This is a genomic window from Myroides albus, assembly GCF_009711045.1.
Classification (GTDB): Bacteria; Bacteroidota; Bacteroidia; order Flavobacteriales; family Flavobacteriaceae; genus Flavobacterium; species Flavobacterium album_A.
Genome location: NZ_WMJX01000003.1, coordinates 115344 through 173014, shown reverse-complemented (window position 1 = coordinate 173014; position 57671 = coordinate 115344). Strand labels below are relative to the sequence as shown.

Sequence of the window (57671 nt, the reverse complement as noted above, 5' to 3'; positions counted from 1 at the left end):
AAGAGCAACTAAAGCAACTCTTGCCATATTTAGAATATTGAAAAAGTAGCAGGTCAAGATGGTGATGAAAACTCCGAGTAAACACACATAGAAGTTTACGTTGGGCTGTATTTCTAAACAGATAAGTCCTGCAATAGAACCGACTAAATTGGATTTGAATCGCTCGACAGATAATTTCTTTGAGTTTTTACCCTCAGGAGAAATGACAAGCATAATTGAAATAATCGTCCATATTAATTGATAGTCCGGGAATTGCAATAACAAAGCGTAGCCAATAGCAAGACCTATTGTACAACGTATGGTGTAAATTGTTACAGGTGAAGTTATTATCCGGGTTATTAAATTCGCAAACATAAAAATTAAATTAAGCTTGCAAAAGTACTTATGTTATCTTAGAGAATCAATGAAATATGTCCTTTTCTGTCAAAAATCAATTAGTCAATTGTAGTAAAACTAAAAATGCAAACGGTTAGCAGTGAAATTAAAATCGAAAAGTAGTACAAGAAGCGTGGGTTGTTTTTTTCTGCAGTTAAATTGAATAAGATGATGCTTGGTAGGATTATTAATGCTGTGATACAAGGTAACCAAGCAATATTGAAAAGTGTCGAAAAGTATTCATTCAGATACAAAGAAGTATGTATACTACTATACAGTAATACGCAAAAGAAAATGTTGTTTACTATATTGATGTAAGCTAAGCGTTTAAGAGTTAATTTTTTCATCTAATTAGCAGTGTTTTATAGTGTGTTTCCTTGAGTTTGATTACAATTTAATTAAAATAGTATTGACTGATTAACCTCCTTTTTTTCAGTGTTTGTATAGTGATAGACTTTAAAACAAATTATTTGTTTATTACTCAATATAATTTGCTGTTAAGCGATGTTTACTTGTCAATTCTTTTTTCTTAGAATTTATTAAGTAATTTTGCCCAAAATTTTAAGTTATGCGCAAATTAGCTAATAGCGAATTAGATCGTAAGAATGTAGAAGAATTCAAGGCTTCCGAAAAAACTCCAATTATAGTTGTATTAGATGATGTAAGAAGTTTGCACAATATTGGTTCTGTGTTTAGAACATGCGATGCTTTCTTGATAGAGAAAGTGTACCTATGTGGTATTACAGCTACACCTCCGAACAAAGAAATTCACAAAACAGCATTGGGGGCTACTGATACCGTGGAGTGGGAGTATGCAAAAGAGGTGGTTGAAGTTGTTAAGGGCTTAAAAGAGCAAGGAGTTTCTGTACAATCAGTTGAGCAGGTTGAAAAAAGTGTGATGCTTCATGACTTTAAAGTTGAAACAGATGTAAAGTACGCATTAGTTTTTGGTAACGAGGTCAAAGGGGTTAATCAAGAAGTTGTTGATTTAAGTAATGGCGTTATTGAGATTCCACAATTGGGAACCAAACATTCGCTTAATATTTCAGTTAGTGCAGGGATCGTGATTTGGGATTTGTTTCAACAAATGCAATAGCAATTTATACAGTTTTATTTATACACATATCCTGTCCATTGCTTGGAGGAGAAAGCGGATTTCTATCATTTAACATAGGCTCTGATTGTGATTAGTCTGCCTGGATAAAGGTTGTCATCACAGTTGTAGTGGATAAATAAGGAATACAGCTCCTTATTGATACTGAGCATACTAACGGCAATTGCTCTTTTGATGATTTTAAAAACTAAAAGAAATCAAAGGAGGAATGTGATAGCAGGTAAGACGGCAATTCAATGCGAATGTCAACTTCGTGTTTTTTTGTTTTTTAAGAGAATTGATTTACAGGTGATTAATATATGAAAGCTACTTTATAACAAAGTAGCTTTTTGTTTTCAAAAACACTGATTCTCGGGCTATAGAAGCTAACTGTGTAAAATTAGTATCCAAGGTTATAAAGGAAACCGCCACGCAATCTTTTTGTTCTACGATAGATTTAGGCCTTAAGATACAGCTTATCTAATCTGCTCGTTTAGTTTAGCACTTCAATACGACCTGGATAGAAAAACCAATAGCTAAGCGGTCTATTTACTTTAAGAATATAGTAATTGTAGCAATCAACGAGTAACGATAAAACTCATATATAGAGTATTCTTCAGTATGATAATGATCAAATACAGCTTTTTACGAGAAGGATTTGTGCGTTTTTGGTCGTACTTTCTTAGGGGTTTCTAGGAGGTTTCTAAGGGTTTTCTTGGGAAAATACCCCTTTTTGCCAGTAAAACTGCAAGAATACTCGAAGAATTGTGCAAGAAAGCCCAAGGAAAATACAATTATCTCTTGTACTTAGTTAATACATAATCGGTTTGAATGCTTTACAATTACTAAGAAAAAAGGAAAACTATATCTAAGTGATTTTCTGAAATCACATAGAGTAATGCAACAAGAGATAGTTTAAAACAATTCTATGAGTAATAGATGAATAGGAGGAGGAGGATACTTGAAGTCGTTCATTGGTTTCAAGGTACCAGAGAAATCAAATCAAAAATGCTTTACTTTCACTTTTGCAACTTGTATTGCTACCAATAGTGACAATATTCTTTGTGTTAAGAACGGCAATATTGATGCTGTTGGTTGATCTTTTTGGATTGGAGTTTATGTGTATAAAGCAATGAGAGAATGGGAATTTTGTGGTTTTTAGAAGGAATGAATTTTTTGCATACGCAACAACTTGAGATACTGCTTCAATATTGCTTTTAAAAGTATATATTTGATTCAGAAAAAATATATAAACGATGAAAATATTTGAAATAGGGAATGGGCAAACCATTATGAAAGGATCAAGCGATTATTATTGCTCATTGGAAAATGAAAAAACCTTGCAGATTTACAAGGGGTTAAGTGAGAATGAGCCAGTGATTCGCGTAAGTATGTTGTACTTTCAACGCAATGAAGGAGTAACTCAAGAAGAAGCTATTCGCACCTTTCAAGAACAAGCAAAAGAGCACAATGCTGAATGTACTGTTCTTCCCAATAAAGTTTACTACGCATACGATAGTCATGCAATAGAAGATGTGTACATGCATGTCTATGAAGTAATGTATGGTGAAAATATTATTATCGTTTCTTTATCTGCTGCTAAGGGGACTGAAGGAAGCGAAGATGTAAAAGCTCATTTGGAGGATATGAGACAAATGGTAGAGAGTATTGATAGTCTGGCATCTTTAGAACTTCCATTACTTGAACCTACTTATAACGATATGTACTACCTCTCTCAGGCTGTTGTAAAACTCTATGGAATGGATGCAGAGGAAATCGATGAATATTACACAAGTGGTAAAGCAATAGATCGCTTACAAACAATTCTCGACAACAAAGAGTATGACCAAGCAGATGGAGCTGCTCACTTTGCTTTAGGGATGGCATTTGGTGTGGCGATGGTTTACGAGTACCCTGATCTACATTGGGTTTTGGTAAGTGATCAATATGGTAGAGAGCTTGCGCTGCAATATCAGAATTTGGCAGTTCAGTGTTTTCCTATCAGTATGATATTAAAACGCTTAGAGGACAATGAAGTTATTGATGTTAAGCATTTGTTGCAAGAAACGTTTAATCAAATTCAAGCTACCTTGCAGAAAGACGAGGATTTTAGATATTTAGAATACAATTACTAATAGTCCACTAGACTCAATTTTTTGTCTTGTTGTGGAGAGTTTTTAGAATTCGGATTTGGCAATTGATTTAGTCAACACTTGTTTTCTTAAAGAAGAACCTTAATTTAATCAATACTTTGAGATTAGATATGATCATAAGAATAAGAGAACATGAATTGTTTTAATCACTTAGATCAAATTGCTATATCTCAGTGTACTGGTTGCTCAAAAGGACTTTGTCCTTTGTGTTCACAGACATAAACGATACCTATTTGTCAAATTTGTAATTCAAAGCGGTTTACTTCAGAAAGGTGGACTATATTGAAAGATATTTTGACAATCTATATTGGAGGAGGAATACTCCTGTTTGTTTTTATTCAATTTACTATTAATACTGGCAAATCTCCAAGTAGTGATACTCCAATAAAATTGGCTATGTACTTTATGATGTTTTATCAATTTGCTGCTGTTATTGCAGGTTGGAAAATGTTCAGTAAGATTACATCATCTATGTTTATGTGATTGTCTATTATTGGTTAGTTAATCTACGTTATGATTAAGTTTCTCTTATCTTCAATGGTAGGATTAGTCATATTGCCTATTCGTACAATTCGAAGTATTCTTAGATTAATAGAGTTAAAGAAAATAGACCGTATTGGTAAAGTGGTTTAAAAGGGTTAACCCCTTTGAGTATACGGTATAAATATAGAGGGCAGTCAATTGCATCCAATTGACTGCCCTTTTATTTTGTGTATTATTAAAATATTCTATTTTAGTTTATCTTGAATTAGATTGAGGATGTGGATATAATCTTCTTGATTAGCAACAAAGTCTAAGTCAGAGATATCAATGGTCAGCACCTTTTCTGGGTGTAGTGTCTTAACATAGTTTAGATAACCTTGGTTCACATTATCTAAATAGGTAGATGTGATATCACTTTCGTATGATCGTCCTCTTTTCTTTATATTGTCAAGTAGTCTGTCCGTATTTTGATATAAGAATACATAGAGATCAGGTTGAGGTGTCTCTTTGTACATGATTTCAAATATTTGATGATATAATCTGAACTCATCTTCTTCTAAAGTAATTTGAGCAAAGATGAGTGATTTGTAGATATAGTAATCTGCTATAACAAACTCCTTGAATAAGTCATATTGAGCTAAATCATCAGATAACTGATTATATCGATCGGCTAAAAACGACATCTCTAAGGGAAAAGCATATCGTGTTGCATCTTTATAAAACTTAGGAAGGAAAGGGTTATCTGCAAATCCTTCTAATATTAATTTAGCATTGAAATCATCAGATATTCGAGTAGTCAAGGTTGTTTTACCAGCTCCGATATTTCCTTCAATTGCTATAAAGTTGACATCCGTAAATCCATATTTACTGATAGGTTCTTCAATAGTTCCCACCAATTTGTATTCGGTTTGATCAGGACATACTTTCAGTAATTCTCGATACGATTTTTTTAGGATGGGATGTGACCATTCTAAATTCAAGTCAGCTGCCGGTAAAAGAACAAATCTCCTGTCCTGCATCAGAGGATGAGGTATGGTCAATGTCGAGCTATTGTGTACTTCTTGATTAAATGAAATGATGTCTATATCTATGATACGCGCTATATAACCTGGTTCGTTACTGCGTATTCTACCCAATGTTTTTTCAATTTCTAATATTTTAGAAATGGCTACTTCTCCTTCCAGTGTACTATGTATAAGTAATGCACAATTAAAAAAAGCCTCGCTTTGAAATCCCCAAGCAGGAAATTCGTAAATTGGCGAAACCTTAATAACAGTACCTATATGTTTGTGAATAAGATCAATGGCCTTTTGGATATTAGCCATTTTATCACCTTGATTGGTACCTATAGATAATACTATGTTATTTTGTGTATACATAAGGGCAAAGTAACTAAAAGAAATTTGAATAAATGCTACTTTTGTAGTAGTTCTTATCCACAAAATTAATTGGGAATGTAACAAAATTAGTATCAATACGACTAATAGAATAAATTGTTTTATATATGAGATTTTTAAGAAATGTGTTAGCGACAATCGTAGGGTTATTTGTCTTTACTATTTTAGCTTTCTTTATGTTATTGTCAATTGGAGCGGCAATCGGAAGTAGTGGCTCTGAAAAAGTAGTAGTTAAAAGCAATTCTGTTTTAGAATTAGATTTATCTAAAGTGACTTATGATTATGGAGGTAAATTTAACTTTAAAGATATCAGTATTTCAGATGAAGATACAGATGGTTTGTCAAATGTTTTGAAAGCCATTGAAGTAGCTAAATCAGATGATAAAATTAAGGGGATATCTATTTTGAAGAACAATTCTTCTTTGGGGATTTCACAGCGAAGCGAATTGCGTGAGGCATTAGAGCGTTTTAAAGAAAGTGGCAAGTTCGTCCTGTCTTATGCGGATATGTACTCGCAGACAGAATACTATTTAAGTTCTGTGGCTGATTCTATTTACTTGAATCCTGTGGGAGATTTAGATTTTAGAGGGTTAGCAACAGAAATTCTTTATTTGAAAGACCTTCAAGAAAAGACTGGTGTGAAGATGGAGGTGATTCGTCATGGTAAGTATAAGAGTGCTGTAGAACCATACTTAGAGAATAAAATGAGTGCAGCGAATTATGAGCAAATTTCTGTGTTTTTAAATTCTATTTGGGGTAATGTGGTTACTGATATATCAAACAGTAGAAATATCTCTGTAGAGAAACTGAATGAGATCGCTGGCAGTCTGGGTGCAAGAACACCTGAATTAGCTTTGAAAACAGGCTTGGTAGATAAAGTAGTTTACGAAGATGAGTATCATGCTGATATTAAAAAAGCACTTAACATAGACGACGATGCTGAGTATAATAAAATTAAAATTTTAGAATACACTAAGTCAATACATGCTGCTGAAGCTTTGAAAACAAAAGACGATCAAATTGCAGTTATTTATGCACAAGGTCAAATCTTAAGTGGTGAAGGAAATGTAAACTATATTGGAGAAGGGTCAATCAATAGAGCCTTGAGAAAAGCGAGAAAAAACGATAAAGTAAAAGCGATTGTTTTGCGCGTGGATAGTCCAGGTGGAAGTGCATTGACATCAGATTTAATTTGGCGAGAAATAGAGTTAACTAAAAAAGAGAAACCTGTAATTGTATCTATGGGAAGCATGGCTGCTTCTGGAGGTTATTACATCTCGTGTAACGCAGATAGAATTTTTGCAGATGCTACCACAATTACTGGGTCTATCGGCGTTTTCGGTATGTTGCCAAACTTCAGTAATGTCGCTTCGAAGTATGGCGTTAATGCACAACAAGTAAAAACGCATGAGAATGCAGTTATGTATAGCCCATTTAAACCTTTAGATGAAAATTCAAGAAAGCATATCACAGAAAGTGTAGAGAATGTATATACTACGTTTGTTAACCGTGTAGCAGCTGGTAGAAACATGACTTTCGAGCAAGTTGACGCTTTAGCACAAGGTAGAGTTTGGACGGGTACAGATGCGATTGCTAATGGATTAGTTGATGAGATCGGAGGCTTGAGTAAAGCTATTCAATATGCAGTTGATAAAGTTGAACTTGAAACTTATCAAGTTGTCAATTATCCTGAGTATGAATTAAATTTTGAGGACTTGCTTAGAAAATATTTAGGAGCTTCTGTTCTAAAAACCCAAGATGAGTTGATCAAAGAAAAGATTGGAGAAGCTAATTATGAACTAATTGAGCGTTTAAACTATTTTAATTCTTTAAAAGGAGTGCAAACAATATTACCTTATGAGATAACTGTCTATTAAGAGTAACAATAATGGAAATATGTAAGAGAGCCAACCGTATTTATACGTGTTGGCTCTTTTTTTCGTTATTTTGTATAAAATATATTTGTTATGGGTAAAAAGATTTTGAAATGGGGTGGAGGTATTCTTGTCCTATTAATTATTTTATTGTTATTAACTCCAGTCTTGTTTAAGGGGAAAATACAAGACTTAGTTAAGAAGACTATTAATGATAATATTAATGCCACAGTCAACTTTGAAAGTGTAAACTTAAGTTTAATACGCAATTTCCCTAAGGCAACAGTGTCGATTAATGAGTTAGTCGTTATTAATAAAGCTCCTTTTGAGGGAGATACACTTGTGTATTCTGAAAAGATTGGTCTGAAAATGTCAGTGATGCAATTGTTTAACAGTGCAAATGAACCAATGCAAATCGAGTCTATCTCCGCTCTGAATACAAAAGTGAATGTACTTGTAGATGAGAAGGGGGTAGCTAACTATGATGTGGCAATTATAGATGAAGAGGATCAAGAGGATTCAGAGGATTCAGAAACGACTCCTTTTTCATTGGCATTAGATTATTACTTAATCGAGAATTTGAATGTCAGCTATACTGATTTAAGTTCTAAGATGACTTTTATTGCAAAAGAGTTATACCATCAAGGTAAAGGAAACTTAGCTAATAATGTATTGGACTTAAATACGGAGACGAGAACGAAAGTTTCATTCGACATGGAGGGGACCAAAATGTTGAATGATGTAAGTCTATCTCTAAAAGCCATTATCGGAATAGATATGGATAGTATGAAGTTTACATTTAAGGACAATAAGGCTTTGATTAATCAATTGCCTTTGCAGTTTGATGGGTCATTGCAGATGGTTGAGGATGGTCAATTGTACGATTTGACTTTCGGTACTCCTGATTCAGATTTCAAAAACTTCTTGGGATTGATACCTGAGGCTTATGCAGGAAACTTGGATGGGGTAACTACCTCAGGGGATTTTAAGGTGGATGGAAAAGTAAAAGGGAAATTATCTGAGCAAACGATACTGACATTGGCAATTCACATGGGAGCTAAGAATGCGTCATTCCAATATCCGGATTTGCCACAAGGTGTTTCAAACATTGTTTTAGATGTCAATATAATGAATCAGACAGGAATAGTGAAAGATACTTATGTTGACCTTAACAAACTGTCATTTAAAATTGATAAGGATGTTTTTAATGCAAGTGCAAACATTAGAAATATAACAGAGAATATGCTTGTAAACGCTAAGTTTGACGGAATAATTAACCTGGCAAATGTGACAAAAGCATATCCAATAAAAATGGATATACCCCTTTCGGGAATATTGAAAGCAAATGTGAATACTGCTTTTGATATGAATTCGGTGGAAAAAGGACTCTATCAAAATATAAAAAACTCAGGTAGTCTATCGTTGACAGGGTTTAACTATTCAAATGATGCCATGGCGAAGCCACTGCAGATACAAGAAGCAGCTTTGACCTTTAATACAAGTAATGTAAGCTTGAATAAGTTTAACCTGAAAACAGGAACAACAGATATCGCAGCTGATGGTCGATTAGATAATTTATATGGGTTCTTATTCAAAAAGCAAACACTAAAAGGAAACTTCAATGTTAATTCAAGCAACTTTGTCTTGGCGGATTTAATGAAAGAAGATGTTGTTTCAACAACGGAAACTCCGAAGAAGGAAGAAAAAGCGACAAATGATGCAGCAGAGCCTTTAAAAATACCAGGATTCTTAGATTGTACTATTAACGCAAATGCTAAAAAGGTAGTCTATGACAATTTAGTGCTTAACAATGTGAAAGGTAGTTTGGTTATTCGCGATGAAGCTGCTCGTTTACAGAATATGTCAACAAATATCTTTAATGGTATATTAGCGTTTGATGGGAATGTATCAACAAAAGAAACTACTCCAGTTTTTGATATGAATTTAGGATTAAAATCCCTTGATGTAAAAAGTACATTTACAGAATTAGAGTTTCTTAAAACGATTGCACCAATTGCGGGGATTGTTAGTGGAAAAATAAATGGGGATGTGAAGATGAGTGGGAAGTTAAATGCTTTAGACTTAACACCAGATATGAATAGTTTAAGTGGGGATATTCAAGGAACTTTGGTTGACTCTGAAATTGATCCTCAAAAATCTCAATTGCTTGCGGCTTTAGATAAGGGGGTTTCTTTTATAGATTTAAAGAAAATAGATTTAAACAACAAGCGTATGCATATTGTGTTTAAAAATGGAAAAGTACAGTTTAAACCCTTTGACATAAAGTTAAAAGACATGGCAGTACAGGTATCAGGAGAACATGGTTTTGATCAAACGTTAGACTATGATTTAGATTTTAAAGTACCTGCTAAGTTATTGGGTAGTGATATTGCAAATACATTAGCTAAGTTAGGACCAAAGGAAAGCGATAAATTCAATGCGATCCCTGTAAAGGTAGAGTTAACTGGTAACTTTGCTTCTCCTAAAGTTGGAACAAATATGGGAGAAGTGGTAACTAATTTGACAAATCAGATTATTGAAGAACAAAAAAATAGATTAGTTGACAAGGGAACAGAAGCTTTGTTTGATATGCTTGGTGGAGGAAAGAAAAAGAATGAAGGGGAAGGAGCTAATGCGGAAGGAGAAGCAAAAAAAGATGAAACAGAAGAAGTTGTTAATAAACTCGGTGAAGGATTAAAAGGGTTATTCGGCAAAAAGAAAAAAGAAGAACCTGCAAAAGAATAGTTTAAAAATGAAGAGAGCTCTTTAGAAAGAGCTCTCTTTTTTGTTTTTCGTATTATTGAATATTTATATTGACTACAAAGCCTTCATAGGTACGAATATTAAATACGGTTCCATCTTCAAATATTAAATATTGACCTTTTACTCCTTTTAGTTTCCCTTCAAAAGAAGGCGTTTTTTCTAAATTGAGACTTTTAATTTTTGTTGGATATTGCAAGACAGGATAGTTGAGGTCTAATAATCTGTTCGATGTTGTGTCAAAATAAGATTTAACTTCTTCTGGTAGCTTGTCTAAGAGAGATTCTCTTATTGCAAATAAATCTTCTGTAGCTATTTCGTTTTGAAGCATTTTTCTCCAATTAGTTTTGTCTGTAAAGGTATCTTTTAGAGCTACTTCAGTGATTCCTGCTAAATATCGGTTTGGCACCTCTACAATCTCTATTGCTTTGGATGCTCCCTGGTCTATCCATCTGGTAGGAACTTGAGTTTTACGAGTAACGCCTACTTTTACATCACTGGATAGTGCAAGGTATACTATATGAGGTTGTAATTGAACTTTTGATTCATAAGCTAAGTCGCGGTCTTCAATCCCTAAATGTGCTGTACTTAGTTCTGGTCTCATAATCCAATCACCAACTTCAGCACTTTTATAAAAGCAATCATAGCAAAATCCTTGTCGAAATATCTTTTTGTGCTCTCCACAGTTCAAACATTCATATCCGACAAATTCGATTTGAATTGTTCTGTCTAATATTTGATTGATATTTAAAAAGTTATTTTTAAAGACTAAATAGTATTCAATAGGATTGTTAAATTCCGTCTGCATTTTGTTTAAAACTCCTTCGTATTGCATAAATAAAATTGTTATTTTTGGTAAGGCAGTAAAAATACAAAAAACATTTACTACTAAAATTATTTGCTTTTTTATTTAAAAGTAAATTAGACTGATTATTTGACACTATATGGCTTTTACAATTATTAATTCTATAGCATCATGGATTCTCAAGAAGCGAATTCATCAAATAGATTTGTTTAGAAAATACCCTAATGAAGTTCAAAATGATTTGTTTTTAAGTTTGATTAAAACAAATGAAAAAACTTTATTGGGTAAAGAGTTTGGATATGAAAGTATATCTAACTATAAGACTTTTTCTGAAAGAGTACCTTTATTCAAGTATGAGGAATTTGAACCTTATATAGAGCGTGCGCGAAAAGGTGAAAGCAATATATTTTGGCCAGAGCAGATTCGTTGGTTTGCAAAGTCAAGCGGAACCACTAATGCCAAGAGCAAGTTTATTCCTGTTAGCAATGAAGCTTTAGAGAATTGTCATTACAAAGCAGCAAAAGATCTATTGTGCTTGTACTTAAATAACAATGAAAATTCCCAACTCTTTACCGGAAAAAGTTTGAGATTAGGTGGAAGTAAGCAGTTGTATGAAGATAATAATACTTTTTTTGGTGATCTTTCGGCTATTCTGATTGACAATATGCCTTTTTGGGCAGAGTTTAGCAGTACGCCAAGTAATAAGACTTCCTTGATGTCTGAGTGGGAAAGTAAGATGAATGCGATTATCAAAGAGGTTAGAAATGAGAATGTAACAAGTTTTGCAGGTGTTCCATCTTGGATGCTGGTATTGTTTAATCGCATTATTGAGGAAACAGGTAAGCACGATTTACACGAGCTATGGCCTAATGCAGAAGTTTACTTTCATGGGGGAGTTAGTTTTGAACCGTATAAGGATCAATATAAGAAGTTATTGCCAAGAAAAGACTTTAGGTATTACGAGATCTATAATGCGTCAGAAGGGTTCTTTGCTATTCAAGATCAGAACGATTGTAATGAGTTGCTTTTGATGCTTGATTATGGCATTTTCTATGAATTTATACCTATGGATACCTATGGGACGTCAAATCAAAAGATTATTCCGTTATCCGAAGTTGAAAAGGACAAGAATTATGCTATAGTTATTACAACCAATGCTGGTTTAGTACGTTATTTGATTGGAGATACTGTTCGATTTACAAGTTTACTACCTTATCGCATTAAGATCACTGGAAGAACTAAGCACTATATCAACGTTTTTGGAGAGGAGTTAATGATTGAAAATACGGATAGAGCACTGGCTAAGACATGTAATGAGTTTAACGCTGAGGTAGCTGAATATACAGTTGCACCAATTTTTATGAATGGAACAGATAAAGGAGCTCACGAGTGGTTAGTCGAGTTTACTAAAGAACCTTCGGATATGAGACTTTTTAGTGAAGTATTAGATAAAAACTTACAAGCATTAAATTCTGATTATGAAGCTAAAAGAGCTAATAATATGACATTGAATCCATTGGTGTTTCACAATGCAAGAAAGAATTTGTTCTACGACTGGTTAAAAAACAACGATAAGCTGGGAGGTCAACATAAAGTTCCAAGATTGTCTAATGAGAGAAAATTGTTAGAAGAACTTTTAAATATGTAGAATAGAAAGTAATATAAATAAGAAAACCTCGCCTTGCGAGGTTTTCTTTTTATGAATAGTTTTGCTAAAATTATTTAGCAGCTTCTTCTGTAGCTGGAGCTTCTTCTGTAGTAGCTGGAGCTTCTTCTGTAGTAGCTTCAGTTTCAACAACAGTTTCTTCAGTTGTAGCTGGAGCCTCTTCAGTTGTAGCTGGAGCTTCTTCAGTTGTAGTTTCAACAGTTGTTTCTTCTTGAGTTGCTTCTTTTGCAGTTTCTTTACAAGATACAAAAGATACTCCCATCATAGCTACTAAAGCAATGCTTAATGCGATTTTTTTCATCTTAAATTAAATATAAAAGTTAATTATTAATTCGAGACAAATATATAACTTTTTTGATTCCATTATTTTTTTTGCAAACTTTTTTTTTATGTTTTTTTTTGCAATTAAAATATTGTAAATCAAGTATTTGGTTAGTTGTTCTTCTTAGGGTGAACCAGTTTCATCTCGTCTATTAAATGTTTTGCATCTGCAAACTTATCGATGATGAATAAAATGTATCTGGCATCCACCATAATGTTACGACAGATAGAAGGGTCATAGTAAATATCACTCATCGTTCCTTCCCATACACGGTCGAAATTTAAACCGATTAAATTACCGTATGCATCCACTGCCGGACTACCTGAATTACCTCCAGTTGTGTGGTTAGTCGCGATGAAATTAACAGGTAATTTTCCGTTGTCTGCATATTGACCATAATCTTTCGAATTATATAACTCTACTAATTTTTGAGGAACATCAAATTCGTAGTCACCAGGAACATATTTTTCCATAATTCCTTCTAAATGTGTTACTGGTTCGTAGTATGTAGCGTCTTTCGGGAAGTAACCATCCACTTTACCATAAGTAACTCTTAAAGTACTGTTTGCATCTGGGAAAATGCGTGCATCTGGATATAACTCTAATTGAGCTTTCATGAAGGTACGTTGCAAAGCGTTTATTTCTCTGTCTAATTCTTCATATTTAGGAAGAATGTTTTGTTGGTAGTTTTGGAAGATCTCTTTCGCAAAAACATAGCCAGCATCGTTATTCAGATTTTCTAAAACTTGCTTGCTGTCACCTTGAAGTAATTGTTGTAATCCTTCATATGATGTCAATTTACTCGTACTGTATATTTTTTTAGTAGTTGATGCAATGTCAATGTTCTTAAGAATTTCTGGCAAGAACTCTTGAGGTGCTTCTTTCGCGTATTTTCCTACAATAGCTTCAAATACTTTTTCATCTACAACTTTGCTGTAATTTTTATAAAAACGCTCTTGTCCTTTAACGATAGCATTCTTTTTATTTTCGAAAGCTTGTGTGTTATTCAAAGAGCTTTCAATAGCGTAAACTTTCCATGCAGCCGATAGTAATTCTGCATTTCGCAGCGCTACTTCAGTGTAGTAATCTTTACTTACCGCATAAGGAGTTATTTCTTTGTAAAGCTTTTCGAATTGAGGTAAAATATTTGCGTACTCTTTCGTCTTTTTATTTTTATTAGCTCTTTCTATAAAATCCTTTTCGAATGCTTGTTTAGCAGCAACAGCATTTGTTTTGTTTAAACCTAAGCTTTCTCCAATCCACTTTTTCCAGTAGTTAGCTGTACTTGCATACTTAGAGGCATATTGAATCTTTATCGCTTGATTAGCACGCATAAATTCATCAGTAATTTTAAGTGCCGTATCTCTAATTCCAATTCTCACAGGATTTAGATCATTTACAATTTGTTCAACAGCATACGAAGGCAAATACTCTTGAGTTCTTCCAGGATAACCAAAAACCATAGTAAAATCGCCATTTGATATACCATCTAATGAGATAGGGAAGTAGTACTTAGGTGTATATGGTACGTTGTCTTTAGAGTATTCTGCAGGTCTGTTATTTTTGTCTGCATAAATACGGAAAAGAGAGAAATCTCCTGTGTGTCTAGGCCAAACCCAGTTGTCAGTATCTGAACCAAATTTACCAATTGATGATGGTGGAGCTCCAACTAAACGCACGTCTTTGAATGTCTCAGTTACAAATAGAATATATTGATTCCCTTCGAAGAATGATTTGATTTTATTCTCTTGCCATTCTTCTTTTGGAAAGTTTGCAATTGTCTTAGCAATGTTTTTATTGATTTTCTCTTTTTTGACTACTTCAGAGTCTTTGTCTTTTACTCCTGCTAATACTTGTTTTGTCACATCTTCGATGCGTACCATGAAAGTAACAACTAAGTTATCATTAGGAAGTTCATCTGCTTTTGTTTTAGCCCAGAATCCATTTGCTAAGTAGTCATTTTCTACTGATGAATGCGCTTGAATTTGACTGTAACCACAGTGGTGATTTGTAAGTAGCAACCCTTGTGGAGATATTACTTCAGAAGAACATCCTCCATTAAAATGCGGAACCGCATCTTTCATACTTGAGTTGTTTACATCGTAAATGTCTTGAACTGACATTTTCATACCTAGGCTTTGCATTTCTGTTTCGTTCATTCCTTTTAGAAGGGAAGGAACCCACATTCCGCCTTGTTGCGCATAGATAGGCATAGCAACAAGAACAACAAGTGCCTTGAATAAATGTTTAATTTTTTGATTCATAAAAGTATTCGTTAGAATTGAATTTGCTGGCAAGATACAATTTTACAAGAGAAAGCTAAAATTGAAAATCGCATAAAGCATGTTTATAACAGGTGTTCTGTCATATAACCTAAGTGCGATTATACTATATAACAGTGATTGGTAATGACGTAATTTGTCATTACTGATCATCGAGTAGAGGGAGAGTTACTCTATAATGACGTTTGAATTTAACTGTTTACGATGTGAAATTATTAATAGTAGAGATAGAAATGCATAGTCAATGTATCTTCTGTTTTTGAAATGTTCAGGTAATTATTACCTGCAAGTGTTTGGATTTTGAGCTGTATAGGTTATTTTTGAATGAAAGGTTAGCGCACGTTGCTATCACTAATATAAATCGCAAACTAAAATGGATACATATACATTAAGTAATGGAGTCAAAATTCCTTCTGTAGGATTTGGAACTTGGAAAGCGGCTGAAGGAGAACAAGCAGTAAATGCTGTTCTACAAGCCTTAGAAGTAGGATATAGACATATTGATACAGCATATTTCTATAAGAACGAAGTTAGTATCGGTAAGGCCATTCAATTATCGAATGTCAAGCGCGAAGAAATTTTTGTAACGACAAAGTTATGGAATGAGCATAGGGGATACGATCGTACATTAAAAGCTTTTCAGCATTCATTGGATAATTTACAATTAGCGTATATCGATTTATATTTAATTCATTGGCCAGCATCGAGTAATCAGTTTGCAGATTGGAAAGAAGTTAATGCTGATACTTGGAGAGCACTTGAGAAGCTTTACAAAGAGGGTAAAGTTCGCGCTATCGGTGTATGTAATTTTCATGAACATCACTTGCAAGCTCTGCTTGATGTAGCAGAGATAAAGCCGATGGTCAATCAAATAGAGTTTCATCCCGGTTTTATGCAAGAAGAGGTTGTTTCTTTTTGTGCAAAAAGCGGTATACTCATTGAAGCATGGAGCCCAATCGGTAGAGGGAATGTTTTGGATAGTGAATTATTGCAGTCACTTGCTTTAAAGTACCATGTAACTGTTCCGCAATTATGTTTGCGATGGATATTACAAAAAGGGCATTTACCTTTGCCAAAATCAGTTACTTCTCATCGAATAAAAGAGAATTTAGATTTGTATCATTTTGAAATTGACAGCAAAGATGTTGTGTTAATTGATAAAATGTCCTATATTGGTGGTTCGGGATTGCATCCCGATCGTGTTGACTTCTAAATAAAGGAGGTCTTCAGTTACAGTATAATTATTAATTCATATAAAAAAGGTAAACAGATTCAATCTGTTTACCTTTTTAATTATAGGATATGTTGTAGTATTTTATCCGTGGCATTTTTATTTTTTAGAATAAATTGACTGGATATTTGACCAATTTTAGCTCTTTGATCTTCATCTTGTAGCAGATCGTTAAATGTATTATTTAGTTCGTTCTGATTGTGAATGACCTTGCATCCCCCTAAAGCTATCAAATCTTTTGCTTCTTGAAACTTATTGTATTTTGGACCTATAACAACTGGCACTCCAAAGGTAGCAGCTTCTAATATATTGTGTATCCCCGCTCCAAAACCTCCACCAACATAGGCAATATCTGCATAGCTGTATGCTTTAGTAAGCAGACTATAGGCATCAATTATATAGACGGTGTACTGACTGAGTATTTTACCTTTGTGCTCAGAGTGTAAAACAAGTGGTTTGTTAATGGATTTTATGAGATTATTGATTTGCTCTTGTTTGATATTATGAGGTGCAAATATGAATTTTGTATTTGGATCTTCGTTATTATTAATATAATCGCAAATGAGTTTTTCGTCTTCTGGCCAAGAACTTCCCACTACCACAGTTTTACTGTTCTTGTCATTGGTAAACTGATCTAAGAAATCGAGAGTATTGCAATTGTCTAAGATTTGTGAAACTCTGTCAAATCTCGTATCCCCAACGATTTCGATGTTTTGGAAATGCAATTGATTAAGTAGACGTTGCGAAGTGCTATTTTGAACAAAGAAATAAGTGAATGCTTTAAGAGCTTTGCGATAGAACCCTCCATACCACTTAAAAAACACTTGATCTTGTCTAAATATTCCCGAGATGAGGTAAGTATTAATATTTCTTTTGTGTAGTTGATGTAAGTAGTTTGGCCAATACTCGTACTTTACAAAAAAGGCCTTTTCTGGATGTGTAATATCTAAGAACTTTGTTGTGTTGTGGATAGTATCCATAGGCAAATAGACTGTAACATCTGCAATAGTATTGTTTTTCTTTACTTCAAAACCGGATGGAGAAAAGAAAGTTAATACAATCTTGTAATCAGGATACGCTATCTTTAATTTCTCCATGACAGGTAATCCCTGTTCATATTCTCCTAATGAGGCAACGTGTATCCAAAATACTTTATCATTTTTTCCAATTTTGTCCTTCAATGTGATAAAAGATGTTTTTCTACCCTGTACAAAGAGTTTTATCTTTTTGTTGAATAGAGCTACAATATGCAAGATAAAAATAGCGCAATAGGTCAGTAAATTGTATAAATAAAACATAGAAATATCTTTATGTAGCGAAATTACGTTTCTTTTGAGAAAGATTGGACTTCGAACATAAGAATTTATTACTTTTGTAAGTGCAAATATATCTGGAATAAGTCTTCTAAATCATTGCTGTATAATTGTTGCGCATTGATAAAGAATATAAGATACTAAAGAATATTAGGATGAAAAAAATTCAAATGGTTGACTTGAAAAGTCAATATGAAGGAATTAAAGAGGAAGTAAATAAATCTTTACAAGAGATTTTAGAATCTTCAGCATTTATAAACGGACCTCAAGTACACTCTTTTCAAGCAAGTTTAGAGAAATACTTAGGTGTAAAACACGTGATTCCTTGTGCAAATGGTACAGATGCTTTACAAATCGCTATGATGGGCTTAGGTTTAAAACCTGGAGATGAGGTGATAACAGCAGATTTTACATTTGCAGCTACAGTAGAAGTGATTGGTTTACTACAATTGACACCTGTGCTTGTGGATGTTTGTCCAGAGACATTTAATATATCAATTGATGCTTTAAAGAAAGCAATTACTCCAAAAACAAAAGCAATTGTTCCCGTTCATTTATTTGGACAGGTAGCTAATATGGAGGAAATCATGAAGGTAGCTAAAGAGCATAATTTGTATGTAATTGAGGACAATGCTCAAGGAATTGGAGCTACTTATACTTATAGCGATGGTACACAAGCTAAAACTGGTACAATTGGACATGTAGGTGCTACGTCATTTTTCCCATCTAAGAACTTAGGATGTTATGGGGATGGTGGTGCTATTTTCACAAATGATGATGAATTAGCTCACGTATTGAGAGGAATAGTTAATCACGGAATGTACGAACGCTATCACCATGATGTAATTGGAGTAAACTCTCGATTAGATAGTATGCAAGCAGCAGTATTAAATGCTAAATTGCCAAAATTAGATACATATAATGCAGCAAGACGTAAAGCTGCTCAACAATATTCTGCCGCTTTAGCTAATCATCCAAATGTGATTACTCCTAAAGTTGATGGAGGAGAAGATGCTCATGTGTTTCATCAATATACACTACGCATTGTAAATGCTGATAGAAATGCCTTGATGGCTCATTTGCAGTCTAAAGATATTCCTTGTGCTATTTACTATCCAATACCATTACACAGTCAGAAAGCTTATTTAGACCCACGTTATAATGAAGCTGACTTCCCTGTTACTAATCAATTGGTGAAAGAAGTACTTTCTTTACCTATGCACTCTGAACTTGAGGAAGATCAAATAAAATTCATAACAGACGAAATAAAAGCTTTCTTAGGATAAGGTTTTAAATGATTTTAAATTGAAAAGACTACCATTTTACTGGTAGTCTTTTTTTATTTATTGTTATTTGCGAGCTTTCTTTCATTTTTTGGGTAAGTAATTTGATTGACTGTAAATGAAACTAATCCGCATAACATTAGCGATATTGCAACTATGTTCATCGCTCCGTCATTTAAACTGTTTAAAAGCAATGATGTTAGAAATGTAAAAGCTAATTGAGATGCTCCAAAGAGCGCAGATGCTGTCCCAGATTCTAATTTGAATGGTGCCAATGCTAAAGTAGTTGTCGTTGGGAAAATCATTCCTAATGGCAGAACAAAAGTGAATAGAGGAATTAGTTGAATATAGATGCTAACATTTATTTCTATAAATAACCACAACAGCCCTGCAGAGATAATCTGTATACTGGTACCAAGTCTTATAATGTCCTTGGGGTCTAATCTCTTTCTCAAAATAGAGGAGGTTAAGAATGATCCAAGCATCAAACCGCAAGAATTAATCATAAAAATAAAGCTAAAAGTGGTACTGCTCAGCCCACCAGATTCCATTACCAAAACAGGTGAATTGGAAATGTATAGCATTAAGCAACTATAGGCTATACTGCCAATAATGGTGTAGGTTATGAAAGTTTTGTTTTCAAACAACCTTCCATAGTTTTTCAAGATTGATTTAACCTTTAAAGAAGGTACTCGCTGTGTACTATCTTCCCTTAGAAAGGAAGAAGTCATAAAGATACTTAATGTAGCAAAAAGTGCCATTGCTGTAAAGACATGTTGCCAATCAAAGTACTTTAGTATTACATTACCTAATACAGGTGCAATAATGGGAGCTATTCCTCCAATTAAAGCAAGAATACTGAATATTTTTAGAGTTTGATCTTTATCAAATCGCTTATTCACTATTGCTCTTGCAATTACAACACCTCCACTACTGCCAAATGCTTGCAAGAATCGATAAATCCACATCATCTCTATTTCTTGAACATAGATACAAGCTAAAGAGGAGATGATAAAAATTGATAAGGAGATTTGAATAGGTCTTTTACTACCGTACTTATCAGAAATTGGTCCCCAAAAGAGTTGACCAATAGCTAACCCTCCTAAAAAGGTGGATAGTGATATCTGTACTCTATTTATTTCGGTACTTAAATCATTTGCAATCTTTGGGAATGCAGGTAAATACATATCGATAGCTAATGGACCTAATGCAGTTAAGCTAACAAGTGTTAGGATTAGTATCCATTCTTGTAAAGAGAGTTTTTCCAAAATTTAATGAAATAGAAAATCCTTGGCCTAAAGCCAAGGATTGATTTATATTATTGTTTTTAGTAAGTTATGCAGAGTGTGTGTCTGCATCTTTGTCGATTTTTTTGATTAATCCCACTAATACTTTTCCTGGGCCTACTTCAGTAAAAGATGTAGCTCCATCAGCAATCATTTGTTGTACAGATTGTGTCCATCTTACAGGTGCTGTTAATTGAACGATTAAGTTCTTTTTAATCTCTTCAGGGTTGCTTACAGCACTTGCAGTAACATTTTGGTATACTGGGCAAATTGGCTGATTGAAAGTAGTAGCTTCGATAGCTGCTGCTAATTCTTCTCTTGCAGGCTCCATCATAGGTGAGTGGAATGCTCCTCCAACAGGTAATAGTAATGCTCTTTTTGCCCCAGCTTCTTTTAGTGCTTCACAAGCTTTCTCTACAGCTGATGTTTCACCAGAAATCACTAATTGGCCTGGACAATTGTAGTTTGCTGCTACAACAACTCCGTCAATTTGGTTGCATACTTGTTCAACGATTGCATCTTCAAGACCTAAAACAGCAGCCATAGTTGACGGTTTTATCTCACATGCTTTTTGCATTGCCATAGCACGCTGTGAAACTAATTTTAAAGCATCTTCAAAAGCTAATGTACCATTTGCAACTAATGCTGAAAATTCTCCTAAAGAGTGACCAGCTACCATCTCTGGTTTAAAATCCCCTATTGTTTTAGCTAAAATAACAGAATGTAAGAATACTGCTGGTTGAGTTACTTTTGTTTCTTTTAATTGGTCTGCAGTTCCTTCAAACATGATATCTGTAATTCTGAAACCAAGGATTTCATTCGCTTTCTCAAACATTTCTTTTGCAAGGTCTGAGTTTTCGTATAAATCTTTACCCATTCCTGTAAATTGAGCTCCTTGTCCAGGAAATACATATGCCTTCATAAGTTTAGTTTTTAATTTGAAGAACAAAAATAAGCTATTTTTATTACTTTGATGTAATGCTATAAAAAAAGGTCATCTGAAAATCAGATGACCTTTTTATGGATATATGTTTTTAAGATTATTGGTAAACAGCGATTCTGTTATCTTCAATCTTAGCTCTGTCTTTAAGTACATTCATTGTTCTACCTTGAACTTGACTACGATCAGTATATTCTATTCTTGACTTATACGAATTAACATTGATGTCTGGTGCATTAGTAACACTTGTCGTTTTAATCATGTATACTCCACGTGCTCCATCGATAAGTTTAGAGTTTGTATTTACTTCAGTAGCAAAAGCAGTTCCAACAACTTGTGGTTCATAACCTGACATAGGAATTAAAGGTGCTTTAATCGTTACATCAGTTGTAGAAGCTATAGATGCATTTGAACTTTTAGATACTTCTTCTAAAGTAGCTCCTGTCATTTTAGCTCTAATGATTTTAGCTTTTTTCTCGTTCATTAAGATAGGTTCTACAGCCAATCTCGCTTCAGAAACAGAAGCTAAACCTGTGTTGTTAGTTGTAGTAACTTTGGCAATGATATGACCATCAGCATTATCAAAACGCTTGATATCTCCTTCTTTTGTGTTTTTGTTGAAAGCCCAAGTTCCAATAGCACGTTGTTGACCTATACCAGGTAATTGATCTTGGAAAGGATGTAAAGTTACTTTTGTTTGTGTATCTAAGTTCATTTCTTTTGCTTTAGCGATAAAATCACCCGTAGCAGCAGCTTGTTCTAATGATGTGGCTTTGCTGAATACTTCATCAGCAGTAGCATCAGATACTTCAATTTTTCTAGCAATATTTGCTAATTTCACTCCTTCTTTTTTGTCCAACACCTGAATTACGTGGAAACCATATTCAGTTTCAGCAATTCCCATTTTACCTGTAGGGTTATTAAAGATGAAATCTTCAAAACCTTTAACCATTGTACCTTTTGAAATACCTTCGTATTTACCACCTTTTGCTTTTGATCCAGTATCCTCTGACTCTAATGCTGCAAGAGTTGCAAATGAAGATGAATCTGCTTGTACTTTAGCTAAGATTTCTTCAGCTTTTGCTTTAGCTGCTTCTTTTGTTCTTGTAGTGTTTGCCATTTGAGCTCCTTCATATGTGATTAAGATATGAGCAGCATCAACTGAAGCTCCAGGTTTTTTATCTACTAATCTTGTTAAATAGTAGTAATCACCTAAGATATAAGGACCAAATACTTTATTAGGTTCAAGGTTGAATAATTCTTCTTGGAACTCTAAAGGCAAATCCTTTTTAGCATAATAAAGTGAATCATATGGTAAATCTGAATTAGCGATAACAAATGCTTCAACATTTTTTACCGTTCTAAATCCAGCAATTGTATCATTTTTGTTTGTTTCAGCGTTGTATTGAATACTTGGTTTTAAGAAACCTTCAATAACCTCTTTAACTTCTTCTTTATCTTTGTTTGATGGTAAGCTCGGAACGAAAGCATATTCAATTACACGAGTAGGTTCAGATTTGAATCTGTTTTCGTGTTTTTTCATATAGTCCAATATCTCAGCATCACTTACAGAAGCTTCTTCGTTGTTAATTGTAGAGTATGCAATAGTAACATAATCGAAAGATACTTTGCTATTATCTGTTTTATAAGCAAACTTAGCATCAAGGTCTGTTGTATATAGACCACCTTGAATAAGTGCAAAGTACATTTGTTGTAAACCAAATCTTTCTAAATCTTTTTCAAAGGCAAGCCATTGATTCCACATTTCTGGACCACCGCTTTTGAAAGACAGGATAAACTCGTTAAATTTTTGAGTGTTGAATTGTCCAGCTTCGTCGAGAAACTCTGGGTTGTTTGCAAATACTGGGTGACTTTTGGCAACGTTTACCAATTGCTCTTTCCCAATGCGCAAACCAAGTTTCTCTATCTCCTCATTTAGAAGGATAGTACTCACTTGCTCGTTCCAAATAGTTTCGATAGCTTGGCTATTTGAAATCTGTTGTTGTTGCTCTAACTGTGCGACACGTTGAGAAAACTCTCTTGTATTAATTTCGTGACCATTAATTTTTCCTACGTTACGAGGTGGCGCTCCTGCACCAGTTCCTCTAACCACATCACCAACGATAAATGCTAATAATGCAATTCCAATTCCTGCAATTAACAGCGCAGATCTTTGTCTAATTTTTGATAAAACTGCCATGCTTTTCTATTATGTGTAATTTTTTCAGTGAGCGAAAATACAATTATCTTATTAATAATAAAAGAGGTACTCTTATTATTTTAGTATTATTGATTGTTTTTTTTTAATTAATTAGTTTGAATTTTATAAAACTTTTCGCCTTTTTGTTTTTTTTGATTTTATTTTCGTCTTTTTACTTATAATTTATAAGTAAAAAGTACTACTTCTTAGTAGTACTTTTTGTATTGTTATTTTTAGTTTGTTCGTAACCTTCCATTCTCGTAACTGATTTTTTTCGAAAAAAGAACATAAAAACAGCTACAGCTGCTATAGCAATACCTAACCAAAAGATACCTTCGCCTTTAATGAACTTATCTACTACGTCGTAGACAAACAATATAGCGATAAAAAGGTAGAAATAGGGGATAATTCTTAATACTTTCATTTATTTTTCTTGTTTGATGCTTTCAGCATAACTGTTTTGTGCTTTTATTACGCTTAGTTTACTGTCGAAATCTATTCCTACTCCTGTGGTAAAGTTGTCTTTATCTGTTGATGCCTTATACTTGCCTTCCGTATATAACCAATCATTCTTTTGATCATAGTATAATTGATCAGATTCAAGTTTTTTACCATCTTGAGTAGTAATGACTACATTTCCTTGTAGGTCTATTAGCTCAGTCTTTGAATAGCTAATTGCATAGTCAGCTACTACTGTTGTTTTTTGATCGTTTTTGTCAATAAACGTAACATGAACGCCTTCTGGAAATTCAGTAAACTGATTTGCTACATTAGAGTAATCTAACATTTTGTCACTTACCAATATAGCTTTTACCCTTCCAGAATCTACATATTGAAGATAGATATTCTCTCCTTCTCCTCCAGGGAAAAAAGAAGTTCTGTTTAGGGATTGTATATTCTTGAAATTATCTTCACACGATGTCAATGCAAAAACTATCGCAAGTAGGGATACGGTAGTGACTATATTTTTTATTATTTGAGCCATCCAATATTACTATTCGAATCTTCTTCGTTTAAACCAAATGTCATTTAATGAGAACCCTACATTTATGCTAAAGTAGTTTTCTTTGATTAAACCATGACTGTCTTTTCCTCTCGATCCATATTCAAATCCGATATTTAGATTTGTAAGTGATCTACCTGGTAATGGTAGTCCAACACCAGCTGATACGGCATAATCATTGATTGATTGATTATTTAGCACTAAACCAGTATTTTCATATCTAAAACCTGCTCTATATACAACTTTGTTAAAGTAACTTGTAAAAGAGTTGTGTTTTGGAATGTAAAAACCTCCGATAGAATATCTTTTTGTATTTTCAAAGGCTGAGATTGGGGATACATTAGTACTTGTAGCAAGTTTGCTGTTTTCAATATAAGTAAACTGACCTCCAATAAACCATTTGAACTGTTTACCTATACCTGCTCCTAAGCTTAATTGTTGAGGATTAGTAATTTTTTCATCAGAGTCTACTGTGATAATCTGATCAATCATTCTATTTGGGTTATACACATCCCAAGTCTGTAACTTTGTTAGGTTATCAGTATTCCATTTTGTTTCTGGACTGTAGGTAATATTTGTTTGCCAATCATACCCATTTAACTTTCCTTCATATTGAGCTGATAGTTTCATTGCAAAACCTTTGTAATCAACTCTTCTCTTTTCGATTGTCTGAGTAGCTAATGCTATACCATCTCCACGGTCCTTGATCCAAGTAGCAATATCATTACTTGTATTTCCGAAGTGGTAACCAGCATCAATACCTAAGTGTAAGTGAGGAATTACTTCATAACCAGCACCAACAAATACTCTGTTCACACCGCCGTCACCATTATATGAATTTGTAGTTACTCTGTTGTTTTCGTCTGTGTGAATACCAGTAATTTTATAACCAACATTTGACTGAGGTTGTAAACCGAAAACCACACCTAATTTTTGAGTAATAATTGGTAATCCTATAGCAATATAATCGACAGATTGTCTTTTAACTGCATCAGTTTGTCCATTTGCTTTAAAATCATAGAACTTCGCTGTTGCTCCAATTGAAAATGCAGTGTGTTTTAATTTGCCATAAGAAGCAGGATTCTGTAAGTTAATGTGGATACTGTCAGCATAAACACTAGTACCTCCCATAGCTCTATACTCATTTGTACCACTATAGTTTACATTTCCTATTCCGTAGAATGAATACGGAGTAGCTGTTCCTTGCTGAGCTATAGCTGCAGTTCCAAGAAGTAGGCTAAAGCCTAATAGAATTTTTTTTATCATTTTCAATTATGTATTGATATAAGGCGTTCAAACTTTCTAATAAAAAGTTTGAATTAGCAAATATTATATTTTTTAATCTTTTTGCCAAAAAAAGTGTGTCACCACCTGTTAAAATAATTGTTAAAGAAGGGTATAATTCTTTGTATTGGTTGATGATACCATCTATTTCGGAAACTATACCATTAATAACGCCTGAATGGATTGCTTTATTAGTGCTGTCGCCAATTAAATAATCTATATCTTCAAGCTTTAATAGTGGAAGTTTGGCTGTGTAATCGTTTAGAGATTTATATCGAAGTGAAAAACCTGGAGATATTGCACCCCCAGTGTATTCATTTTTGTGATTAATAAAATCGTATGTAATGCAAGTGCCTATGTCAATGACTAACTTGTCTTGATTTGGATAAAGTAAAGAAGCTCCTGCAGAAAGTACAATCCTGTCAATTCCTAATGTGTTTGGAGTAGTGTAATTATTTATAAATGGCAAAGGAGATTGATGATTAATCACCATTAAATTGGTATTTTGTCTAAGCCAATCTAATTCACCTGTTGCTAATTTTCCTACTGATGATAGTATTGTCGGAGTATTTTTTGGTAGGTGAGTAAATTTTTTTTGAAAAAAAACAAGAAAATTTTCACCTTCAAAAGTGAATAGGTTTTCAAGTCTATTGTTTTCAAAGTGAGCTATTTTGGTTCTTGTATTGCCAATGTCGATGGTTAAAATCATTTCAGTTTTCTTAGAAAAGCCAAAGGTAGTGAATGATTTTTTTTATAAAAAGTTTTGGAAGTAATAAAATCTGTTCTATATTTGCAACCGCTTAAGAGAACAAGATTCTCGATTACTAAAAGGCAAAAAGGTGCCTTAGCTCAGTTGGTAGAGCAAAGGACTGAAAATCCTTGTGTCCCTGGTTCGATTCCTGGAGGCACCACTAAATTACCTTTTAGTAAACATAAGAAATTGGGTGCCTTAGCTCAGTTGGTAGAGCAAAGGACTGAAAATCCTTGTGTCCCTGGTTCGATTCCTGGAGGCACCACTAAATTACCTTTTAGTAAACATAAGAAATTGGGTGCCTTAGCTCAGTTGGTAGAGCAAAGGACTGAAAATCCTTGTGTCCCTGGTTCGATTCCTGGAGGCACCACTAAAATTTCTTATTTAAAAGCAACTGGTGCCTTAGCTCAGTTGGTAGAGCAAAGGACTGAAAATCCTTGTGTCCCTGGTTCGATTCCTGGAGGCACCACCAGAAAGCCAATACAGTAATGTATCGGCTTTTTTATTTTAGTATTTCTTGATAGTGAAGATGGGAATCAGTAACAAAAGAGAAGTGTCAAAAGTTGGGGGCTACGCAAAAAGTTGGATCAAGTACAAAAGTTGGGGATCAGTGGCAAAAGCTTTGGTCATCCAATGTATGCGTAACCATCGAAATGAATCCGTCTAAGCGTTTTTTATTACGCAAAGGTATTGTTTATGCTTAGGCTGTTTTAACTCCTTTAGGTTGCTTAAAATAGGGTAAAATCTCCATTTACCTATAATCTACTTAATAAGGAATGGAGTGGAGTATAAACTCTTAGTTTTTTGAGTGTAAATTATTAAATATGTCAAACAGGGTGCTACCTCAATAATTGTTTGTGTTATGAGGTTGTTTGTTTACAAATATAGAATAGCAATTGTCAAATTACCATTCGTTTATTTTATTGGCATCTAATTTTAGAAAAATAAATAGTAATAGGGTAAAGGCTATTAAACTAGAACCTCCATATGAAAAAAATGGAAGTGGTACTCCAATGGTAGGAAATAGTCCAATTAGCATCGTAATATTAAATGCAAAGTGAATGAAAAGGAAACTAACAACGCAGTATCCGTAAACTCGATTGAATCTCTTTTTTTGATTTTCAGCTAAGTAAATTAGTCGAAAGAATAGAAAAACAAATAACACTATCACTACCGATGCACCTGCAAAACCCCATTCTTCACCTACAGTTGTAAAGATATAATCTGTATGCTGTTCTGGTACAAATCCACCTTTGGTCTGTGTACCTTCTAAGAAACCTGTTCCTGTCCAGTTTCCAGATCCGATTGCTATTTTAGATTGATTAAGGTTGTAACCCTCGGCTTGTAGGTTTACGTTTTCGCCTAATAATACGTTGATACGATCCTTTTGATGGGGTTCAAGTACATTGTCATATACGTAGTCTACAGAAAATACAAACCCTGAAGTGAAAATAGCTAATATGATATATATAAAAGGGTTTCGGTTGATACTCTTGTTGAAATAGAAGTGCAAACTTGCTATAATAATTATTGTAGCAATGATAATAGCAGGTTTAACTACGAGGGCTGCAATGAATAGGACGACAGTTATAAATCCTGTCCATAGATACCAACTTGGTAGTCCCTCTCGATATAACACAAAAATTAGTGAGGCAAATAACATTGCACTACCTGTATCGTGTTTTAGGATTAACAAGGTTGGAATAGCAATAATTGTAAGTGCGACTAATTGTTCTTTGAAAGTGTTTAAATGGCCTTGGTTATCGGATAAGTATTTAGCTAATAGCAAAGCAGTCGTGGTCTTTACAAATTCAGAAGGCTGAATACCAAATCCTGCAATCGAATACCAGTTGGTTTGCCCTTTTACTGATTTACCAAAGAAGAATAACCCAATGATTGACAGAAGTCCAATGATGTAAAATATTAATGCATATTTTTCATAGAATTTGGCATCTATGGAAAGTATCAAAATGATAATAGGAAATGTGAGTATAATAAATATTAGTTGACGACCATATATTTGATTAAGGTCAAACATAGAGGTTGGTTCGGCAGGTAGTGATGCTGAATAAATAGTAAACCACCCTGCTATTACTAATAAGAAATATAGGAGTACTGTTAACCAGTCTATATTTTTTTGTACACTAACACTTCTCATTATTTTTTACTTTTTTCTGCAAGTTTATATAGTTGTAATACTTTGTCGTATTCAGATTGAAGACTACCTTCAAGCATTCTTGTTTCTAAATCTTTTCTTACAATCTCATTTAATAAATATTTTTGAACCATTAAGCTGGTAATAGGAGCAGCCCATCTTGACCCCCAATATCCATTTTCAATAAAAACGGCTATAGCTATTTTCGGATCATCTTTTGGAGCAAAGGCAACGAAAACAGAGTGGTCAGTTAATTGGTAGCGTTTTCCGTTAATACGAGTAAAGTTTTCTACTGTTCCTGTTTTACCACACATATCAAGTTGTTCTACTGCAACAGATCGTCCTGTACCTGTTTTAAACACTTCATTCATTCCCTCGATAACAGGTTCAAAGTGTTTTGGATCAATTGTTGTTTGATTTTTTGTAACGAATTTTTTATCGATTTTATGGTGTTCGATCCCCTTAATGATGTGAGGTGTATAGTAGTAACCTTTATTGGCAACAGCAGCTACAACATTAGCAAGTTGCATAGGAGTCATAATTACTTCGCCCTGTCCGATTGAATTGGATATGGTTGTTGTACTTTTCCATGCACCATTTGGATACCATCTATCGTAATAGTCTGAATCAGGAATGTGACCTTTTCTTCCTTCAGGTAAGTCGTATCCTAAGAATTGACCCAGCCCAAAACTTTGTAGATGCTTATTCCAAGCGTTAATTCCATCAGCTGGTTTTTTATACTTTTCAATTATGCGCTTATAGGTTTGGGCAAAGAAAGTGTTACACGATTTAGCTGTAGCTACGTGTAAGTTCCAGTTCCCACTATCGTGGCATCCCATCCAAGCACCTTTACCGTAGTAGAATCCTCTGCTGCAACTAAAAGTCGTATGTTGATTTATAACTCCTTCTTGAAGGCCTATTAAACCAGTTAGTATCTTAAAAGGAGATCCTGGAGAATATTCTCCAGAAAGAACTCTATTATACAGTGGTTTAGCTAATGAGTCATTGTAAAGTTTGGTATAATTCTTTGATCTTTCTCGGCCAACTAATAGACCTGGATCGTAGGTAGGTGCATTGATAAGGGCTAATATCTCACCAGACTTTGGTTCTATAGCAACAATACCGCCTCTTTTGTTTTGCATTAAAAGCTCACCATATGCTTGTAATTCACTATCAATGGTAAGGGTAATATCATCTCCTTTTAATGCAATAGTGTCATAGATTCCATTTTTAAAAGAACCTATTTCTCGATTAAATCGATCTCTTTGGATATACTTTACCCCTTTAGAACCTCTTAGGACTTCTTCGTATTGTTCTTCGACTCCTTGGATACCAATGAGGTCGCCAGGTCTATAGTAAGGGTTTGATTTTATGTTTAAGTCATTAACCTGTCTAATGTATCCAAATATATTAGCACCGTGATTTACTTGATAATCTCTCAGAGAACGCTTTTGAATATAGAATCCGTTAAAGTGTCTAATTTTTTCTTGGAACGCAGCATATTCTGCCTTGCTTAATTGAGGTAGAAATATAGAAGGTAGCCTTGGGCTATAAATAGTAGCTTTGCTAAGTTTTGAGTCAAATTCTTCTTTAGTTACATCTAATAATTTACAAAGGGCTAATGTATCAATATTAGTAACCTCTCGCGGTATTACCATGATGTCATATGACGGTTGATTGGCAACTAATAGTTTTCCATTTCTATCAAATATATATCCTCGTTCAGGGTATTCATATACAATTTTCAGAGCGTTGTTCTCTGATTTTTTGATGTAGGTATCATCAATGATTTGTAAATAAAATAAACGAGAGAGTATTACGATAGTAACAACTGTAATTATTAGCGGTAAAAGAAATTTTCTCATTTTTTAGAAGGCTTTATTAGATAGATGATTAGGACACTACATAATAAAGTAGTTATCATTGTGATTATTGTTCTTGAAAGAATTTCTAAAACAAAACTAAACCTAAATAGCTCCAATGCAAATAAAGTAATATTGTGTACTAATATGCTTATTGATATGTAGCTGAATACTTCTAATGAATTAAAGATGTCTTTTGTTACTTTTTTTAGAATATTTAAGTTGTGATATTGATAACTAATACCAAAAGAGAACTTCAATATCATTGGACGTGCAAAAGCAAGAATTAGTGATGCTGCAGCGTGTATACCAGCTGAGTTGATAAACATATCTACAGCCAGCCCTAATAAGAAACTCGTTAAGTATAATAAAGCTTTATTACCACTTGAAGGATACAAAATGATAAATAAAATATAGGGGAAAGGGTTGATAGATCCAAACAAATCAATATTGTTGAATATCAGAACCTGTACTAAGAGTAAAGTTATAAAACGGCCTATATTTGATAATACAATACTATTCATCTTCTAATCCCTCTTCTAAAGTGTTAATCTCTTCTACGTAGTTGTTTTTGATAATGTAAACATACCCTAAATTAGTCATATCATTGAATAATCTAACTGATATGGTAAAATAGTTTGAACTAGCAGTTGTATATGCTTTTTCAATAACCCCAATCGGTATGTTTTCAGGGAATATTTTAGAGATACCTCCTGTAACAATTGTATCTCCTTTGTAAATTTCGGCCAATCTTGGAATATCAGTAAGATTCACATAACCTGTATTTTTTCCATCCCATTCTAAAGTTCCAAAATGATTAGAACCTTTGATTTTAGCATTGATTTTTGATTTTACGTTTAAGATACTTTGTACAGTAGAATAATTATTAGATGACTTTTCAATAATTCCTATAACACCGTTGCTATTAATAACCCCAAGATCTTTTTGGATTCCTTGTTTAGAACCTCCCTTGATTGTTAGGTAATTTTCTTTAGTATTAAATGAATTTCGAATAACCTTAGCGACAAGAATAGAGTATTCATCTGTTTCGCTTGGCTGCAGTTTGGCTATTTCTAAAGAGTCTTTGTCTGTCAGATTGTTGTAAACGATTGTCTTTAAATATGCATTCTCTAAAACCAGAGCGTCATTCTCTGATTTTAGGTGCATATATTCTTTTAAATCATTTACATTTTCATAGACATAGCCAGTTACTCCATTCGCTGAACTGATAAAAGAACTTCTATGAAAAGTATGTGTTCTAATAATAAAAGCAAATGATATTAGTAAAAGCAGCAAAAACAGTAGCTTAGTACTGTTTTTTATAAAGAAGTTAAATATTTGCTGCATAGTATATTATTTACTTGATAAGTACACTTTTATATTTGTCAATGTTTTTGATAGCTAGTCCAGTACCACGTACAACTGCTCTTAATGGATCTTCTGCAATATAAACAGGTAAGTCTGTTTTTTGAGAGATTCTCTTGTCTAATCCTCTAAGCATTGAACCTCCACCTGCTAAATAGATTCCTGTATTATAAATATCAGCAGCTAATTCTGGTGGTGTTTGTGATAATGTTTCCATTACAGCATCTTCAACGCGTTGAATAGATTTGTCAAGTGCTTTAGCAATTTCGCGGTATGATACAGTAACTTGTTTTGGTTTACCAGTTAACAAATCACGCCCTTGTACTAACATATCTTCTGGAGGAGTTTCTAAATCTTCAGTAGCAGCTCCAATTTGTATTTTAATTTTTTCTGCAGTACTTTCTCCAACAAATAAGTTGTGTTGTGTACGCATATAATAGATAATATCGTTTGTGAATACGTCCCCTGCGATTTTTACAGATTTATCGCAAACAATACCTCCAAGAGCAATAACTGCAATCTCAGTTGTACCTCCACCTATATCAACAATCATATTACCTTTTGGTTGCATAATATCTACACCAATACCAATAGCGGCAGACATAGGTTCATGTATAAGGTAAACCTCTTTACCATTCACTCGCTCACAAGATTCTTTTACCGCACGCATCTCTACTTCTGTAATACCTGAAGGAATACAAACAATCATGCGTAAAGCCGGTGTAAACATTTTTTTTCTTAATGCTGGAATGCTTTTGATAAAGAGGCTTATCATTTTTTCTGATGCGTCAAAATCAGCAATAACTCCGTCTTTTAATGGGCGGATTGTTTTGATATTTCCATGGGTTTTCCCCTGCATTAAACTCGCTTCTTTTCCTACTGCAATTATTTTACCCGTTGTTCTGTCACGAGCTACAATAGAAGGGTTGTCAACAACAACTTTCCCATCGTGAATGATTAGAGTGTTCGCTGTACCTAAATCGATAGCGATATCCTCTGTCATAAAATCAAAAAATCCCATACAATTAAATGGCTTTTAGAGTTAATAATTTTGTTTGCTATACAAAAGTAATAAATTAATGTTTAAAATGACGCGTTCCAGTAAATACCATCGCGATATTGTTTTCATTACAATAATTTACACTTAATTCATCTTTAATCGAGCCTCCTGGTTGGATAACAGATGTAATACCAGCGTGATCTGCAATCTCTACACAATCAGGGAAAGGAAAGAATGCATCGCTTGCCATTACTGCTCCTTTTAAGTCAAAGTTAAAAGAGTTTGCTTTTTCAATTGCTTGACGCAATGCATCAACTCTTGAGGTTTGACCAGTACCAGAAGCACATAATTGTTTGTTTTTAGCAATAACAATTGTGTTTGACTTTGTGTGTTTACAGATTTTTGAAGCAAATAACAAGTCTTCTATTTCTTGTTCAGAAGGCTTTGAGTTAGTAACGTTAGTTAAATGCTCTTTAGTATCAGTAACATTATCTTTATCTTGAACTAAGATACCATTTAAACAAGTTCGAATTTGTTTTTTCGGTAACTCCACTTCATTTATTACTAAGATAATTCTATTTTTCTTTTCTTTAAGGATTTCTATAGCTTCATTTTCGTAAGATGGTGCAATTACTACCTCGCAGAAAAGTTGATTGATTTCTTCAGCAGTTTCTTTATCTATTTTTCCATTTGCAATAAGCACACCTCCAAAAGCTGATGTTGGATCTCCAGCTAAAGCATCAATATAGGCCTCTTTCATGGTGTTTCTTTGTGCAACTCCACAAGCATTGTTGTGTTTTAGTATTGCAAAGGTTGGTTGCTCTCCTTGAAATTCCTTCATTAAGTTAACCGCTGCGTCCACATCGAGAAGGTTGTTGTATGAAAGTTCTTTTCCATTTAACTTTTGGAATAGGGAATCGAAGTCTCCGAAGAACTGTCCTTTTTGATGAGGATTTTCACCATATCTCAGCTCTATTCCATTATCTACACTTATTTTTAATGTAGATTCTTGCTCATTAAAATAGTTAAAGATAGCACTATCATAGTGAGATGAGGTGTGAAATGCTTTAGTTGCAAGATATCTTCTTTGCTCTAAAGAAGTTTGTCCATTATTTTCTTGGATCATATTCAAAAAGATATTGTACTCATTAACTGAGGCAACAATAACAGTGTCTTTAAAGTTTTTTGCAGCAGCTCTAATTAGCGAAATACCTCCAATATCTATTTTTTCAATAATATCGGCTTCGTTTGCACCCGATGCAACAGTTTTTTCGAAAGGATATAAATCAACAATTACAAGATCAATTTGAGGAATATCAAATTCTTTCATCTGAGCAACGTCTCCTTCGTGATCTTGTCTATTTAAGATCCCTCCAAATATTTTTGGGTGTAAAGTTTTTACTCGACCTCCTAAGATTGAAGGAAACGAAGTGATGTCTTCTACTGCTACTACTGGTATTCCTAAGTCTTTGATAAAAGTTTCAGTTCCCCCAGTAGAGTAAATTACTACGTTGTTTTTATGTAATTCTCTTACAATAGGTTCAAGACCATTTTTATCAAACACAGAAATTAGTGCTGAATTGATTTTTTTAGTTGTGTTCATTGTTGTGTGTTATTAATGAACGGCAAAAGTAAGTATTGTAATGATAATTCTAAAGTATATAATTGAAGTTTTCTATTATTTGAGAAGTTTTTTTTTATTTTTTATCTTTAGAGTATAAATGCTGTTACATCTTTACTTTTGTAGTATATAAAAACCAACATGATTCTATATTTTAGACTTCTAATGAGTAGTTTTCAATTTGCAGTGAATGCTTTGAAAACCAATAAGCTAAGAACCGTATTGTCTCTTTTAGGAGTCACAGTTGGTATTTTTTCTATAATTGCTGTACTTGCTGCTGTAGATTCCCTTGACAAAAATATTAAGAAAGAATTGAGTGGTTTTGATTTGAACATGATTTATGTTTTTAATCATTCTTTTGGCCCTGTAGATATTCCGAGGTGGAAAATAGATCAATACCCTAAAATGAAGTACGAGGAGTTTGATTTTTTAAAGCGTAATGTGCAGGGGGTAGAGTATATTTCTTATAATATTTTTACTAAAAGTGAGATGCTTAAGTACGGTGCTAATTACGCCAATGACGTAAGTATGCAGATTGGAGGTAGTGATTTGCAGTTTCTGGATAATGTAAAAATATCTAATGGTAGGTTTTTCAATGAATCAGAGGCTACAAATGGAGCTTACGTGGTGGTTTTAGGTGCAGAAGTAGCTAAGACACTATTTGGTGATCTTGATCCTATTGGTAAAACGATTCGCTTGTATAGCCGTAATTTTCGGGTTATTGGAACAATTGATAAACAGGGAGCCAGTACTTTTGGTTCGAGTTTAGACGATAGGGCTTATATTCCTGTGAATGTTGTTCGTTTATTGTATGGAGACAATGTTTCAACTTTTACACCTGTGGTCGTACTAAAACCATTTAAAGGCGTTGAGATTAAGGAGTTTGAAGACGAGATACGTTCTAAGTTGCGATTGTTTAGAGGAATGAAAGCTGGGGAGGAAGATAATTTCTTTGTTAATGTATTTGGGGGAATGCTTGACTTTATCGATACTATAATTGGGCGAATGAATGTCGTAGGGTGGATTATTAGTGGGTTTTCACTCTTAGTTGGAGGTTTTGGTATTGCAAATATTATGTTCGTTTCTGTGAAGGAGAGAACGCATTTGATAGGAGTACAAAAAGCAATAGGAGCAAAGAAGAAAACTATTTTATTACAATTTTTATTTGAAGCCGTTATTTTAGCATTAATAGGCGGAGTTATCGGGCTACTTTTGGTTTGGATTATCGCCTTGTTAGTTACTACTTTTTCAAGCTTTGTACTAACACTTAGTATTGCAAACATAGCTATAGGATTATCCCTATCTGGTTTGATAGGTATTTTGTCTGGGTATTTACCAGCTCGATCAGCTGCAAGGTTAGATCCAGTGGAAGCGATAAGAACAGGAATGTAAAAAAAAAGCATCCATATTATATGGATGCTTTTTTTTATCTCACAGATCTATTTAGTATCAGATCTAAATATAGATTTACATTTTTCTTTAAATCTCGACGGTGAACTATAAAATCTAAGAAACCGTGCTCTAACAAGAATTCCGAAGTTTGAAATCCTTCAGGTAAATCCTTTCCTGTAGTATCTTTTACGATACGAGGACCAGCAAAACCAATTAATGCACCTGGTTCAGCAATGTTGATATCACCTAACATAGCAAAAGAAGCTGATATTCCTCCTGTAGTAGGGTCAGTACACAATGATATATAAGGGATTTTTGCATCACTTAATTTTGCAAGTTTAGCTGATGTTTTAGCCATTTGCATTAGTGAAAAACCAGCCTCCATCATACGAGCTCCACCTGATTTTGAAATCATTAAAAATGGAATATTGTGTTTTAATGAGTAGTCTATACCTCTGGCTATTTTTTCTCCTACTACAGATCCCATAGAACCTCCAATAAAAGCAAAATCCATTGCTGCAACTACTAATTTTTCTCCTTTTGATTCTCCGACAGCAACTCTAACAGCATCTTTAAGCTGTGTTTTATTCATTGCTTCTTTTAAACGATCTACATATTTTTTTGTGTCTTCAAATTTTAAAATATCTTTTGAAGAAAGGCTTTTGGCTATTTCTTTGTAGTCGTTGTTGTCAAAAAGAATTTCGAAATATTCTTTACTACCAATACGAACGTGGTATCCATCTTCAGGGCTCACCCATAAGTTAACTGCAAGTTCGTCAGAATCAATTATTTTTCCTGTAGGAGATTTGTACCAAAGTCCTTTTGGAATATCTTTTTTGTTTTCTGTTGGAGTCTGAATTCCTTTTTCTTTCCTTTTAAACCAAGCCATAAAATGTTTGTTTTGTTTATATTAAGTTCGAAAGCAAGGAGAGATTATAACGTATTTACGTTGTTTAAATCTTCAAAAGCTTTTTCTAAGCGAGCGATTAAAGTTAATTCTCCTTGTCTAACCCATACACGTGGATCGTAGTACTTTTTATTAGGAACATCTGATCCTTCTGGGTTACCTATTTGAGTTTTTAAATAGTCTATTTTTCCTGTCATATAGTCTCTGATACCTTCAGTATAAGCGAATTGAGTATCAGTATCTATATTCATTTTGATTACTCCATATCCTATAGCCTCTCTGATTTCTTCAACTGAAGAACCAGAACCACCATGGAATACAAAATCCACAGCATTATGTCCTAAATTGAATTTTTTAGATACATATTCTTGAGAGTTTTTTAAGATAATTGGAGTTAGTTTTACGTTTCCTGGTTTGTATACACCGTGTACGTTACCAAAAGATGCTGCAATAGTAAAGCGGTGATTTACTTTTGATAGCTCTTCATAAGCATAGGCAACTTCTTCAGGTTGTGTATACAATTTAGAAGAATCTACACCTGAGTTATCTACTCCGTCTTCTTCACCTCCTGTAATACCTAATTCAATTTCTAACGTCATACCTAATTTGCTCATGCGCTCAAGGTATTTTTTAGAAATTGTCATATTTTCTTCTAACGATTCTTCAGATAGGTCAATCATGTGAGAGCTGAACAATGGTTTACCAAATTGTTTCATATGTTCTTCACCTGCATCTAATAAGCCATCTATCCAAGGTAATAATTTTTTTGCACAGTGGTCCGTATGTAATATTACCGGAACACCGTAAGCTTCAGCTAAAGTGTGAACTAATTTTGCTCCTGCGATTGCTCCTAATATTGCTGCTTTTTGGTTGTCATTTGACAAACCTTTTCCAGCCATAAAAGCCGCACCTCCATTAGAAAACTGAACAATTACAGGTGAATTTAATTTAGCAGCAGTTTCTAATACAGCATTAATAGTACTTGAACTAGTTACGTTTACTGCTGGTAAAGCAAATCCTTTTTCTTTTGCGTATTTAAAGATTTCTTGCACTTGCTCCCCAAATGCTACTCCTGGTTTAATATTATGTCCCATGTGCCGTTGTGTTAAAAGTTTCTACAAAAATACTAATTATTATTGGATTAAAATGGATAATTGATTCCAACATTTAATACCGATTCTCTAAAGTTAAATTCCTTAAACCATTTTCTATTTGAATCGATTGTTGGATTAAATGTTTTGAATCCCATATCTAATCTGAATACAAAGAAACTAAAATCATAGCGAATTCCAAATCCCGAAGCAACAGCAAAATCTCTTAAAGAGGAAATACCATTGAAGGTATAGTTCTCATCTTCCACATCGTCAAATACATTCCAAATATTTGAGGCATCTATAAATAAGGCTCCATACCATTTTCCTCCTATATTAAAACGATATTCAGAACTGAAGAAAAGCTTCATATTTGCTTCATTGAAGTCGTTTATTCCTCCACTTTTACCTGGACCTAAACGATAAGATTGCCAACCTCTGTTGTCATTTGATCCCCCTGAATAGTAACTTCTCGTAAATGGAATTGAGTTTGAGTTGCCATAGGGTACCGCTAAACCACCAAAAGCTTTAATTGCAAATACACGTTGTTTTCCTAAATCCCAATATTTTACAAAGTCAATTTCTGTTTTGATATATTGAGAAAATTCTACGTCCATGATCGTTTTCTTTCCTGTAGGGCCTTCTTTGGTACTCGCATTTTTCATTATCAAGTTCATCAACGCTCCTGCAGATTCTACTTTTGTTCTTAACGTGTAGAAATTATTGTCATTGATGCTTGTACGCGTGGTTTTGGTGAATACTAAATTACTTGCTATAATTAAGTTATTTTCAGACAAACGAACTCTTCTTTCTTCAATGCTGCGTATCACTTTCTTGTCTTCCTCACTTACACCAAGCGGATTATTTGGATCTAAGGCATCCCAAATGAAGTAATTAGCGCCACTATCTCCAATAGTCAAATCACCACTTTCGTCATAGTATGTTTTCGTTGCATCAATTTTGTAATCTTGAGCAATAGCATTTAAGCGACTATAAGATGAACTGTAAACGCTAAAGTAATTGTTGGGATTCGTGTTTTTTACATATTGTGCATTTAGTAAATCTAAACTAAAGGAATTATGATGAGAGGGTAGCCATTTATAATTAATCGTTCCTGTAAAATTATCTTTGTCTAAACCGATGTTCCTCTGTTTAGATATACCGAAACTCATCGTTGTTGTCGGCAACATGGATTTGGGAATGATGCGATCGGTCTTTATTGGAAAGAAAACACGGGGAAAGGTTAATTTAACATCTCCACCATACTCGGTTACATTGAAAAATACATTATTAGGATTGTTCATTTGGCGTGAAGAACCTATACTTCCTTTAAGACCTACTTCTAAGATTTCCGCTCTTTTGAACACATTTCGAAACAATACGCCAACACTCCCTCCTATACCAAAATCTTGAATATTGGAATGAGTTACGTCTAACGAAGGGTTAAATGTCATCTTTTTTCGAGAGGTTAGATAGATATTAGAGATTAATGACTGACCTGTTGTATCTCTTTGATCTTCTATATACTCAATGACTGGGTAGTTGAATATCCTTAAATTACTTATGGATCTCGATGTTAAAATGCGCTTTTGATCACTGAAAGTACTCCCTTTGGTGATAAAGATAGCATCTGTTAGTGCTTTAGGCTTGTATTGTAGCTTAGCAGAACTATAGATATTAAAGTTGTTGTATTGTAAACTGTCTAAGTCGTATTTTTTATCCTTACTACTGTTGTCTGTAAATAAGTTTACTTCACTTATCTTGTAAAGCTTAAAGGGTCTTTCTACAAGTGTATCACCGGATTTTACTGTCTGAGGATCTATGATTAAATTGATATTGGCTGTGTTTTTTTTATCCAATATTGTATCAACTTCATATCTTATATTCAATTCTTGAAAGTGATATGCACCTTGATTTCTAAAGTCATTTGTAATTCTTTTTCTTTCCTCATCAAAATTCTTGACATTAAAAACGGTGTTAGGTTTTATCAAACTCTTATTTTTACTTTCAACATAAAGACTTTCCAATTCTTTTGTAGTGATTGAAGTCTTAATACTGTCAATATAATAAGGTTCTCCAGTTGTTACTGTATAGGTTGCTTTCACTTTTTTTTCTCCAACTGTATCTATTTTCGACTCAACTTTTGTGTCGAAATACCCTCGATTGAAATAGTAGTTTTTTAATCTTTCAACTGATTTGTTGGTTTTCAAAGTATCGTATAGTGCTGGTACTTCTCCTGTTTTTATCAAGAAGTTATTAATACCTGCAATAATAAAAGACTCACCGAGGCGGTTAACTTGTTTTTTTGATAATACAGCAGTAAGCTTTTTTTCTGTATTAGGGTGCTCTTGTAACCAAACCTGGTATAGGGAATCTGCATTCGGTTTTGCCAGATTGTAAAGGTGTAATCTCAAGCGAAATCCCGTAAAAGGAAATGTACTATTAGGAGTTTGGTATAACTGCTGGTATATTTCTTCTTTACTTGATTTTTTAGTATTTTCTATAATTGTATTATCAACCAAAAGAGCTCTATCTCGTGGAACTCTCTTAGTTGTCGAACATGCAAAAAAACTTATGCTCGTTAATATAATTAGTGCTATTTTTGGTAAAAATTTGCTCAAGGTAGTATTCATCTAATATAGTCCAAAAATACATTTTTTTATGGTTACGAAAAACCAAATAAAATTAATTAAAAGCTTACATCAAAAAAAATATAGAAAAACGCATCAGCTTTTTATTGCTGAGGGAGTTAAAGTGATTAAGGAATTGTTGTCTTCTGATTTTGCGCTCGAGCATTTGTACTATTGTGAAGACATAGATTTTGGTATTGAAAAGTCAAAGCAAACTAAAGTATCGAAAGAAGATATTAAGAAAATGTCTGCTTTGATTACAACGCCTAATTGTTTAGCTGTTTTTCATTGTGCAAAAGAGAGGAACGTAAGTTTTGATCATTTAGTTTTAGCCTTAGATGATATTAGAGATCCTGGCAATTTAGGTACTATCATTAGATTATGCGATTGGTTCGGAATAGAACATTTGTTGTGCAGTCAGGAAACAGTTGATGTTTACAACCCCAAAGTAGTGCAAGCAACAATGGGATCGATAACGCGAGTAAATATTGTTTATGGTGATTTGCTACAACTCTTAAAGGATAGAGGAGAGGATACACCTGTATATGGTACTTTTATGGATGGGGATAATATTTATACAGAAAAATTAGGTTCAAAAGGAGTTATTGTAATGGGGAATGAAGCTAATGGTATTTCTTCAGAAATAGAAGCAATCGTTACTCAGCGTATGAGTATACCAAGGTTTGGAAACCTACAGTTGACCGAAAGTCTAAATGTAGCTACGGCAGCATCTATTATTTTGAGTGAGTTTAAAAGGACGACTATTTAAGAGTTAAATATAAAAACAAAAAGTTATCTTTCAATGGATATAGAAATGCCCCAAAAAGTATCTCACTTTTTGGGGCATTTTTTATGCTTTAAAAATATATCTCTTAGTGGAAGGTAAAGGAGATGAATATCCCTCTTTTTTTCATTGATTTTATTCCTCCTGTCCAAGGACTATCCGCCGAATAATCTCTTATTAATTCATCTTGTAATCCAAACACTCCTTTTATCGCTGGAGTAAATTTGAAATATTGAAAATAAATATCGATTCCCGCTCCAATTTCGTAATTCGCTGTCCACTTTTTCATTCTCCAAATACCTTCGTAATTATCTTTAGTTGAGCTGGAATTACTGCTTAAATCTAAATCTAAGGAAACACCACCTATAATGTAAGGTCTAATATTTCCAGTTCTCAAAGCGGAGAACTTTAAAAGTAACGGAAAATGTATATAAGTTGAATTAACTTCTTTAAAAGAAGAATTTTTTATTTCGTTAGGCGTTGGATTTGCATTATCGTGTTGCTCTTTGTAATAATTGTATATAAGAGCTTTCGGATAGGTCAGTTCTCTTTTGGAATAAAAGAGTCCTGGTTCAAACCTTAAATCTAAGTATTCCATGATTCGCAAGTTACCAACCAAACCAACATTAAATCCCGTAGAAGAATTTACTTGTATTTCAGTATAGTCATGAGGATATTTCTCTCTGAGATCTTGCATTTGCTTATAGTAATCTTCCGTATAACTTATTTGGTAGTTCATACTATTAAACCCAAGGTAGTAACCCCAGTGTACACGTTGTTGATCCCATTCTTGTTTGTTTAAGATTGGGTTTCTACCAAATATCCATTGGGAGAATCCAGAAGTAGTTCCCAATATAAAGAAGATTATTATAAGTATTTTTCTCATATTATTTTGAAGAAGAATAAATTGTAGCAATTCCCATTGTTTGAGGATTGTGTTTTACTTCTTTAAACCCAACTTTTCTTAAAATATTGTTTAAAGCTTCTCCAAAAGGGAAATTTTTAGCTGAATCAGATAAATATTTATAAGCTTTTTGGTCTTTAGAAAATAATTTACCCATGAAAGGTAATATATTTTGAGTATAAAAGAAATACCCTTGCTTAAAAGGAAATTTAGTAGGCACAGAAGTTTCTAAAATAACGAATATCCCTCCAGGCTTTAAAACCCTAAGTATTTCCGATAATCCTTTTTCTAAATCTTCAAAATTTCGAATACCAAACCCTACTGTAATTGCATCAAATGAATTATCTGCAAAGGGCAAGTTTTCAGAATCTCCTTGAATCATTTCTATTCTATCTTGTAGATTCAATGCTTTTACCTTTTGTCTTCCAACTTCTAACATTCCTGCAGATAAATCTAATCCTGTAATTTTAGTTGCATCGGATTTTGATAATAAAATGGCTAAATCACCTGTACCAGTAGCAATATCTAAGATACTTTCTGGTTTCGTATCCGCCACCATCTTCAAAACTTTACGTCTCCATCCTTGATCTGTTCCTAAGGAAATCATTCGGTTTAGGTTATCATAGTTCCCTGAGATGTTATCAAACATCTGTTCTACTTGTTGTTTCTTTCCTAAGTTAGATTCTTTATATGGAGTTATTTCTTTTGACATTGTAATGAATTTTGAGCAAATATAATTATTTAAAGACAAATACAGGGTTTCGTTAGTAGGATTAATTTTACGGGGATAAAATAAAAAAGTCTTAGTTTAACTAAGACTTTTTATATTGTTAATCTACATACATATGATAGTATTCTCCTCCTACAAAATCCAATGCTTTGCCTTGTTTGAAGCCTAACCTTGTGTACAGTTTCATCGCCCCTGGATTCTCCAAATCGACTATTAAGCCAACTTGTTTAAATCCTTTTTCTTTAGCAAAGTCAACTGCAAACTTAAGTAAATGACTTCCTACTCCTTTGCCTTGTACTATAGGCGATACAGCTACAGTGTCTAGGTAAAATTCACTGCCTTCTGTTTCAGGTTCTGGAGTCATATCGTTGTTGTATTGTTTTTTCATTAATTCTAAAACAGGCTCTCTTAACTTATAAAAATCATCGCCATTATATCCTGTTACAGACCCGACTACATTGTCATCTTCATCTACAGCTACAAAAGTATTTTCATAACTATATAAGTTATTTGGCTTTTTGAAAAGAATAGTTAGAAAGTTGATTGCTTCTTCGATGTCTTGTTTTTGAATAAAGCTAAAAACAATATCTTCCATTGCTTGTAACATTAATTCAGGTACTACATCATAGTCTTCTCTTTTAGCTGCTCTTATTTTGTATTGCATTTCCTATTAATTTAATTCATAGGCAAATGTACTAAAGTAACGAGAATTTATTCTCTTAATTTTTGTTTCTCTTGCCATTCTCTTTCTTTGATGACCTTATCCCATACCTCACTTGCGTTTTCGATGCCAATTTCTTTAGGGTCAAAAATAGGGTCTTTACCTTCTTTTCTTTGTTTTATATAGTCGTTAAGAGCCCTTAAAGCTGGTTTGTATAGCAGTAGAATTGCAATTATATTAATCCAAGCCATAGCTCCAACACCTATATCTCCAATGTCCCATGCTTTGCTCGGTTCACTTATAGAAGCGTAGTAGACGAAAACTAAAATAATCAGACGCATTGCCCATCTTAATACCAAGTTTTTCTTTTTACTTAAGTATTCGAAATTGGACTCAGCAATGAAGATGTAGGACATAGTTGTCGTTATCGCAAAGAAAGTTAGCGCAATAGCTACAAACTTACTTGCAAATAAGGGGAATTGCGTAGCAATGGCATTTACTGTATATTCAGATCCTGGCTCGACTCCTGGGATATTCTCTATAATAAAACCACCCATACCGTCAGCTACATTGTATTGATTGGTAAATAAAATCATCAGAGCTGTAGCTGTACAGACAAAAAGGGTGTCTATGTAAACAGAGAAAGCTTGTACTAATCCCTGTTTGACAGGATGCGATGTTTCAGATGCAGCTGCAGCATGAGGCGCTGTTCCTTGACCTGCTTCATTTGAGTATATACCTCTTTTTACACCCATCGCGATTGCTGCTCCAAATACTCCTCCAAAGGTTGCTTCCATATTGAAAGCTGAACGAAATATTAAACCAAAGATATGGGGTACTTCTTGTATGTTTATTCCTATGATTACTATGGCCATTGCGATATATGCAACTGCCATAAAAGGGACAATTACTTGTGCGATACGACCTATCTTTTTTGCACCTCCAAAAACCGTTAGTGCTAAAAATATACAGATAAAAATACCGGTGATCCATTGAGGAATATCAAAAGCATGTTGGATGCTAATAGAAATACTGTTGCTTTGAATACTCGGTAGGAAAAGTGAACAACTGATTATAGTGATGATTGAAAATGTCAAGGCAAAAGCTTTACTCTTTATCCCTCTTTCGATGTAGAATGCAGGACCCCCACAGTATTGACCGTTCTTTTCGACTTTATATATTTGCGCTAAAGTCGATTCTATGAATGCTGATGCACTTCCGAGAAAGGCAATCATCCACATCCAAAAAATGGCTCCTGGACCTCCAGCTGCAATGGCTGTCGCTACACCTACTATATTTCCTACACCCACTCGTCCTGCAATTGCTATACTGAATGCTTGAAAAGGACTTACTCCTTTATCAGAGGAACCTTCTGTAAACAGCAATTTGATCATATGCCTAAAGAAGCGAACTTGTACAAATTTGGTGCGTATACTAAAGAATAAACCTGCAATGAGGCATAAGGCAATAAAAACATTTGACCAGATTAGGTCATTTAGTAGTTTGATGATTTCTTCCATTGTGTTGTTTGTGCTTTTTGTTGTGTGTGGAGAACACCTCTTTTTGTATTAAGCTAAGATGTACTCATTTTTAGATTTGTGGAATTTAAGGAAATTTTAAGTATTGAGTCCTGTTGATATTGTCTTTTTTTAAATTTAAAATGATTCTTGCTAATATTTACGATACAAATAGACTTCTATTGATGTAGTATTCTCTTTTAGGTATGTAAGAAAATCGGTTGAATATTGACAGAAATATTTAGCTTTGAACAGACAGAAATAGATAAACTAAAAGCTTATGTCACACATAGATTACATTAGGCGTTCTGAGGGAATGTCATTAGAGGAGATCTTATTAATGCGCATTACTATTGTCTTAGAGACCTTTGAGAAGGTGAGTCAGCAACACAAGTGGGATTATGCTTATGCAGAGGGGAAGTGGACTGTAAAAGAGTTAGTACAGCATTTGATAGATTGTGAACGTATTTTCAGTTATCGCGCTTTGCATATTGCTCGTCAAGATAACAGTGTTTTAAGTGGATTTGATGAGAATGAGTATGTTGATCAAGCCAAAGGAGAGAATAAAGAGCCACAGGACTTAATAGAGGAATATATTACACTGCTAAAGAGTGTTTATTATCAATTTAAAGGTTTTACAACAAATGCTTTAGCATTACAGAATAAAGTAGCAGATTACGTTATTACGGTAGAAGAGATAGGTAGGCTTAATTACGGGCATACACTGCATCATATCGACGTGCTATTAGAAAGATATTTAGAGTAGATATAAAAAAAGAGCCACTCATTGAGTGGCTCTTTTACAATAATATTTTATTAGTAGCGGATGCTAAATAAACCTTCAGCTTTATTTTCAAGGTTGTCAAAGCGATCTTTACACTCTTGAATTAATTTAACTGCTGCTGCTTTATCTCCAAATCCGTCAGTAGTAACTTTTTTATTCTCTAAGTCTTTATAAACTTTAAAGAAATGTTCAATTTCTTTTTTGAAATGTTCGTTTACATCATTAATGTCGTTTAACTTGTTCATTAATGGATCTGAAACAGGAACACATAAGATTTTTTCATCTTGACCTTTATCATCAGCCATATAGAAAACACCTATTGGTTTTACTTCAACCACCATTCCTGGTAATGAAGGTTCAGTGAACATAACTAATACGTCTAATGGATCTCCGTCTAATGCTAATGTTTCTGGAATAAAACCGTAATCAGCTGGATATCTCATGTTTGAATATAACAATCTATCAAATCTCAAGCGTTTTAAATCGAAGTCATACTCGTATTTATTTCTGCTCCCTGCTGGAATTTCAACAAAAGCATCAAAAGTTTCAAATGTACTCATATCTTTTATTTTTTTAACTCATTCAAAATTGGTTGCAAAAGTACTCTAAATCATTGTTTCTAACAAGTTTTAAGATAATTATTAGAAATAAATTGCGAATGAACCTCTTACAGCAAATTTACGTGAGTCAGGCATATCTAAATAGTTTCCTCTCCAGCTAAAGTCAAGTCTGAATATTTTGAAAATGTTACCGATAGCAAAATAATATTCATAATATATGTCTTCTGGTGCTTTGTATTGAATACTTGAAGCATTTAAGTCGATATTTCCATGAGATATTTTTCCATACATCCCTCTAACTCCAACTATTTCACGAAGGTTAAAATCTCTCAACCAAGGAATACGCGAGAATAATCTTCCCCCAAAATTGTGCTCTAAGTGTAGTGATGCATATTCATCAGTTACAAACTCATAGTAATTTAGGTTGGCAAACGTATTTTGAATATTAAACCACGATTGGTTTCCAGGTACAACATTTAAAAGCCCCAAAGGTACTTCTCCAAATGTTTTACCTACTTCCAATATAGGTGTTAATGTACCAAAACCACCTAATAGTAAAGGCTTACTTACATACAATTGAAGTTTCTCATATTTAAAATCACTATCTAAGACCCCTTTAAGCCCTTGAGTATAGCGCAAGTATAATCTTAAGTATTTATTGTCTATATCAGTTCTGTCAACTCCATAGCCTACTGTTTTTCTACCAGGGGTATATTCAATCGATGCCATTATTTCAGATTGCTTGGTTTCATCTGCTATAATGTTGTTTTCTTTATCGACATAGTAATCTAAGTTAAACTGATCTGATGCTGCTCTTAGTGTTTTGAAACTAAAGGTCGTTTCGAATTTTAAATTCTTAACAGGCTCAATTTCTAACCCTAAAGTAGATAAATTGATTTTGGTAAGTTTCGTATTATCTCCACTTGCAAATAGAGAGCTGGATGCAAAACTTCGGCCCAAGACATCTTTAGATTCGGTTAAACTAACACCTATTTGTTCGATATCTCGTCTATTTCCTCCATATAGAATCAATCGGGTATCGTTGTCAAGTAGCACACGTCCACTAACACCATATTTGAATTGATTGTCTTTGAAGCCATAAGCACCATAACCTTCTAATCGCCATTTATCGTTTGGACCATAATAGGTACGCCCTCCAGTTCTAAGTCTTAACCCTTCTATATCATTGTATCCAAAGGTTGAAAAGATGGGACCATAATCAAATTTGTACTTGTCAATATGGTAGTAGTTTCCGATAATGGTAGAAGTCAAGTCAAATAGCATTCTGAATTTTGGTACAGTTTTTAAAGTATCTAACATTTTGTAGACACCAAGCTCATCTTTACTCAAAGGTTCAAAACGATAGGATTTCCAAAACTCATCATCTCTTTTATACATCGACTCATCGAAGTAGTTTACTTTTTCTGCATAGAACTCATCAGGATGTTTTATATCAAACTTGTGGTTTTTGTAGATTGAGGTTCTCTTTCCATAAACACCTTTGGAACTCTCTTTTTTTGAAAGTGCAAAGTCGGACATAAAGTGATCTCTTGTCAATAAGAATACCGAGTCATTTACCACTTCAAACTCTTGTTCTATGTAAATATCTTTTACCCAGTTAATGTTGGCATCTTTACTGGCTTCCATTGCTATTTTCTTAATAGCAAAAGTGGAGTCATTCACCCAAAAATCCCCCTTAAAGGTTAATTCTCCTTTTCTACGAGGATAGTAAACAATATTATAACACCATTTGTCTTCTATAAAGGCACTATCAGCTAAAACATAGTTATATACATTAATCCCTGTTCTCGATAGTGGGCTAACGAAATCTTTGTCAAATATTTTGATGTAATTGTTATAGATATTGTATTCTGCGTAAAGGTCTTTTACGAAGGCAATGATGTGTTGATTTGTGTCAAATCCAGAGTTTTTATTACCCAGCGACTTTTCTCTTTTTCTGTTGTTGTCATTATCACCATAGACTTGAGCAATGTTCTCATTGATGAAAATCGGTAAATAGGTTTTTCCAGTTACCTTAGAAGTATCCATTTGCTTAAAAATAAACTCCATACCGCGGAATAACTTTTTATTTTGATAAGCACTGTCTATACTATTTAAGTCAAACTCTATTTTTTCGTATTTGTCATATTCATAACGGGCGAACATATTCAGACCATTTTTTCGTTTTCGCTCCCAAATTTTTCTGAGAATATCGATCGCTGGATTGTTCTTCTTTGATGTTTTACCTACGAATATTTTTACTTCTCCCAATAAGTTATCGAGTTCAAGTACCACATTCATATTGAGATTAGTTCGTTCTGTCAAAGGAATCTCAAGTGTTTTATATCCAACAAATGAAATGACTAACGTAGTGTATGATTTTGCAGATTCAAGGTAAAATTTACCGTATTCGTTTGCGACTACTCCTTCAGTAGAGTTTTTGAAGTAAACGCTGGCATATGGGACTTCTTGATTATTACTATCAATGATTTTTCCACTTACCTTGGTTTGTCCCCAAGTAATTAAAGGAAATAGTATAAATAGTAACAGAAACTGGATTTTATTTTTCATAACTACAATATATATAAAAAAAACACTCCATCTTAACTAATGTTAAGATGGAGTATTCAAATATACTTTATTTTTTACTTATAAAGAACTTTTTTCACTGCATTTACAACGTCGTTAGCGTTTGGTAACCACTCTTCCAACAATACTGGTGAGTATGGTGCAGGAGTGTCAGCAGTAGTAATTCTTTGTATAGGAGCATCTAAATGATCAAATGCTTGTTCTTGTACTAAATAAGTGATTTCTGAAGAAATACTTCCAAATGGCCAAGCTTCTTCTAAGATTACTAAGCGATTTGTTTTCTTTACAGAGTTTAATATAGCTTCTTGATCTAAAGGACGAACTGTACGTAAATCAATGATCTCACAAGATATACCTTCTTTTTCTAATTCATCAGCAGCTTTGTATGCTTCTTTAATGATTTTTCCAAATGAAACTATAGTAACATCTTTACCTTCTCTTTTAATCTCTGCAACTCCTAATGGAATAGTGTATTCTCCTTCTGGAACTTCTCCTTTATCTCCATACATTTGCTCAGACTCCATAAAGATTACAGGATCGTTATCGCGAATAGCAGATTTTAGTAAACCTTTTGCATCGTATGGGTTAGATGGAACTACTACTTTTAATCCAGGTACGTTTGCATACCAGTTTTCAAAAGCTTGTGAGTGTGTAGCACCTAATTGACCTGCAGAAGCAGTCGGTCCACGGAATACAATTGGAATGTTGAATTGACCTCCTGACATTTGACGCATCTTAGCCGCGTTGTTTATGATTTGGTCGATTCCTACTAAAGAGAAGTTGAATGTCATAAACTCAACAATTGGACGGTTTCCGTTCATGGCAGAACCTACAGCAATACCAGCAAAACCTAATTCTGCAATCGGAGCATCAATTACACGTTTAGGACCGAATTCGTCCAACATACCTTTAGAAGCTTTATAAGCACCATTATATTCTGCTACTTCTTCACCTATTAAATATATTGATTCGTCGCGACGCATTTCTTCGCTCATGGCTTCACATACCGCCTCTCTAAATTGAATCGTTCTCATAATTTTACTATTTTCCGTAATTAATTTACTGAAAGCAAAAGTATAAAAAAATATCTTTATCTATCGTATCTAATCTATTGTTTTGTATATTTTAAGACTTATTCATTTCTTTTAGAAGGTATTGTTTTATTATTTTCACTATCTATCTGTTTTTTATTCATTTTGACTACTTATTTCCCTGCCTTAAGTATTATTTTTCGATAATGGTTTTCAGTATGTTTTTGAATGGATAGTGTCGCTTTTAATTTGGTTCTGCGGTATTCTTTTACATTTGAGATTCCATTTGTAACCATTCCTCGTATTTTAACCTTGTCACTACTTCGATTCGATCATCTTTGAAGTATTTGTCATATCTATTGGGTGATTTATAAGCAAATGTAAACCCACATTTGGCTTGGGCGCGAAGTGATTTAATGTTTCCCTCATAGAATCCACACCACAAGTCAGTCATCTTTAAGCTTGTAAAAGCGTGTCTAATCAGTGCTTTTAACGCCTCTGGAATATATCCTTTTCCCCAATGTGGAACACCCACCCAATAAGCTACTTCTGCTTCGTGATTGGAGATGTCAAAGTTGCTATTCTCGCCAATTAGCAATCCAATACAGCCAATGGCTTCATTTGTTTCTTTTAATGCAACCGCGTAGATTTCAGGATACGCAAACTCCTTTTTGATTATTTCTCTACTTTCGTCTACACTTTTGTGTGCTGGCCAACCTGCTGGTGGGCCTACATTTTCGTCTTGAGCATATAGGTATAAGCTCTCAGCATCTGACTCTAACCACGGACGTAGTATCAGTCTTTCTGTTTCTATTTTCATTTTAATCTGTTTTGTACTTCTTAACTTTTACGTTCGAAGTTGTTATAAATTATCTGAGGCAAATGTAGGAGGAGGTGTTCATTTCTTGTATAGGTTTATTTGAGAAGAAAATGTAATTTTGAAAACTATATTGCTTATTCAGAGTGTTTTTTTATTATAATTGTGTGATAATAGAAAGTTTTTTAAAAGATTTATGCAAACTATTAAGTGTTCGTACGGTGTAGAGGTTGGCCAGCTGACAAGTGACGATTTGTCTAATTATCCCTTGGTGTTACCTTATTTGGCAGTCTTCTATGTGGAAAAGGGTGAGGTAGATTTCAATATTGATTTTAAAAATTTTTCTCTTTATGAAGGGGGTGTTGTGGTGGGGGGAGAAGATAATATTGTTTCTCTTTCCAATCCCAGTGACGATGTGGTCATAGCGTATTATTTTGTAGAAAGAGATTTTGCTTCAAATATAGCCTATGTTTTGCCTAATGAGCTGTTTGGTTACTTACACTACAATCCTGTTATGTATTTGGACAGTGAAAAGAAACGCGCTTTTGCCATTTGGAGAGATTTGTTTTTGTATTGTATTCAATTGCCTAATCTCAAAGCAGAGAAAATTATCTGCAATCAATTTCAAAGTTTATTCTTAATTATGACTGAATGGGTATGTTTTAATGAATTTGTCATTGAGAAAAATTACAGCTGTCAAGAAGAACTCTGTTGGAAATTTTGGGATTTGATTACACAATATTCTAAGGAGTATAGGGAGGTGTCTTTCTATGCTGATAAATTATCTATTACACCCTATTATCTCTCTCAAATATCAAAGGAGTTTCTCCACTATAGCCCCAAAGAGCTTATAAATCGTCAAGTTGTTTTAAATATCAAGCATTATTTAGCGAATACAGATTTGAGTGTTAGTCAAATCGCTGATGAAATGAATTTTGTAGATCCATCTTATTTAGGGAGGTTTTTTAAAAGGGAGACTAATTTGAACCCTTTAGAGTTTAGAAAGAAGTAGATTAACGAATGTGACTTTAGCTAAAAAAAAGAAGCTTCTCTTGAGAGTTATCTCTCAAGTAGAAGCTGTCTTCGTAATTTGCATTAATATTTAATAATCCCACAAATCTAAATCAATTCGACTTTGACCTTCGTACTCTAATGAGAAAGGTTCACCTTGCAGCGATTGACACTTGGTTACTACCTTGCCAGAGATCATGTTCTTTTCATTTGGATCTCCTAAGTTTAGGTTTATTTCTACATCTTGTCTTGTGTACCCGTATATTTCAAATGTTTCTAAATGGTGTACGCGCAATGAGGTCTGTAGAATATTATCTTTTTTAGGTAATTCGAAAGAGTATTTATCTCCTTGGATAAGGTGTGCTGGAGTGAAGAAAATAGAAAGAGCAGCTATTTTTTCATCGTTGTTAATGGATGAAAGTATCCACCCTGCCATTTGTTTTGTGCTGGTCTTGTCCTGATACATACCTTGCAAGGAAAGATGACTTTCTTGTATTTCGTAAGTCTTACCTTTGAATATAAAAGTTCCTTTGCCTTGTGTTTTATCATCAGGAAGGGAAAGCACTTCGACTCTTACTTCGTTACTGTTTTTATAGCCTTCTTTTTTAGCTATAAATTTATATTGTCCTGCTTCTGTCGGAGTCCACTTATTGTTTTTAAGAACGGTTCCCTCAGCTGTTAGCACCTCCGCTTCAATATCCTGACCTTCACTATTTATAGTTTTAAAGTATATTTCTTCGCCTATGTATATCGTATCGAAGTTTACTGAAAGCTTAAGCTCCTTTAACGGTGGATTGACTACTGGGGCCGCTGTTGTATCACTGTCATCACTACTGCAAGAGAATAGGACAGTTGCCAATGCGAATCCACTTAATAGAGCAATGGTTTTTTGTAAATATTTCATAATATTAGTTCTATAAAGGTGTTTACTTTTATGAATCAGTCCAATTTTGCAAGTGTAAGTGATGTAACCCTCTGTATTCTAATGAAAAATCTTCTTGATTGACATTTGTACAAGTCGTTTTGATGTATCCTGAAGCAATTTCTTCGTATTTTGTTTGCTCTAATTTTGCTTTTATAGTGACATTCGTTCGAGTGTAATATATCTCTGAGGCATCTTGGAATATAGATAGCATTGTAGAGGTTATATTAGTTTCGTTTGGCAATTGGTACATTTCTTTACCTTCAGCTGTTGTGATAATGGGGGTGAAACATATTGAAAGTACAGATAATCCACTTTCGTTGTTTACCGAATCTATAATCCATCCTGCCTCAAAAGAGTTATCGTCAGATTTGAATTTCCCTTCAAAAGAAAGTGTACTCTTGTCTATGGTATAGGTTTTACCTTTGTAGGTAAAGGTTCCTTCTCCTTTTACTTCTGGTTCTTTTTCTTCTTCCTTCTCTTTTTCTTTCACTGTAATGGAGATTCTCTCACTGGTTTGAAAACCTTTTTTACTTGCAGTGAAGTAAAATATTCCGGCTTTTACAGCTGTCCATTTGTTATTGGCAATTTGTTCCCCATCGGCAAGTGTTATGATTGCGTCATTTACGGGTTTGCCATCTGCGAAAATGCTAAAGGTAATGTCTTGATCAACAGTTATCTCATTTGAAGATGCCGTTAAATGTAACTTTGGCTCTTTCTTATCTGTGTCTTTGTTATCGTCGCTACTACATGATGTAGCTAAGAAACACAAGATACTCAAGCTTGCTATATATTTTAAAATTTTCATAGATGTTTCATTTAAGTAAGTAGTTATTTACTTATTAATCATTTTTTGTTTTTTATTCGTGTACTGTTCTTTCGTAGTTGTGTGTTCCTTTGTAATTTAATTCAAATGGTTCACCACCTAAGTCTTCTATTGCTATTTTTATATTACCAGGAACTATATTGTTTACATTGATAGCGCCAAACTGTGCTTCAACTTCGATACCCATTACGGCAAGATCTATCACAGACTGCGTAGTTTCATCTATTACTGTAAGCATTAGTCTTGATATATTTTTAGTTGTTGGCATTTCAAATGTGTAGTTTCCATCTTTGCCCTCAGCTGCAGGTGTAGCAAAGAAAGTGTAAACACTAATGTTCTTTTCAAGGTCTTTCGATTGTAATATCCATGTTGCAGTAGGGTTGCTACTCGAAGATATTCCCTGTAGTATTAACTTGCTACTGTTAATTGTATAGGTTGCACCTATATAAGTGAAGCTGCCTTCTCCTTTTGCTTCCGCATCTACTTTTTCTGTAACAATTATCTCTAAAGGAGTACTATCGATAAATCCTTCTTTGCTTGCAATAACTTGAAAAGTTCCTTCTTCAGTTGGAATCCACTTATTGCTGTTTATTTTTTCTTTGTTTAAGATTTCTAAAGTAAAATCAGATATTCCTTCTTCTTCAGCTGTTACTGTGAATAAAACTTCTTCCCCATTTTCAACAGTTGTTTTATTCGCTGTAAGTATGAGTTGTGTCTTTTCTTTTGTGACAACAATAGAAATTTCATTGCTGTTCTCAAATCCTTGTTTTTGGGCTACAAATGTAAAAGTACCAGCAGCTTCGGGCTTCCATTCCCCTGAAGTAAGCGTTTCTCCGTCTTTTTGTTTAACAAGGGCGTCAGTGATAATTTGATCGTTAAGTTTGACAGTGAATTTAACGGTTGTACCAATAGTGGTAGTTTCGTGATCAGCAGTTAAAGTCAACTTCTGTTTGTCTGCAGGAATAGTTGTTTCATTGTCATCACTTGAACAGGATAGAAACAAAAAAATCACAGCAAATAAGCTTGATAGGGTAAATAAATTTTTCATAATGTTTAATGTTGGTTGGTTTATATTATTTTTTTAAGCTTATGGTTTTCTATACTTGTACTTAGTGAATAATAAGGAAGTAGTATTCAATAAGACCAATGTGTTATTTATTGCGATGAAATGAATATGGCGTTTAGAAAGCTTTCTTTTTTAGTTGATAATTTGATATATAATGAACTAATATAATTATTAAAAATTGAATAAATAACTATAATTTATTGTTTATTTTTATAAAATATACTTTTTAAATATAAAATTATTCTTTTTTACACTTTGCAAATAATAAATGTGTAATTAAGTGTTTAGTCGCTTACTTTAAGCTTTGTTTGGATAGTATTGCCTTGAAAATATTTTGTTTTTATATGTATTTGCAAGCATTAGTTTGATTTACCTATGTTTGTCACTTCACTTCGATTAACACAAGTTCGATTTTAGAAAAGGCGGATGCTTATAGCCTTTTAGATATTAGTTTATATCTGTTTGTCTACTCAAAAAAAAAGGTTCTATTTTATCTATTAGCGAAATCAGCAAAATAGATGATTCAGTTGACGAATCTTAAAAAGCAGATTAGCATATTGTAAAAGAGGGGTAAGCTTGCACTTTCTTGGAGATTAGTAGCACTTTTCTCGGAGTTTTCTTGGCCAGAGAGGGGTTTTCTCGAAGAAAGGTGCAAGAAACCCCCAAGCAATGTCCTTGCATATCGGTACAAAGCTGTTGGTAAATTGTCAATAAATATGGGTAATATAATAAACGGCTGGGTTAAATCGAATTCACGTTGGATGGTGTACTTTATCAAAAGGAATTAGAAGCAATAGGCATCGTTGTATGCTTTGTTTTGCGAGTTTTGTTTTTGAATTTATCAGAAAGTGATGTTTTCTTTTCATCCTTTTCCAAAGGAGGCGATTTTATTTTACATAGTTCAAGTGACAATTGTGTTTGGTAGTGAGTTTGCTGCTGTGAGGTCACCCTTTTTTTGCATAATAGAATTAGGTTTTGTAATCGATTATTTTGATAGATCGATTTATTTCGCTGCAATCTATTTTCAACAGAAATTTTGTCAGTGTGACTCTTTGTTATTATGCTAATCATTGAGAGTATTGGAGTGCTTTTCATTTTTATTTTCCTAAATGCAAATAACTTGTACGCTTTGTAAAATCGGTATTTCAAGTAATCTGCTGGGAGGTTTGTTCGGATATTGTTCGGATATGCTTGGGAAAACAAGGCCTTTGCCGAAGATTATCCGAACAATATCCGAAGCAAGTATATCCAAATAGACAAAGAAAGTGAATAGGTGTCAAGGAATATTTTGTCAATAGTGGTGATTGTATAAGGTTGTCGTATGATGAACTCGTACTTCAAATGTATAATTTTTGAGAGATGTGGAGTATAGATCCTTTGAGAGCTACTGTTTCAGTGATAAATGACACAATTTTACTATTTAAGATGTTAAAAAAAATATCTTATTATTAATAGTAACCGTATTGTAATTGCGAAGTAAATAAGAAAATGGATTAAAATAATCTATATTGTTTGGATTAAATCTAAAGAAGAGGTGTTTTGTCTAAATACTAAAAGTATTCGGTCTACAAAATATTATGCGTGCATAGTAAAATAATCAAAATAAATTATTATTTTCGTCAATACGAGAATTGTGAAACTAAAAAACTATATAAGATGAAAATATTAGTTTGCATCAGCCATGTGCCTGATACTACTTCTAAAATTAACTTTTCGAATGGTGATACTGAGTTTGATACAAATGGAGTTCAGTTTGTTATCAACCCAAACGATGAATATGCTTTAACACGTGCTATTTGGTTTAAAGAGAAACAAGGTGCAACAGTTACTGTTGTTAACGTTGGAGGCGCTGATACAGAGCCAACTTTAAGAAAAGCTTTAGCTATTGGAGCAGACGAAGCAATTCGTGTGAATGCTAATCCAACAGATGGGATGTTTGTTGCAAAACAGCTTGCTGAGGTAGTAAAAAATGGAGGATACGATTTGGTATTGGCAGGGAAAGAATCATTAGATTACAATGGAGGAATGGTTCCTGGAATGTTAGCTACATTTTTGGGATACGACTTCATCAATTCATGTGAAGGATTAGAAATAGAGGGAACTTCAGTAAAAGGTATTCGCCAGATTGACGGAGGTAAAGAAACTATTTCGGGGAAATTGCCAATTGTGATTGGTGGACAAAAAGGATTAGTAGAGGAAAAGGATTTGCGTATTCCAAATATGCGTGGAATTATGTCTGCACGTACAAAAGCGCTTACAGTGTTAGATCCAGTAGGGGCAGAGGCTGCAAGTAAAGCGGTGAAATTTGAAAAACCTGCTGCTAAATCAGCTTGTAAAATGATTTCTCCTGATAACTTAGATGAGCTAATCAATTTACTTCACAACGAAGCTAAAGTAATCTAATCTATTAATTTATTGTAAACCTTAAAAAAGAAGAGTATGTCAGTTTTAATATATGCTGAATCAGCAGAAGGAAAATTTAAGAAAGTAGCATTAGAATTAGCTTCTTATGCTAAGAAAGTAGCAGATTCTTTAGGAACAACTGTTACAGCAGTAACTGTAAATGCATCAGATGTAAGTGAGCTTGGCAAGTATGGTGTAGATAAAGTATTAAAAGTATCAAACGACAAGTTAAATACGTTTAATGCAAAGGCTTATGCAGATGTAATAAAGCAAGCTGCACAGAAAGAAGGAGCAAAAGTAGTTGTTTTATCTTCATCAACAGATAGCTTATATACAGCACCGATTGTAGCTGTAGGTTTAGAAGCAGGATTTGCGTCTAATGTTGTAGCTTTACCAGAGAGCACTTCTCCTTTTGTAGTAAAGAGAACTGCTTTTTCTAATAAAGCATTTAACCTAACAGAATTAACTACAGAGGTGAAAGTAATCGCAGTAGCTAAAAATTCATTCGGTTTAGTTGAAGCGACTGGAGCTGCAGCAGCAGA

The 57671-nt window shown here is 33.8% G+C and carries 47 protein-coding genes and 4 tRNA genes (2 of these 51 cut by a window edge); 18 read left to right on the top strand and 33 right to left on the bottom strand.

All coding sequences use genetic code 11. The features are described 5' to 3' along the window. Window positions 1-354: the 5' portion of an FUSC family protein gene (locus GJV76_RS03040; protein WP_155091169.1), read on the bottom strand. The gene continues 168 nt to the left of window position 1, outside the view; the window shows 354 of its 522 coding nt (coding positions 1-354); its start codon is at window positions 352-354; its stop codon lies beyond the left edge, outside the window. A gap of 589 nt (window positions 355-943) precedes the next feature. Between GJV76_RS03040 and GJV76_RS03035 the strand changes: the two genes are divergently transcribed. From GJV76_RS03035 to GJV76_RS03025, 3 genes are all read left to right on the top strand, one after another. After that, the gene (locus GJV76_RS03035) at window positions 944-1471 is read left to right on the top strand and encodes an RNA methyltransferase (RefSeq protein ID WP_155091168.1); all 528 of its coding nucleotides are present in this window, start codon (window positions 944-946) and stop codon (window positions 1469-1471) included. A 1253-nt stretch (window positions 1472-2724) separates the two neighbouring features. Then, on the top strand, window positions 2725-3603 hold the full coding sequence (locus tag GJV76_RS03030; RefSeq protein WP_155091167.1) for a DUF3806 domain-containing protein: 879 nt from the start codon (window positions 2725-2727) through the stop codon (window positions 3601-3603). A gap of 300 nt (window positions 3604-3903) precedes the next feature. Then, on the top strand, window positions 3904-4104 hold the full coding sequence (locus tag GJV76_RS03025; protein ID WP_155091166.1) for a hypothetical protein: 201 nt from the start codon (window positions 3904-3906) through the stop codon (window positions 4102-4104). 245 nt (window positions 4105-4349) lie between these two features. On the opposite strand, the gene folK is transcribed toward GJV76_RS03025, so the two are convergent. After that, the gene (gene folK, locus GJV76_RS03020) at window positions 4350-5483 is read right to left on the bottom strand and encodes a 2-amino-4-hydroxy-6-hydroxymethyldihydropteridine diphosphokinase (RefSeq protein WP_155091165.1); all 1134 of its coding nucleotides are present in this window, start codon (window positions 5481-5483) and stop codon (window positions 4350-4352) included. Window positions 5484-5608: 125 nt separating this feature from the next. Between folK and sppA the strand changes: the two genes are divergently transcribed. Both sppA and GJV76_RS03010 read left to right on the top strand, forming a co-directional pair. Next, window positions 5609-7378 carry a signal peptide peptidase SppA gene (gene sppA, locus GJV76_RS03015; protein ID WP_155091164.1) on the top strand — a complete coding sequence of 590 codons (1770 nt, stop codon included), beginning with the start codon at window positions 5609-5611 and terminating at the stop codon, window positions 7376-7378. Window positions 7379-7468: 90 nt separating this feature from the next. Then, window positions 7469-10120, top strand: coding sequence for an AsmA family protein (locus GJV76_RS03010; RefSeq protein ID WP_155091163.1), 2652 nt, complete (start codon window positions 7469-7471; stop codon window positions 10118-10120). Between the two features lie 52 nt (window positions 10121-10172). Here GJV76_RS03010 and GJV76_RS03005 read toward each other — a convergent pair whose 3' ends face one another. Further along, window positions 10173-10970 carry a DUF2797 domain-containing protein gene (locus GJV76_RS03005; protein WP_155091162.1) on the bottom strand — a complete coding sequence of 266 codons (798 nt, stop codon included), beginning with the start codon at window positions 10968-10970 and terminating at the stop codon, window positions 10173-10175. A gap of 109 nt (window positions 10971-11079) precedes the next feature. Here GJV76_RS03005 and GJV76_RS03000 point away from each other — a divergent pair, with 109 nt between their 5' ends. Further along, a complete protein-coding gene (locus tag GJV76_RS03000) occupies window positions 11080-12588 on the top strand; it encodes a GH3 auxin-responsive promoter family protein (RefSeq protein WP_155091161.1) in 1509 nt (502 codons plus the stop codon). 70 nt (window positions 12589-12658) lie between these two features. Here GJV76_RS03000 and GJV76_RS02995 read toward each other — a convergent pair whose 3' ends face one another. Next, on the bottom strand, window positions 12659-12907 hold the full coding sequence (locus GJV76_RS02995) for a hypothetical protein (protein WP_155091160.1): 249 nt from the start codon (window positions 12905-12907) through the stop codon (window positions 12659-12661). Between the two features lie 131 nt (window positions 12908-13038). After that, on the bottom strand, window positions 13039-15192 hold the full coding sequence (locus GJV76_RS02990; RefSeq protein WP_155091159.1) for a S46 family peptidase: 2154 nt from the start codon (window positions 15190-15192) through the stop codon (window positions 13039-13041). A 391-nt stretch (window positions 15193-15583) separates the two neighbouring features. On the opposite strand from GJV76_RS02990, the gene GJV76_RS02985 reads away from it, so the two are divergent. Next, window positions 15584-16423, top strand: coding sequence for an aldo/keto reductase (locus tag GJV76_RS02985; RefSeq protein ID WP_155091158.1), 840 nt, complete (start codon window positions 15584-15586; stop codon window positions 16421-16423). Between the two features lie 80 nt (window positions 16424-16503). On the opposite strand, the gene GJV76_RS02980 is transcribed toward GJV76_RS02985, so the two are convergent. Then, entirely contained in the window at window positions 16504-17739 is a 1236-nt protein-coding gene (locus GJV76_RS02980; protein WP_155091157.1) for a 3-deoxy-D-manno-octulosonic acid transferase, read from the bottom strand. A 170-nt stretch (window positions 17740-17909) separates the two neighbouring features. On the opposite strand from GJV76_RS02980, the gene GJV76_RS02975 reads away from it, so the two are divergent. Further along, window positions 17910-19040 carry a DegT/DnrJ/EryC1/StrS family aminotransferase gene (locus GJV76_RS02975; protein WP_155091156.1) on the top strand — a complete coding sequence of 377 codons (1131 nt, stop codon included), beginning with the start codon at window positions 17910-17912 and terminating at the stop codon, window positions 19038-19040. A 53-nt stretch (window positions 19041-19093) separates the two neighbouring features. Here GJV76_RS02975 and GJV76_RS02970 read toward each other — a convergent pair whose 3' ends face one another. The 7 genes from GJV76_RS02970 to GJV76_RS02940 form a co-directional block, all read right to left on the bottom strand. Next, window positions 19094-20305, bottom strand: a complete 1212-nt coding sequence (locus tag GJV76_RS02970) for a multidrug effflux MFS transporter (protein ID WP_155091155.1) — start codon at window positions 20303-20305, stop codon at window positions 19094-19096. A 67-nt stretch (window positions 20306-20372) separates the two neighbouring features. Next, window positions 20373-21245: an ACP S-malonyltransferase gene (gene fabD, locus GJV76_RS02965; RefSeq protein ID WP_155091154.1), complete on the bottom strand. Its 873-nt coding sequence runs from the start codon at window positions 21243-21245 to the stop codon at window positions 20373-20375. 118 nt (window positions 21246-21363) lie between these two features. Further along, the gene (locus GJV76_RS02960) at window positions 21364-23463 is read right to left on the bottom strand and encodes a peptidylprolyl isomerase (protein ID WP_155091153.1); all 2100 of its coding nucleotides are present in this window, start codon (window positions 23461-23463) and stop codon (window positions 21364-21366) included. Window positions 23464-23662: 199 nt separating this feature from the next. Further along, window positions 23663-23887, bottom strand: a complete 225-nt coding sequence (locus GJV76_RS02955) for a hypothetical protein (RefSeq protein WP_155091152.1) — start codon at window positions 23885-23887, stop codon at window positions 23663-23665. Then, window positions 23888-24448, bottom strand: a complete 561-nt coding sequence (gene lptC, locus GJV76_RS02950; protein ID WP_155091151.1) for an LPS export ABC transporter periplasmic protein LptC — start codon at window positions 24446-24448, stop codon at window positions 23888-23890. Between the two features lie 9 nt (window positions 24449-24457). Then, window positions 24458-25732, bottom strand: coding sequence for a hypothetical protein (locus tag GJV76_RS02945; RefSeq protein ID WP_155091150.1), 1275 nt, complete (start codon window positions 25730-25732; stop codon window positions 24458-24460). Next, window positions 25704-26459: a type III pantothenate kinase gene (locus tag GJV76_RS02940; protein ID WP_155091149.1), complete on the bottom strand. Its 756-nt coding sequence runs from the start codon at window positions 26457-26459 to the stop codon at window positions 25704-25706. The genes GJV76_RS02945 and GJV76_RS02940 overlap by 29 nt, the downstream gene beginning before the upstream one ends. A gap of 129 nt (window positions 26460-26588) precedes the next feature. On the opposite strand from GJV76_RS02940, the gene GJV76_RS02935 reads away from it, so the two are divergent. The 4 genes from GJV76_RS02935 to GJV76_RS02920 all read left to right on the top strand — a co-directional run bounded on the left by GJV76_RS02935 (window position 26589) and on the right by GJV76_RS02920 (window position 26973). Beyond that, a tRNA-Phe gene (locus GJV76_RS02935) sits at window positions 26589-26661 on the top strand. Window positions 26662-26693: 32 nt separating this feature from the next. After that, window positions 26694-26766 (top strand) — tRNA-Phe (locus GJV76_RS02930). A 32-nt stretch (window positions 26767-26798) separates the two neighbouring features. After that, a tRNA-Phe gene (locus tag GJV76_RS02925) sits at window positions 26799-26871 on the top strand. 26 nt (window positions 26872-26897) lie between these two features. Next, window positions 26898-26973, top strand: a tRNA-Phe gene (locus tag GJV76_RS02920). Between the two features lie 432 nt (window positions 26974-27405). On the opposite strand, the gene rodA is transcribed toward GJV76_RS02920, so the two are convergent. The 6 genes from rodA to purH are packed head-to-tail and all read right to left on the bottom strand — an operon-like array spanning window position 27406 to window position 34486. Then, on the bottom strand, window positions 27406-28659 hold the full coding sequence (gene rodA / locus GJV76_RS02915) for a rod shape-determining protein RodA (RefSeq protein WP_155091148.1): 1254 nt from the start codon (window positions 28657-28659) through the stop codon (window positions 27406-27408). Further along, the gene (mrdA, locus tag GJV76_RS02910) at window positions 28659-30521 is read right to left on the bottom strand and encodes a penicillin-binding protein 2 (protein WP_155091147.1); all 1863 of its coding nucleotides are present in this window, start codon (window positions 30519-30521) and stop codon (window positions 28659-28661) included. Before mrdA ends, rodA begins: the two co-directional genes overlap by 1 nt. Continuing rightward, complete coding sequence (locus GJV76_RS02905; protein ID WP_155091146.1) at window positions 30518-31042, bottom strand: rod shape-determining protein MreD; 525 nt, start codon at window positions 31040-31042, stop codon at window positions 30518-30520. The genes mrdA and GJV76_RS02905 overlap by 4 nt, the downstream gene beginning before the upstream one ends. Next, a complete protein-coding gene (mreC, locus tag GJV76_RS02900; RefSeq protein WP_155091145.1) occupies window positions 31035-31865 on the bottom strand; it encodes a rod shape-determining protein MreC in 831 nt (276 codons plus the stop codon). The genes GJV76_RS02905 and mreC overlap by 8 nt, the downstream gene beginning before the upstream one ends. 10 nt (window positions 31866-31875) lie before the next feature. Then, window positions 31876-32904, bottom strand: a complete 1029-nt coding sequence (locus GJV76_RS02895; protein WP_155091144.1) for a rod shape-determining protein — start codon at window positions 32902-32904, stop codon at window positions 31876-31878. Between the two features lie 55 nt (window positions 32905-32959). Beyond that, window positions 32960-34486 carry a bifunctional phosphoribosylaminoimidazolecarboxamide formyltransferase/IMP cyclohydrolase gene (gene purH / locus GJV76_RS02890; protein ID WP_155091143.1) on the bottom strand — a complete coding sequence of 509 codons (1527 nt, stop codon included), beginning with the start codon at window positions 34484-34486 and terminating at the stop codon, window positions 32960-32962. Window positions 34487-34645: 159 nt separating this feature from the next. On the opposite strand from purH, the gene GJV76_RS02885 reads away from it, so the two are divergent. Continuing rightward, window positions 34646-35896 (top strand): ABC transporter permease, encoded by a 1251-nt coding sequence (locus GJV76_RS02885; RefSeq protein WP_155091142.1) that lies wholly within the window; start codon window positions 34646-34648, stop codon window positions 35894-35896. Window positions 35897-35930: 34 nt separating this feature from the next. Here GJV76_RS02885 and accD read toward each other — a convergent pair whose 3' ends face one another. Genes accD through tamL form a run of 3 tightly spaced genes read right to left on the bottom strand, consistent with a single transcriptional unit; the run spans window position 35931 to window position 40527 of the window. Continuing rightward, window positions 35931-36785, bottom strand: coding sequence for an acetyl-CoA carboxylase, carboxyltransferase subunit beta (accD, locus tag GJV76_RS02880; RefSeq protein WP_155091141.1), 855 nt, complete (start codon window positions 36783-36785; stop codon window positions 35931-35933). Between the two features lie 44 nt (window positions 36786-36829). Then, on the bottom strand, window positions 36830-37897 hold the full coding sequence (fbaA, locus tag GJV76_RS02875) for a class II fructose-bisphosphate aldolase (protein WP_155091140.1): 1068 nt from the start codon (window positions 37895-37897) through the stop codon (window positions 36830-36832). Between the two features lie 47 nt (window positions 37898-37944). Continuing rightward, window positions 37945-40527 (bottom strand): translocation and assembly module lipoprotein TamL, encoded by a 2583-nt coding sequence (tamL, locus tag GJV76_RS02870; protein WP_155091139.1) that lies wholly within the window; start codon window positions 40525-40527, stop codon window positions 37945-37947. 28 nt (window positions 40528-40555) lie between these two features. Here tamL and GJV76_RS02865 point away from each other — a divergent pair, with 28 nt between their 5' ends. Beyond that, entirely contained in the window at window positions 40556-41293 is a 738-nt protein-coding gene (locus tag GJV76_RS02865; RefSeq protein WP_155091138.1) for an RNA methyltransferase, read from the top strand. Window positions 41294-41396: 103 nt separating this feature from the next. On the opposite strand, the gene porT is transcribed toward GJV76_RS02865, so the two are convergent. The 4 genes from porT to GJV76_RS02845 all read right to left on the bottom strand — a co-directional run bounded on the left by porT (window position 41397) and on the right by GJV76_RS02845 (window position 45123). Then, window positions 41397-42194, bottom strand: a complete 798-nt coding sequence (gene porT / locus GJV76_RS02860) for a type IX secretion/gliding motility protein PorT/SprT (RefSeq protein ID WP_155091137.1) — start codon at window positions 42192-42194, stop codon at window positions 41397-41399. A gap of 1 nt (window position 42195) precedes the next feature. Then, complete coding sequence (gene ubiE / locus GJV76_RS02855) at window positions 42196-42924, bottom strand: bifunctional demethylmenaquinone methyltransferase/2-methoxy-6-polyprenyl-1,4-benzoquinol methylase UbiE (RefSeq protein WP_155091136.1); 729 nt, start codon at window positions 42922-42924, stop codon at window positions 42196-42198. A gap of 118 nt (window positions 42925-43042) precedes the next feature. Then, window positions 43043-43606 (bottom strand): GNAT family N-acetyltransferase, encoded by a 564-nt coding sequence (locus tag GJV76_RS02850; protein ID WP_155091135.1) that lies wholly within the window; start codon window positions 43604-43606, stop codon window positions 43043-43045. A 47-nt stretch (window positions 43607-43653) separates the two neighbouring features. Next, window positions 43654-45123, bottom strand: coding sequence for an alanine/glycine:cation symporter family protein (locus GJV76_RS02845; protein ID WP_155091134.1), 1470 nt, complete (start codon window positions 45121-45123; stop codon window positions 43654-43656). Between the two features lie 277 nt (window positions 45124-45400). Here GJV76_RS02845 and GJV76_RS02840 point away from each other — a divergent pair, with 277 nt between their 5' ends. Beyond that, the gene (locus GJV76_RS02840; protein WP_155091133.1) at window positions 45401-45886 is read left to right on the top strand and encodes a DinB family protein; all 486 of its coding nucleotides are present in this window, start codon (window positions 45401-45403) and stop codon (window positions 45884-45886) included. Window positions 45887-45936: 50 nt separating this feature from the next. Here GJV76_RS02840 and GJV76_RS02835 read toward each other — a convergent pair whose 3' ends face one another. The 4 genes from GJV76_RS02835 to GJV76_RS02820 all read right to left on the bottom strand — a co-directional run bounded on the left by GJV76_RS02835 (window position 45937) and on the right by GJV76_RS02820 (window position 50904). Continuing rightward, entirely contained in the window at window positions 45937-46464 is a 528-nt protein-coding gene (locus GJV76_RS02835; protein WP_155091132.1) for an inorganic diphosphatase, read from the bottom strand. 81 nt (window positions 46465-46545) lie between these two features. Next, window positions 46546-49035: a DUF5686 and carboxypeptidase-like regulatory domain-containing protein gene (locus GJV76_RS02830; protein WP_155091131.1), complete on the bottom strand. Its 2490-nt coding sequence runs from the start codon at window positions 49033-49035 to the stop codon at window positions 46546-46548. Between the two features lie 74 nt (window positions 49036-49109). After that, the gene (locus GJV76_RS02825) at window positions 49110-50087 is read right to left on the bottom strand and encodes a pyruvate dehydrogenase complex E1 component subunit beta (protein ID WP_155091130.1); all 978 of its coding nucleotides are present in this window, start codon (window positions 50085-50087) and stop codon (window positions 49110-49112) included. Between the two features lie 265 nt (window positions 50088-50352). Beyond that, entirely contained in the window at window positions 50353-50904 is a 552-nt protein-coding gene (locus GJV76_RS02820; RefSeq protein ID WP_155091129.1) for a GNAT family N-acetyltransferase, read from the bottom strand. A gap of 193 nt (window positions 50905-51097) precedes the next feature. Here GJV76_RS02820 and GJV76_RS02815 point away from each other — a divergent pair, with 193 nt between their 5' ends. Beyond that, window positions 51098-51913 (top strand): helix-turn-helix domain-containing protein, encoded by an 816-nt coding sequence (locus GJV76_RS02815; RefSeq protein ID WP_155091128.1) that lies wholly within the window; start codon window positions 51098-51100, stop codon window positions 51911-51913. A 90-nt stretch (window positions 51914-52003) separates the two neighbouring features. Here GJV76_RS02815 and GJV76_RS02810 read toward each other — a convergent pair whose 3' ends face one another. The 3 genes from GJV76_RS02810 to GJV76_RS02800 are packed head-to-tail and all read right to left on the bottom strand — an operon-like array spanning window position 52004 to window position 54708. Continuing rightward, a complete protein-coding gene (locus GJV76_RS02810; protein ID WP_155091127.1) occupies window positions 52004-52816 on the bottom strand; it encodes a hypothetical protein in 813 nt (270 codons plus the stop codon). Between the two features lie 28 nt (window positions 52817-52844). Then, window positions 52845-53642, bottom strand: a complete 798-nt coding sequence (locus GJV76_RS02805) for a hypothetical protein (RefSeq protein WP_155091126.1) — start codon at window positions 53640-53642, stop codon at window positions 52845-52847. 52 nt (window positions 53643-53694) lie between these two features. After that, window positions 53695-54708: a hypothetical protein gene (locus GJV76_RS02800; RefSeq protein ID WP_155091125.1), complete on the bottom strand. Its 1014-nt coding sequence runs from the start codon at window positions 54706-54708 to the stop codon at window positions 53695-53697. A 1674-nt stretch (window positions 54709-56382) separates the two neighbouring features. On the opposite strand from GJV76_RS02800, the gene GJV76_RS02795 reads away from it, so the two are divergent. Together GJV76_RS02795 and GJV76_RS02790 are read left to right on the top strand one after the other, a co-directional pair. Next, complete coding sequence (locus tag GJV76_RS02795) at window positions 56383-57129, top strand: electron transfer flavoprotein subunit beta/FixA family protein (protein ID WP_155091124.1); 747 nt, start codon at window positions 56383-56385, stop codon at window positions 57127-57129. 36 nt (window positions 57130-57165) lie between these two features. Continuing rightward, window positions 57166-57671: the 5' portion of an electron transfer flavoprotein subunit alpha/FixB family protein gene (locus GJV76_RS02790; RefSeq protein ID WP_155091123.1), read on the top strand. 463 nt of this gene lie beyond the right edge of the window; 506 of the gene's 969 nt are visible here — the first part of the coding sequence; the start codon lies at window positions 57166-57168; the stop codon falls past the right edge of the window.

Excerpts from the sequence above, each read along its gene's own strand:
- ubiE (WP_155091136.1), bottom strand. The coding sequence starts at position 42,924 with ATGTCAAAAGAAATAACTCCATATAAAGAATCTAACTTAGGAAAGAAA.
- porT (WP_155091137.1), bottom strand. The coding sequence starts at position 42,194 with ATGAGAAAAATACTTATAATAATCTTCTTTATATTGGGAACTACTTCT.
- rodA (WP_155091148.1), bottom strand. The coding sequence starts at position 28,659 with ATGAGAAGTGTTAGTGTACAAAAAAATATAGACTGGTTAACAGTACTC.
- GJV76_RS02905 (WP_155091146.1), bottom strand. The coding sequence starts at position 31,042 with ATGAATAGTATTGTATTATCAAATATAGGCCGTTTTATAACTTTACTC.
- GJV76_RS02800 (WP_155091125.1), bottom strand. The coding sequence starts at position 54,708 with ATGAAAAATTTATTTACCCTATCAAGCTTATTTGCTGTGATTTTTTTG.
- GJV76_RS02850 (WP_155091135.1), bottom strand. The coding sequence starts at position 43,606 with ATGCAATACAAAATAAGAGCAGCTAAAAGAGAAGACTATGATGTAGTA.
- mreC (WP_155091145.1), bottom strand. The coding sequence starts at position 31,865 with ATGCAGCAAATATTTAACTTCTTTATAAAAAACAGTACTAAGCTACTG.
- mrdA (WP_155091147.1), bottom strand. The coding sequence starts at position 30,521 with ATGAGAAAATTTCTTTTACCGCTAATAATTACAGTTGTTACTATCGTA.
- GJV76_RS02805 (WP_155091126.1), bottom strand. The coding sequence starts at position 53,642 with ATGAAAATTTTAAAATATATAGCAAGCTTGAGTATCTTGTGTTTCTTA.
- GJV76_RS02985 (WP_155091158.1), top strand. The coding sequence starts at position 15,584 with ATGGATACATATACATTAAGTAATGGAGTCAAAATTCCTTCTGTAGGA.
- tamL (WP_155091139.1), bottom strand. The coding sequence starts at position 40,527 with ATGAATACTACCTTGAGCAAATTTTTACCAAAAATAGCACTAATTATA.
- GJV76_RS02955 (WP_155091152.1), bottom strand. The coding sequence starts at position 23,887 with ATGAAAGTATTAAGAATTATCCCCTATTTCTACCTTTTTATCGCTATA.
- sppA (WP_155091164.1), top strand. The coding sequence starts at position 5,609 with ATGAGATTTTTAAGAAATGTGTTAGCGACAATCGTAGGGTTATTTGTC.
- GJV76_RS02815 (WP_155091128.1), top strand. The coding sequence starts at position 51,098 with ATGCAAACTATTAAGTGTTCGTACGGTGTAGAGGTTGGCCAGCTGACA.
- GJV76_RS03035 (WP_155091168.1), top strand. The coding sequence starts at position 944 with ATGCGCAAATTAGCTAATAGCGAATTAGATCGTAAGAATGTAGAAGAA.
- GJV76_RS03030 (WP_155091167.1), top strand. The coding sequence starts at position 2,725 with ATGAAAATATTTGAAATAGGGAATGGGCAAACCATTATGAAAGGATCA.
- accD (WP_155091141.1), bottom strand. The coding sequence starts at position 36,785 with ATGGCTTGGTTTAAAAGGAAAGAAAAAGGAATTCAGACTCCAACAGAA.
- GJV76_RS02865 (WP_155091138.1), top strand. The coding sequence starts at position 40,556 with ATGGTTACGAAAAACCAAATAAAATTAATTAAAAGCTTACATCAAAAA.
- GJV76_RS02820 (WP_155091129.1), bottom strand. The coding sequence starts at position 50,904 with ATGAAAATAGAAACAGAAAGACTGATACTACGTCCGTGGTTAGAGTCA.
- GJV76_RS02975 (WP_155091156.1), top strand. The coding sequence starts at position 17,910 with ATGAAAAAAATTCAAATGGTTGACTTGAAAAGTCAATATGAAGGAATT.
- GJV76_RS02980 (WP_155091157.1), bottom strand. The coding sequence starts at position 17,739 with ATGTTTTATTTATACAATTTACTGACCTATTGCGCTATTTTTATCTTG.
- GJV76_RS02960 (WP_155091153.1), bottom strand. The coding sequence starts at position 23,463 with ATGGCAGTTTTATCAAAAATTAGACAAAGATCTGCGCTGTTAATTGCA.
- GJV76_RS02830 (WP_155091131.1), bottom strand. The coding sequence starts at position 49,035 with ATGAAAAATAAAATCCAGTTTCTGTTACTATTTATACTATTTCCTTTA.
- GJV76_RS02825 (WP_155091130.1), bottom strand. The coding sequence starts at position 50,087 with ATGAGAACGATTCAATTTAGAGAGGCGGTATGTGAAGCCATGAGCGAA.
- GJV76_RS02810 (WP_155091127.1), bottom strand. The coding sequence starts at position 52,816 with ATGAAATATTTACAAAAAACCATTGCTCTATTAAGTGGATTCGCATTG.
- GJV76_RS02795 (WP_155091124.1), top strand. The coding sequence starts at position 56,383 with ATGAAAATATTAGTTTGCATCAGCCATGTGCCTGATACTACTTCTAAA.
- GJV76_RS02895 (WP_155091144.1), bottom strand. The coding sequence starts at position 32,904 with ATGGGATTTTTTGATTTTATGACAGAGGATATCGCTATCGATTTAGGT.
- GJV76_RS02995 (WP_155091160.1), bottom strand. The coding sequence starts at position 12,907 with ATGAAAAAAATCGCATTAAGCATTGCTTTAGTAGCTATGATGGGAGTA.
- purH (WP_155091143.1), bottom strand. The coding sequence starts at position 34,486 with ATGAACACAACTAAAAAAATCAATTCAGCACTAATTTCTGTGTTTGAT.
- lptC (WP_155091151.1), bottom strand. The coding sequence starts at position 24,448 with ATGGCTCAAATAATAAAAAATATAGTCACTACCGTATCCCTACTTGCG.
- GJV76_RS02845 (WP_155091134.1), bottom strand. The coding sequence starts at position 45,123 with ATGGAAGAAATCATCAAACTACTAAATGACCTAATCTGGTCAAATGTT.
- fabD (WP_155091154.1), bottom strand. The coding sequence starts at position 21,245 with ATGAAGGCATATGTATTTCCTGGACAAGGAGCTCAATTTACAGGAATG.
- GJV76_RS03000 (WP_155091161.1), top strand. The coding sequence starts at position 11,080 with ATGGCTTTTACAATTATTAATTCTATAGCATCATGGATTCTCAAGAAG.
- GJV76_RS02990 (WP_155091159.1), bottom strand. The coding sequence starts at position 15,192 with ATGAATCAAAAAATTAAACATTTATTCAAGGCACTTGTTGTTCTTGTT.
- GJV76_RS03005 (WP_155091162.1), bottom strand. The coding sequence starts at position 10,970 with ATGCAATACGAAGGAGTTTTAAACAAAATGCAGACGGAATTTAACAAT.
- GJV76_RS02885 (WP_155091142.1), top strand. The coding sequence starts at position 34,646 with ATGATTCTATATTTTAGACTTCTAATGAGTAGTTTTCAATTTGCAGTG.
- GJV76_RS02940 (WP_155091149.1), bottom strand. The coding sequence starts at position 26,459 with ATGATTTTAACCATCGACATTGGCAATACAAGAACCAAAATAGCTCAC.
- fbaA (WP_155091140.1), bottom strand. The coding sequence starts at position 37,897 with ATGGGACATAATATTAAACCAGGAGTAGCATTTGGGGAGCAAGTGCAA.
- GJV76_RS02835 (WP_155091132.1), bottom strand. The coding sequence starts at position 46,464 with ATGAGTACATTTGAAACTTTTGATGCTTTTGTTGAAATTCCAGCAGGG.
- folK (WP_155091165.1), bottom strand. The coding sequence starts at position 5,483 with ATGTATACACAAAATAACATAGTATTATCTATAGGTACCAATCAAGGT.
- GJV76_RS02945 (WP_155091150.1), bottom strand. The coding sequence starts at position 25,732 with ATGATAAAAAAAATTCTATTAGGCTTTAGCCTACTTCTTGGAACTGCA.
- GJV76_RS02840 (WP_155091133.1), top strand. The coding sequence starts at position 45,401 with ATGTCACACATAGATTACATTAGGCGTTCTGAGGGAATGTCATTAGAG.
- GJV76_RS03010 (WP_155091163.1), top strand. The coding sequence starts at position 7,469 with ATGGGTAAAAAGATTTTGAAATGGGGTGGAGGTATTCTTGTCCTATTA.